This is a genomic window from Streptomyces marianii, from assembly GCF_005795905.1.
Taxonomy (GTDB): Bacteria; Actinomycetota; Actinomycetes; order Streptomycetales; family Streptomycetaceae; genus Streptomyces; species Streptomyces marianii.
In genome coordinates, this window is record NZ_VAWE01000001.1 from 3,457,983 (window position 1) to 3,514,975 (window position 56,993).

52 protein-coding genes and 1 pseudogene (2 of these 53 cut by a window edge) are annotated in these 56,993 nt (G+C 71.2%); 16 read left to right on the plus strand and 37 right to left on the minus strand.

Translation table 11 applies throughout. The features are described from left to right. The 7 genes in view from nuoK (FEF34_RS15480) to FEF34_RS15515 are tightly spaced (each overlapping or abutting the next) and all read right to left on the minus strand, a layout consistent with a single transcriptional unit that may run on beyond the window. On the minus strand, window positions 1-310 hold the 5' portion of the coding sequence (nuoK, locus tag FEF34_RS15480; RefSeq protein WP_138053711.1) for an NADH-quinone oxidoreductase subunit NuoK. Its footprint begins 50 nt before the window's first position; the window shows 310 of its 360 coding nt (coding positions 1-310); it begins with the start codon at window positions 308-310; its stop codon lies beyond the left edge, outside the window. After that, the gene (locus FEF34_RS15485; protein ID WP_138053712.1) at window positions 310-879 is read right to left on the minus strand and encodes an NADH-quinone oxidoreductase subunit J family protein; all 570 of its coding nucleotides are present in this window, start codon (window positions 877-879) and stop codon (window positions 310-312) included. Before FEF34_RS15485 ends, nuoK (FEF34_RS15480) begins: the two co-directional genes overlap by 1 nt. Then, window positions 876-1,517 carry a NuoI/complex I 23 kDa subunit family protein gene (locus FEF34_RS15490; RefSeq protein WP_138057504.1) on the minus strand — a complete coding sequence of 214 codons (642 nt, stop codon included), beginning with the start codon at window positions 1,515-1,517 and terminating at the stop codon, window positions 876-878. Before FEF34_RS15490 ends, FEF34_RS15485 begins: the two co-directional genes overlap by 4 nt. Beyond that, window positions 1,514-2,485 (minus strand): complex I subunit 1/NuoH family protein, encoded by a 972-nt coding sequence (locus tag FEF34_RS15495; protein ID WP_138053713.1) that lies wholly within the window; start codon window positions 2,483-2,485, stop codon window positions 1,514-1,516. Before FEF34_RS15495 ends, FEF34_RS15490 begins: the two co-directional genes overlap by 4 nt. Further along, window positions 2,482-4,104, minus strand: coding sequence for an NADH-quinone oxidoreductase subunit C (locus tag FEF34_RS15505; protein ID WP_171052962.1), 1,623 nt, complete (start codon window positions 4,102-4,104; stop codon window positions 2,482-2,484). The genes FEF34_RS15495 and FEF34_RS15505 overlap by 4 nt, the downstream gene beginning before the upstream one ends. Continuing rightward, window positions 4,101-4,784 carry an NADH-quinone oxidoreductase subunit B gene (locus tag FEF34_RS15510; RefSeq protein ID WP_138053715.1) on the minus strand — a complete coding sequence of 228 codons (684 nt, stop codon included), beginning with the start codon at window positions 4,782-4,784 and terminating at the stop codon, window positions 4,101-4,103. Before FEF34_RS15510 ends, FEF34_RS15505 begins: the two co-directional genes overlap by 4 nt. Next, a complete protein-coding gene (locus FEF34_RS15515; RefSeq protein ID WP_138053716.1) occupies window positions 4,775-5,176 on the minus strand; it encodes an NADH-quinone oxidoreductase subunit A in 402 nt (133 codons plus the stop codon). The genes FEF34_RS15510 and FEF34_RS15515 overlap by 10 nt, the downstream gene beginning before the upstream one ends. A gap of 189 nt (window positions 5,177-5,365) precedes the next feature. Here FEF34_RS15515 and FEF34_RS15520 point away from each other — a divergent pair, with 189 nt between their 5' ends. From FEF34_RS15520 to FEF34_RS15540, 5 genes are all read left to right on the plus strand, one after another. After that, window positions 5,366-6,538: a sensor histidine kinase gene (locus FEF34_RS15520; RefSeq protein ID WP_138053717.1), complete on the plus strand. Its 1,173-nt coding sequence runs from the start codon at window positions 5,366-5,368 to the stop codon at window positions 6,536-6,538. Between the two features lie 244 nt (window positions 6,539-6,782). After that, window positions 6,783-8,090 (plus strand): sensor histidine kinase, encoded by a 1,308-nt coding sequence (locus tag FEF34_RS15525; RefSeq protein ID WP_138057505.1) that lies wholly within the window; start codon window positions 6,783-6,785, stop codon window positions 8,088-8,090. Between the two features lie 334 nt (window positions 8,091-8,424). Beyond that, on the plus strand, window positions 8,425-9,072 hold the full coding sequence (locus tag FEF34_RS15530; protein ID WP_138057506.1) for a response regulator transcription factor: 648 nt from the start codon (window positions 8,425-8,427) through the stop codon (window positions 9,070-9,072). 224 nt (window positions 9,073-9,296) lie between these two features. Beyond that, the gene (locus FEF34_RS15535) at window positions 9,297-11,243 is read left to right on the plus strand and encodes a 2-oxoacid:acceptor oxidoreductase subunit alpha (protein ID WP_138053718.1); all 1,947 of its coding nucleotides are present in this window, start codon (window positions 9,297-9,299) and stop codon (window positions 11,241-11,243) included. After that, the gene (locus FEF34_RS15540) at window positions 11,236-12,297 is read left to right on the plus strand and encodes a 2-oxoacid:ferredoxin oxidoreductase subunit beta (RefSeq protein ID WP_138053719.1); all 1,062 of its coding nucleotides are present in this window, start codon (window positions 11,236-11,238) and stop codon (window positions 12,295-12,297) included. The genes FEF34_RS15535 and FEF34_RS15540 overlap by 8 nt, the downstream gene beginning before the upstream one ends. Before the next feature lie 38 nt (window positions 12,298-12,335). Here FEF34_RS15540 and FEF34_RS15545 read toward each other — a convergent pair whose 3' ends face one another. Then, the gene (locus FEF34_RS15545) at window positions 12,336-12,734 is read right to left on the minus strand and encodes a winged helix-turn-helix transcriptional regulator (protein ID WP_138053720.1); all 399 of its coding nucleotides are present in this window, start codon (window positions 12,732-12,734) and stop codon (window positions 12,336-12,338) included. An 89-nt stretch (window positions 12,735-12,823) separates the two neighbouring features. Here FEF34_RS15545 and FEF34_RS15550 point away from each other — a divergent pair, with 89 nt between their 5' ends. The 4 genes from FEF34_RS15550 (at window position 12,824) to FEF34_RS15565 (ending at window position 17,067) form a co-directional block, all read left to right on the plus strand. Next, on the plus strand, window positions 12,824-13,693 hold the full coding sequence (locus tag FEF34_RS15550; RefSeq protein WP_138053721.1) for an NAD(P)H-binding protein: 870 nt from the start codon (window positions 12,824-12,826) through the stop codon (window positions 13,691-13,693). Between the two features lie 100 nt (window positions 13,694-13,793). Then, window positions 13,794-14,798 (plus strand): EamA family transporter RarD, encoded by a 1,005-nt coding sequence (rarD, locus tag FEF34_RS15555; RefSeq protein WP_138053722.1) that lies wholly within the window; start codon window positions 13,794-13,796, stop codon window positions 14,796-14,798. Window positions 14,799-14,955: 157 nt separating this feature from the next. Next, complete coding sequence (locus FEF34_RS15560) at window positions 14,956-15,405, plus strand: VOC family protein (RefSeq protein WP_138053723.1); 450 nt, start codon at window positions 14,956-14,958, stop codon at window positions 15,403-15,405. A 309-nt stretch (window positions 15,406-15,714) separates the two neighbouring features. Next, window positions 15,715-17,067 (plus strand): M28 family metallopeptidase, encoded by a 1,353-nt coding sequence (locus FEF34_RS15565; protein ID WP_138053724.1) that lies wholly within the window; start codon window positions 15,715-15,717, stop codon window positions 17,065-17,067. A gap of 136 nt (window positions 17,068-17,203) precedes the next feature. On the opposite strand, the gene FEF34_RS15570 is transcribed toward FEF34_RS15565, so the two are convergent. Together FEF34_RS15570 and FEF34_RS15575 are read right to left on the minus strand one after the other, a co-directional pair. Further along, window positions 17,204-18,457 (minus strand): LolA family protein, encoded by a 1,254-nt coding sequence (locus FEF34_RS15570; protein WP_138053725.1) that lies wholly within the window; start codon window positions 18,455-18,457, stop codon window positions 17,204-17,206. Window positions 18,458-18,686: 229 nt separating this feature from the next. Next, complete coding sequence (locus tag FEF34_RS15575) at window positions 18,687-19,697, minus strand: polyprenyl synthetase family protein (RefSeq protein WP_138053726.1); 1,011 nt, start codon at window positions 19,695-19,697, stop codon at window positions 18,687-18,689. Window positions 19,698-19,981: 284 nt separating this feature from the next. Here FEF34_RS15575 and FEF34_RS44480 point away from each other — a divergent pair. Together FEF34_RS44480 and fahA are read left to right on the plus strand one after the other, a co-directional pair. Beyond that, a pseudogene (locus FEF34_RS44480) lies at window positions 19,982-21,046 on the plus strand (CocE/NonD family hydrolase); the annotation flags it as partial. 208 nt (window positions 21,047-21,254) lie between these two features. Beyond that, a complete protein-coding gene (gene fahA, locus FEF34_RS15590) occupies window positions 21,255-22,484 on the plus strand; it encodes a fumarylacetoacetase (RefSeq protein WP_138053728.1) in 1,230 nt (409 codons plus the stop codon). 347 nt (window positions 22,485-22,831) lie between these two features. Here fahA and FEF34_RS15595 read toward each other — a convergent pair whose 3' ends face one another. From FEF34_RS15595 to FEF34_RS15665, 16 genes are all read right to left on the minus strand, one after another. Then, a complete protein-coding gene (locus FEF34_RS15595) occupies window positions 22,832-23,182 on the minus strand; it encodes a hypothetical protein (RefSeq protein ID WP_138053729.1) in 351 nt (116 codons plus the stop codon). Between the two features lie 225 nt (window positions 23,183-23,407). Beyond that, a complete protein-coding gene (locus FEF34_RS41255; protein WP_171052963.1) occupies window positions 23,408-23,557 on the minus strand; it encodes a hypothetical protein in 150 nt (49 codons plus the stop codon). A 159-nt stretch (window positions 23,558-23,716) separates the two neighbouring features. Continuing rightward, window positions 23,717-25,366: an NADH-quinone oxidoreductase subunit NuoN gene (nuoN, locus tag FEF34_RS15600; RefSeq protein ID WP_138053730.1), complete on the minus strand. Its 1,650-nt coding sequence runs from the start codon at window positions 25,364-25,366 to the stop codon at window positions 23,717-23,719. Next, complete coding sequence (locus tag FEF34_RS15605; RefSeq protein ID WP_138053731.1) at window positions 25,363-26,988, minus strand: NADH-quinone oxidoreductase subunit M; 1,626 nt, start codon at window positions 26,986-26,988, stop codon at window positions 25,363-25,365. Before FEF34_RS15605 ends, nuoN begins: the two co-directional genes overlap by 4 nt. Before the next feature lie 5 nt (window positions 26,989-26,993). After that, the gene (gene nuoL / locus FEF34_RS15610; RefSeq protein WP_138053732.1) at window positions 26,994-28,898 is read right to left on the minus strand and encodes an NADH-quinone oxidoreductase subunit L; all 1,905 of its coding nucleotides are present in this window, start codon (window positions 28,896-28,898) and stop codon (window positions 26,994-26,996) included. A gap of 14 nt (window positions 28,899-28,912) precedes the next feature. Then, window positions 28,913-29,212: an NADH-quinone oxidoreductase subunit NuoK gene (nuoK, locus tag FEF34_RS15615; protein WP_093661653.1), complete on the minus strand. Its 300-nt coding sequence runs from the start codon at window positions 29,210-29,212 to the stop codon at window positions 28,913-28,915. Further along, complete coding sequence (locus FEF34_RS15620) at window positions 29,209-30,108, minus strand: NADH-quinone oxidoreductase subunit J (RefSeq protein WP_138053733.1); 900 nt, start codon at window positions 30,106-30,108, stop codon at window positions 29,209-29,211. The genes nuoK (FEF34_RS15615) and FEF34_RS15620 overlap by 4 nt, the downstream gene beginning before the upstream one ends. After that, window positions 30,105-30,746 carry an NADH-quinone oxidoreductase subunit NuoI gene (gene nuoI, locus FEF34_RS15625; RefSeq protein WP_138053734.1) on the minus strand — a complete coding sequence of 214 codons (642 nt, stop codon included), beginning with the start codon at window positions 30,744-30,746 and terminating at the stop codon, window positions 30,105-30,107. Before nuoI ends, FEF34_RS15620 begins: the two co-directional genes overlap by 4 nt. Continuing rightward, a complete protein-coding gene (nuoH, locus tag FEF34_RS15630) occupies window positions 30,739-32,148 on the minus strand; it encodes an NADH-quinone oxidoreductase subunit NuoH (RefSeq protein ID WP_138053735.1) in 1,410 nt (469 codons plus the stop codon). Before nuoH ends, nuoI begins: the two co-directional genes overlap by 8 nt. Beyond that, entirely contained in the window at window positions 32,145-34,673 is a 2,529-nt protein-coding gene (locus tag FEF34_RS15635) for an NADH-quinone oxidoreductase subunit G (RefSeq protein ID WP_138053736.1), read from the minus strand. Before FEF34_RS15635 ends, nuoH begins: the two co-directional genes overlap by 4 nt. Then, complete coding sequence (nuoF, locus tag FEF34_RS15640) at window positions 34,670-36,034, minus strand: NADH-quinone oxidoreductase subunit NuoF (RefSeq protein WP_138053737.1); 1,365 nt, start codon at window positions 36,032-36,034, stop codon at window positions 34,670-34,672. Before nuoF ends, FEF34_RS15635 begins: the two co-directional genes overlap by 4 nt. After that, on the minus strand, window positions 36,034-36,891 hold the full coding sequence (gene nuoE, locus FEF34_RS15645) for an NADH-quinone oxidoreductase subunit NuoE (RefSeq protein ID WP_138057507.1): 858 nt from the start codon (window positions 36,889-36,891) through the stop codon (window positions 36,034-36,036). Before nuoE ends, nuoF begins: the two co-directional genes overlap by 1 nt. Before the next feature lie 17 nt (window positions 36,892-36,908). Further along, the gene (locus tag FEF34_RS15650) at window positions 36,909-38,231 is read right to left on the minus strand and encodes an NADH-quinone oxidoreductase subunit D (protein ID WP_138053738.1); all 1,323 of its coding nucleotides are present in this window, start codon (window positions 38,229-38,231) and stop codon (window positions 36,909-36,911) included. Then, on the minus strand, window positions 38,228-38,956 hold the full coding sequence (locus tag FEF34_RS15655) for an NADH-quinone oxidoreductase subunit C (protein WP_138053739.1): 729 nt from the start codon (window positions 38,954-38,956) through the stop codon (window positions 38,228-38,230). Before FEF34_RS15655 ends, FEF34_RS15650 begins: the two co-directional genes overlap by 4 nt. Window positions 38,957-39,044: 88 nt before the next feature. Continuing rightward, window positions 39,045-39,599: a NuoB/complex I 20 kDa subunit family protein gene (locus FEF34_RS15660; RefSeq protein ID WP_007383964.1), complete on the minus strand. Its 555-nt coding sequence runs from the start codon at window positions 39,597-39,599 to the stop codon at window positions 39,045-39,047. A 14-nt stretch (window positions 39,600-39,613) separates the two neighbouring features. Next, complete coding sequence (locus FEF34_RS15665) at window positions 39,614-39,973, minus strand: NADH-quinone oxidoreductase subunit A (RefSeq protein ID WP_093661633.1); 360 nt, start codon at window positions 39,971-39,973, stop codon at window positions 39,614-39,616. A gap of 691 nt (window positions 39,974-40,664) precedes the next feature. Here FEF34_RS15665 and FEF34_RS15670 point away from each other — a divergent pair. Next, a complete protein-coding gene (locus FEF34_RS15670; protein WP_138053740.1) occupies window positions 40,665-41,462 on the plus strand; it encodes a C40 family peptidase in 798 nt (265 codons plus the stop codon). 213 nt (window positions 41,463-41,675) lie between these two features. Here the strand turns inward: FEF34_RS15670 and FEF34_RS15675 are convergent, their stop codons facing one another. Further along, the gene (locus FEF34_RS15675; protein ID WP_138053741.1) at window positions 41,676-42,965 is read right to left on the minus strand and encodes a geranylgeranyl reductase family protein; all 1,290 of its coding nucleotides are present in this window, start codon (window positions 42,963-42,965) and stop codon (window positions 41,676-41,678) included. Window positions 42,966-43,064: 99 nt separating this feature from the next. Here FEF34_RS15675 and FEF34_RS15680 point away from each other — a divergent pair, with 99 nt between their 5' ends. Continuing rightward, window positions 43,065-43,577, plus strand: a complete 513-nt coding sequence (locus FEF34_RS15680; protein ID WP_138053742.1) for a GNAT family N-acetyltransferase — start codon at window positions 43,065-43,067, stop codon at window positions 43,575-43,577. Between the two features lie 636 nt (window positions 43,578-44,213). Here the strand turns inward: FEF34_RS15680 and FEF34_RS15685 are convergent. The 5 genes from FEF34_RS15685 to FEF34_RS15705 all read right to left on the minus strand — a co-directional run bounded on the left by FEF34_RS15685 (window position 44,214) and on the right by FEF34_RS15705 (window position 50,104). Further along, entirely contained in the window at window positions 44,214-45,125 is a 912-nt protein-coding gene (locus FEF34_RS15685) for a glutaminase (protein WP_138053743.1), read from the minus strand. 18 nt (window positions 45,126-45,143) lie between these two features. Continuing rightward, window positions 45,144-45,839 carry a demethylmenaquinone methyltransferase gene (locus tag FEF34_RS15690; RefSeq protein WP_138053744.1) on the minus strand — a complete coding sequence of 232 codons (696 nt, stop codon included), beginning with the start codon at window positions 45,837-45,839 and terminating at the stop codon, window positions 45,144-45,146. Window positions 45,840-46,453: 614 nt separating this feature from the next. Beyond that, the gene (locus FEF34_RS15695) at window positions 46,454-47,107 is read right to left on the minus strand and encodes an imidazolonepropionase-like domain-containing protein (protein ID WP_138053745.1); all 654 of its coding nucleotides are present in this window, start codon (window positions 47,105-47,107) and stop codon (window positions 46,454-46,456) included. A 7-nt stretch (window positions 47,108-47,114) separates the two neighbouring features. Next, a complete protein-coding gene (gene mqnC, locus FEF34_RS15700) occupies window positions 47,115-48,314 on the minus strand; it encodes a cyclic dehypoxanthinyl futalosine synthase (protein WP_138053746.1) in 1,200 nt (399 codons plus the stop codon). Between the two features lie 149 nt (window positions 48,315-48,463). Then, complete coding sequence (locus FEF34_RS15705; RefSeq protein ID WP_138053747.1) at window positions 48,464-50,104, minus strand: serine/threonine-protein kinase; 1,641 nt, start codon at window positions 50,102-50,104, stop codon at window positions 48,464-48,466. Between the two features lie 208 nt (window positions 50,105-50,312). Here FEF34_RS15705 and FEF34_RS15710 point away from each other — a divergent pair, with 208 nt between their 5' ends. Beyond that, entirely contained in the window at window positions 50,313-51,335 is a 1,023-nt protein-coding gene (locus FEF34_RS15710) for an alpha/beta hydrolase (RefSeq protein WP_138053748.1), read from the plus strand. Between the two features lie 135 nt (window positions 51,336-51,470). On the opposite strand, the gene FEF34_RS15715 is transcribed toward FEF34_RS15710, so the two are convergent. Then, window positions 51,471-52,373, minus strand: a complete 903-nt coding sequence (locus tag FEF34_RS15715) for a menaquinone biosynthetic enzyme MqnA/MqnD family protein (RefSeq protein WP_138053749.1) — start codon at window positions 52,371-52,373, stop codon at window positions 51,471-51,473. A 269-nt stretch (window positions 52,374-52,642) separates the two neighbouring features. On the opposite strand from FEF34_RS15715, the gene FEF34_RS15720 reads away from it, so the two are divergent. Both FEF34_RS15720 and FEF34_RS15725 read left to right on the plus strand, forming a co-directional pair. After that, the gene (locus FEF34_RS15720) at window positions 52,643-52,846 is read left to right on the plus strand and encodes a cold-shock protein (RefSeq protein ID WP_017948713.1); all 204 of its coding nucleotides are present in this window, start codon (window positions 52,643-52,645) and stop codon (window positions 52,844-52,846) included. Between the two features lie 467 nt (window positions 52,847-53,313). Further along, entirely contained in the window at window positions 53,314-53,712 is a 399-nt protein-coding gene (locus FEF34_RS15725) for a DnaJ family domain-containing protein (protein WP_138053750.1), read from the plus strand. A 269-nt stretch (window positions 53,713-53,981) separates the two neighbouring features. Here the strand turns inward: FEF34_RS15725 and FEF34_RS15730 are convergent, their stop codons facing one another. The 4 genes from FEF34_RS15730 to FEF34_RS15745 form a co-directional block, all read right to left on the minus strand. Then, window positions 53,982-54,602, minus strand: a complete 621-nt coding sequence (locus FEF34_RS15730; protein ID WP_171052964.1) for a TetR/AcrR family transcriptional regulator — start codon at window positions 54,600-54,602, stop codon at window positions 53,982-53,984. A gap of 182 nt (window positions 54,603-54,784) precedes the next feature. Then, the gene (locus FEF34_RS44225; protein ID WP_106430099.1) at window positions 54,785-54,859 is read right to left on the minus strand and encodes a 50S ribosomal protein bL37; all 75 of its coding nucleotides are present in this window, start codon (window positions 54,857-54,859) and stop codon (window positions 54,785-54,787) included. Between the two features lie 174 nt (window positions 54,860-55,033). Further along, entirely contained in the window at window positions 55,034-56,365 is a 1,332-nt protein-coding gene (locus tag FEF34_RS15740; protein ID WP_138053751.1) for a dicarboxylate/amino acid:cation symporter, read from the minus strand. A 428-nt stretch (window positions 56,366-56,793) separates the two neighbouring features. Then, window positions 56,794-56,993, minus strand: partial view of a DUF4229 domain-containing protein gene (locus FEF34_RS15745; protein WP_138053752.1) — the 3' portion only. The gene runs 91 nt beyond the window's last position; the window shows 200 of its 291 coding nt (coding positions 92-291); its start codon lies beyond the right edge, outside the window; its stop codon occupies window positions 56,794-56,796.

Sequence of the window (56,993 nt, forward strand, 5' to 3'; positions counted from 1 at the left end):
CGTGGCCTTCGGCGGTGTCGCGGAGCCTGTCGATGTCCGAGGTACCGCGGTTGCGGTACACCATCAGGACGATCGCCAGACCGATGCCGATCTCCGCGGCTGCGATGGCGATGGTGAACAGGGTCAGGGCCTGGCCGCTGTGCAGGGCGTCGCGCAGCCAGACGTCGAAGGCGACGAGGTTGAGGTTGACGGCGTTGAGCATGAGCTCGACCGACATCAGGACCAGGATCGCGTTGCGGCGTGCCAGCACCCCGTACAGCCCCGTGCAGAACAGGAGGACGGAGAGCACCGCTGGATAGGCGAGATGCATCAGCTCTTCCCCTCCCGGTCCTGGGAGTTCTTGCGGGACAGGACGATCGCTCCGACAAGGGCGGCCAGGAGCAGCACGGACAGTGCCTCGAACGGCAGCACCCAGTGCCGGAAGAGGATCTCGCCGGAGACCCGGGTGGAACCCTGGGACGGCCCGTCGAGGTCGATCCACGTCGCGCGGAAGGCGTCGACGACCACCCAGACCAGAGCGGCCGCGGAGGCCACTGCCACGACGAGCGCGGCGGGGCGGTTGCCGGAGTCGGCGTCGGCGGAGCGGCCGATGGGGGCCTTGGTGAGCATCAGTCCGAAGAGGAGGAGGACGACCACGGAGCCGACGTAGATCAGCACCTGCACCCAGGCGATGAACTCGGCGGTCAGCAGGAGGTACTCGACGGCGAGCCCGCCCAGCGCGACGACCAGCCACAGGGCGGCGTGCACCAGTTGCCGGGTCGTGACGGTGAGGACGGCGGCGGCCAGGGTGGCGATACCGACGAGCAGGAAGGCGATCTCGACGCCCGTCGGGGACAGGAAGCCGTTTCCCGTCTGGGCGACGGCGTGCGCAAGGGTCATGCCTGCCCTCCCTCGACCGGCGGAGCGGCCGGGCCGGTGGCGTCCGGCGCACCGGCTGCCTGCTCGGCCTCGGACCTGTCGGCTTCGGCCCGCGCGGCGGCGAGCTTCTCCGCGGCCTTGCGGGCCGCGGCGAGTTCCTTGGGCTCCTCGGCTGCGGGGTCGAGCGCCGGCGGCGCCGGAACCGTCCACATCCACTCGCGGAGCTTGTCCCGTTCATGGGTCAGATCACGGATGTCGGTCTCGGCGTACTCGAACTCCGGCGACCAGAACAGCGCGTCGAAGGGACAGACCTCGATGCAGATACCGCAGTACATGCAGAGGGAGAAGTCGATGGCGAACCGGTCGAGGACGTTGCGGGAGCGCTCACGGCCCCCCGGGGTGACCGCCGGGACCGTCTCCTTGTGGGAGTCGATGTAGATGCACCAGTCGGGGCATTCACGGGCGCAGAGCATGCAGACCGTGCAGTTCTCCTCGAACAGACCGATCACACCGCGCGAGCGGGGCGGGAGTTCGGGCTGCACGTCGGGGTACTGCGCGGTGTGCGCGCGCTTCGTCATCGTCCGCAGGGTGACGGCGAGCCCCTTGGCCAGGCCCGATCCGGGGATACGGGACCGGGAGGGCGGATGGGAGCCGGTCATGACTGCATCACCACCTTGACGACGCCGGTGAGGGCGATCTGGGCGAGGGCGAGCGGAACGAGTGTCGTCCAGGCGAGCCGCTGGAGCTGGTCCTCCCGCAGCCGGGGGTAGGTCACGCGGAGCCAGATCACGATGAAGGCGAGCACCGCGGTCTTCAGCAGGGTCCACAGCCAGCCGAGACCGTCTGCGCCCAACGGGCCGTGCCAGCCGCCGAGGAAGAGGATGGTGGTCAGACCGCAGAGGACGACGATGCCCGCGTACTCGGCGAGCAGGAACAGGGCGAACCGCAGTCCCGTGTACTCCGTGTAAGCGCCGAAGATGATCTCGGAGTCGGCGACCGGCATGTCGAACGGCGGACGCTGAAGCTCGGCGAGACCGGCGACGAAGAAGACCAGGGCGCCGACGATCTGCCAGGGCAGCCACCACCACTCGAAGGCGTTCAGGATGCCGGGAAGGGAGACGGTGCCGGCGGCCATCGCGACGGACGCGGCGGCGAGCAGCATCGGCAGTTCGTAGGCGAGGAGCTGCGCGGCGGTGCGCAGTGCGCCCAGGAGCGAGAACTTGTTGGCCGAGGCCCAGCCCGCCATGAGCGAGCCGAGCACACCGACACCCATGACGGCGAGCACGAAGAAGATGCCCGCGTCGACGATGATCCCGACAGCTCCCTCGCTCGGGCCGATCGGGATCGCGACCAGCACGAGCAGGTACGGGAGGAGCGCGACGGCGGGCGCGAGCTGGAAGACGCGACGGTCCGCCTCGGCCGGGACCACGTCCTCCTTCTGTGCGAACTTCACGCCGTCCGCGACGAGCTGCGCCCAGCCGTGGAAACCACCGGCGTACATGGGGCCGAGCCGGCCCTGCATATGGGCCATCACCTTGTGCTCGGTCTGCCCGATGACGAGGGGCAGCACCAGGAACACGGCGAAGACGGCCAGGAGCCGCAGGGCGACGTCGAGTGCGTCGTTCACGCGCGGTCGCCTCCCGTGGCGTCGTCCGTCCGCGGCCCGGGTCCTTCCTCGGGCCCGCCGTCCGGCCGGGGGGCCGGTGTCGTGGGTGGGGTGGTGGCACCGGCTCCGGGCGTGCCGGCTGCAGGCTCCGGGGCGGGTTCGGAGGTGGTGGCACCGGCTCCGGGCTCCGGGTCGGGCTCGGCCCGGGGCTCGGGCTCCGGTCCGGCACCGGCACCGGCACCGGCCTGATCAGACGTGGGCTCGGGCCGGGTCTCGGACTCGGCCCGCGTCTCGGGCCGCGTCTCGGACTCGGGCCGCGTCTCGGACTCGGGCCGGGTCTCGGACTCGGGCCGGGTCTCGGTGGCACCTGCGCCGTCGGCATCCGGGCCAGGACCGGACTCGGGAGCGGCCCCGGGAGCGGCCTCGGAACCGGACTCGGCCGTCTCCGCCTCGGGACCGGACTCGGTCCCGGTGGCGGCCTCGGCGGCCGACACGGTTCCGGAGCGGGGCCCGGCCGTGGCGTCCTCGGAGGGCCCTGCCTCGACGGCAGGCGCCGTCGGGGCCTGTCCTCCGCCCGGTCCGGGCCGGGACTCCGGGGCCGCCCTCGTCGGCTCCGGCTCGTCGAACGCCGGGCGGGCGTGGTGCCAGGGCGCGTCGGTGCTGCGCCCACGGGGGGCCTCGGCGGACCGGGGTGAGGCATCCCCGGACCGGCTCGCCGAGCCGTCCGCGGCGCTGCGCGAACGGCGGGGCGCGGCTGCCGCACCGTCCGCCTCCGGCCGCTGGCTCGCCGAGCCCTCGGACGCCGACCGCGAGCGGCGCGCGGGGGCCTGACCGGCCGAACCCTCCGCAGCCGTACGCGAACGCCGCTCCGGAGCCCCGGTCGCCCCGGAGCCCTCCCCAGAAACCGGTGTCTGAGGCTCAACCCCGGCGCCGGCCGCCGGCGCACCCTCCGCCGGAGCCGTCGCCTGACTGGCCGAACCCTCCGACACGCTGCGGGTGCGGCGCGGCGGGCGTTCGCCGGCCGCGCGCGGGGCGCGGGCCGGTCGGGCGGGTGCAGGGGGGAGCTGGCCCTTGAGGGGGCCCCACTCGTTCGGGTCGGGGACGCCGGGAGGCAGCATCTGGCGCCGCTTCGGCCCGCCGTGTTCGGACTCGCCCGGCTCCTTCGCACCCGGCCACGCCTTGGCGACCCGCGCCGCGAGCACGAAGTCCTTGCGCAGCGGGTGTCCTTCGAACGTGTCGGGCAGGAGCAGCGGCACCAGGTGCGGATGGCCGGTGAAGTCCACGCCGAACATCTCGTGCGTCTCGCGCTCATGCCAGCCGGCGCCCGCGAAGACCTCCACGGCGGTGGGGAGCACGGGCGCGTCGTGCGGAACGGTCGTACGCAGCATGAGCCTGCGCACGGACGTCCCCTTCTCGCCCTGCTCCAGCGCGACGACGTGCGCGCAGACACGGAAGCCGGTGCCCGGCTCGTCCACGGCGCTGAGCCAGTCGAAGTAGCTACAGCCGAGTTCGTCGCGGGCGACTCGCAGCGCGTCGAGCCAGGAGGCCGCCGGAACGTCCACGGTCAGCAGGTCGTACGCCGCCTCGGCGGTGGCCTCGGCGCCGAAGCGTGCGGCGATGTCCGTCTCGAACGTGCTCACGAGGCGGCTCCCCGGTCGGACCCCCGCCCGGGCGGTGCCTCACCCGACGGTGCTCCGCCGGAGGGGGAGTCCGCGGCGCTCGAGGGCGGTGCGGGCGGGGCCACGAGGCCGCTCCGGAGTTCGCCCACCGAGGCCCGTGCGGGAGCGGCGGCGTACCGCTCGCCCAGAGACTCGCGTGCGATCTTCTCCTGCAGCTTGAGGATGCCCTGGAGCAGCGCTTCGGGCCGGGGCGGGCAGCCGGGGACGTACACGTCGACGGGGATGATCTGGTCGACGCCCTTGGTCACGGAGTACGAGTCCCAGTACGGGCCGCCGCAGTTCGAGCAGGCGCCGAAGGAGATGACGTACTTGGGCTCGGGCATCTGTTCGTACAGCCGCTTCACCGCGGGCGCCATCTTGTCGGTGACCGTGCCCGACACGACCATCAGGTCGGCCTGGCGGGGGCCGGGCGCGAACGGGATCACTCCGAGGCGGATGAAGTCGTGCCGGGCCATCGAAGCGGCGATGAACTCGATCGCACAGCAGGCGAGGCCGAAGTTGAAGACCCACAGGCTGTAGCGGCGGCCCCAGTTCAGGATCACCTTCATCGGCTCGGGTGCGAGCCGGGAGAGGGCTCCCAGCCTCCTGGGCTCCTGCAGCGTCACCGGCTCGGCGCCCGGGGTCTGCGGGGTCACGTCCATGTGAGGACGCCCTTCTTCCATGCATAGAGGATTCCCACGGCCAGGAAGCCGAGGAAGATGAACATCTCCACGAGCGTCGTCGCGCCGTAACCGGGTGCGGCGAAGACCGTGGCCCAGGGGAAGAGGAAGATCGAGTCGACGGCGAAGATCACGTAGAGGAAGGCGTACACGTAGTAGCGGACCTGGGTGTGTGCCCAGCCCTCTCCCACGGGATCGACTCCGCACTCGTACGTGAGCAGCTTCTCCGGCGTCGGTACGACGGGGCGCAGCAGCCGTCCCGCGCCGAACGCCACGGCGACGAAGAGCACGCCGATCAGGGCGAGCAGTCCGACGACGGAGTAGCTCTGGAAGTAGTCGGCCGCGAGCACGGTCGATCCGGGAAGTTTCCGCACGTCCGCCCCTCGCTCCCTGCCCGTTCGACGTTCTGTACGCACGGGAGTCTAGGCCCTGTTAAAGAAACGGTAAGCAGCCGTGCCACTCATCGGACCGGAACGGGCACCGCCCCGGTGGGGATATCCCCCCTCCGCCCCCTCCCACGTACCCCATGGCATGCGCGAACGCGACCGTGCAGGCTGTCCCGCATGACCGCTACCAGCAGTTCTCCCGACGCCCCCGGGTACGGGCTCGACGGGCCGCCGCCGGCCCGCCCCGCCTACGACCGGCACACCTGGAGGGAGATCGCCCATCTCCTCTCCGACCTGCCGGTCGCCCTCGCCGGGTTCGTCTACACGGTGACCGTGGTCGCGGTCGGCGCCGGGCTGTCGGTGACGGTCGTCGGGCTGCCGCTGCTCGCGGGCGGACTGGCCGGCGCACGCCTCCTCGGGCGCGGGGAGCGGGCCCGGGCCCGGGCGCTGCTCGGCGTGCGGGTGGACGAGCCGAGCCGGCTCCCCCGCCGCCCGGGAGCGGGGCTCCTCGGCAGGCTGTGGAACGCGCTGAAGGACCCGGTGGGCTGGCGGACCATGCTGTACGCGTTCATCAGGCTCCCCTGGGCGGTCCTGTCCTTCACCGTCACGCTGGTGGGACTGCTCGTGCTCTGGCCGTTGCTGCCCTTCGTCGTCCGGGCCCTGGCCAACGTCGACCGGGCGATGGTCCGGGGACTGCTCTCGCCGTCCGACGAGCTGGAGCGGCGCATCATGGAGCTGGAGTCCGACCGCGGTGTCATCGTGGACACCGCAGCCGCGGACCTGCGGCGCATCGAACGCGATCTGCACGACGGCGCCCAGGCCCGGCTCGTCGCCCTCGCCATGGGCCTCGGGCTCGCCAAGGAGAAACTGCCGGAGGACCCCGACGCGGCCGCCGCCATGGTCGACGAAGCCCACGGCGAGGTGAAACTGGCCCTCCAGGAGCTCCGCGACCTGGCCCGCGGCATCCACCCGGCCGTCCTCACCGACCGCGGCCTCGACGCCGCACTCTCCTCCCTCGCCTCCCGCTGCACCGTCCCCGTACGCGTCGAGGTGGACCTGCCCACCCGCCCCACGCAGGCCATCGAGGGCATCGCGTACTTCACCGCCTCCGAGCTCCTGCAGAACGTCAGCAAACACAGCGCAGCACGCACCGCCTCCATCGACGTACGGCGACGCGACAACCGCCTGCTGATCCAGGTGACCGACGACGGACACGGCGGAGCAGACCCAGCAGGCGGCGGCCTCGGAGGCCTGACCGAACGACTCGGAGCCGTCGACGGCCAACTCGTCATCGACTCCCCCACCGGCGGACCCACAACCATCACAGCGGAACTCCCCTGGCGCGCGTGACGCCTCCGAGTCGGGGCGGGCACGGGGCATCCGCACGGGAACCCGACCGGTGCGGCCGCGCTCGTCCTCCGGCGGCTGACGGCATGGCCCGGCACGCCCTCCGACCGACGGGGTGGGGAAAACCCCCGGAGAACCCGGAGAAGGGCCACATGGTGCGGGCCCGGCGACACCGCGAGCCTTGAGCGTGAGCACCGCGCACCCGCGGCGCACCACCGCCGACCTGACGAGCAGAACGGACGACACGATGGCCACGGCACACCGATCCGGGACCCGGGTCCACAGCCTCCCCCCGGCGCTGCGGGCCCCGTTCGAGGGCCGCACCTGGCGCGAGTTCGGTTACCTCCTGCTGAGCCTGCCCCTCGGCGTCGTGTTCTTCGCCCTGGCGCTGTCGCTGACCGCGGCCGGTGCCGGGCTGGTGGTCACGTTCCTCGGGATCCCGGTCCTCGCCGGCGCGCTCGCCATGTGCCGGGGCTTCGGTGCGGTGGAGCGCGCCCGTGCGCGGGCGCTGCTCCGGCTCGACGTGGCAGATCCCGCGCCGGTACGGCCACGGAGCGACGGCGCGCTCGGCTGGATGGGCGCCGTGCTGAGGAGCGGGGTGTCCTGGCGGCACCTCCTCTACGCCCTGGTGCACATGCCGTGGGCGGTCTTCGCCTTCTCGGTCTCCCTTTCCTTCTGGAGCTACGGCTGGTGCCTGCTGACGTATCCGCTGTGGCAGTGGGTCTTCCCCGTCTACGCCGGGATCGACGGGCTCCAGCTGTACGGCGACGGCACGCACAGCGTCTACCTCGACTCCCCGTTCGAGCTCGCCGTGACGAGCGCGATCGGACTGCTGCTCACCCTGGTCGCGCCCTGGGTCATCCGCGGTCTGGCCACGGTGGACCGGTTCCTCGTCACCGGGCTGCTCGGCCCCTCCCGGCTCGAGGGCCGGGTCATGGAGCTGGAGTCCGACCGCGGTGTCGTCGTGGACACCGCAGCCGCGGACCTGCGGCGCATCGAACGCGATCTGCACGACGGCGCCCAGGCCCGGCTCGTCGCCCTCGCCATGGGCCTCGGGCTCGCCAAGGAGAAACTGCCGGAGGACCCCGACGCGGCCGCCGCCATGGTCGACGAAGCCCACGGCGAGGTGAAACTGGCCCTCCAGGAGCTCCGCGACCTGGCCCGCGGCATCCACCCGGCCGTCCTCACCGACCGCGGCCTCGACGCCGCACTCTCCTCCCTCGCCTCCCGCTGCACCGTCCCCGTACGCGTCGAGGTGGACCTGCCCACCCGACCCGCGCAGGCCATCGAGGGCATCGCGTACTTCACCGTCTCCGAGCTCCTGCAGAACGTCAGCAAACACAGCGCAGCACGCACGGCCTCCATCGACGTACGGCGACGCGACAACCGCCTGCTGATCCAGGTGACCGACGACGGACACGGCGGAGCAGACCCAGCAGGCGGCGGCCTCGGAGGCCTGACCGAACGACTCGGAGCCGTCGACGGCCTACTCGTCATCGACTCCCCCACCGGCGGACCCACAACCATCACAGCGGAACTCCCCTGGCGCGCGTGACGCCTCCGAGTCGGGGCGGGCACGGGGCATCCGCACGAAAGCCCACCGGATCCGGGCACGGACACGGACCGCTCGCCCGGACCCCACTCCACGCCCGAGGACCGGCACCCGGCCCGCTCGACCTGCGCCGCCGCGGAGGCGAAACGCCTGCCCGGCCGTGTTAACGGTGCGATGCTGGGGGGCGACCGGACTGCGACAGCCGGACGCAGGCCGAGGACCACGCACAACGACCGCAGGGGGACGCACCGCCGTGGAGCACGAGACCGACGCCCTCACGAGGCACGCCGCGCCCCCCGGGAAAGCCGGGGCCGGAGCGCGCGCCGTCCGCGTCGTCATCGCCGAGGACTCCGTACTGCTCCGCGAGGGCCTCACCCGGTTGCTCACCGACCGCGGCCACCACGTCGTCGCGGGCGTCGGGGACGCCGACGCGCTGATCAGGACCATCGGGGACCTGGCCGCGCAGGACGGCCTTCCCGACGTCGTCGTCGCGGACGTGCGGATGCCGCCCACGCACACGGACGAGGGCGTCCGCGCGGCCGTCCGGCTGCGCAGGGACCACCCGGGACTGGGTGTGCTGGTGCTGTCGCAGTACGTGGAGGAGCGGTACGCCACGGAGCTGCTCGCGGGGAACAGCCGCAGTGTGGGCTATCTGCTGAAGGACCGGGTCGCCGAGGTCACGGAGTTCGTGGACGCGGTCGTCCGGGTGGCCGGCGGCGGGACGGCGCTGGACCCGGAGGTCGTGGCGCAGCTGCTGGGGCGGAGCCGGAAGCAGGACGTGCTCGCCGGCCTCACTCCCCGGGAGCGCGAGGTGCTGGGCCTGATGGCGGAGGGCAGGACGAACTCGGCGATCGCACGGCAGCTCGTGGTGAGCGACGGCGCCGTGGAGAAGCACGTGAGCAACATCTTCCTGAAGCTCGGACTGTCCCCCAGTGACGGTGACCATCGGCGTGTACTGGCCGTGCTCACCTATCTGGAATCCTGAACACCTGACACTCTGTCAGGTAGCAACGATCGATCGCGGGGGAGCGTCTTACCGAACGAACCGGGGGGCGAACGGAACATGGCAAACCAGGACACGGCGGTATCTCAGATCGACGTCCGACATGTGAGCGGTCCGGAGAAGGCGATGCTCACGGACGTAGGGTTGACCTTGGAGCGACCGGTGCGCCGGCCGCAGCCCAGCCGCCTCGAGGGAGGTCCAGTTCAGTGACCAGCCAGGTCAGCAGCCCAGCAGAGCACGCGGACGAGGCAGACGAGGCCGGGGAGGCCCTCGTCGGGGGGCAGCGACGGCCTCCCGGCGAGAAGGAAGTACGCCAGCTGGACCGGGTGATCATTCGCTTCGCGGGTGACTCCGGTGACGGTATGCAGCTGACGGGTGACCGTTTCACTTCGGAGACGGCGTCGTACGGGAACGACCTGTCGACCCTGCCCAACTTCCCGGCCGAGATCCGGGCGCCCGCCGGCACCCTTCCGGGCGTGTCCAGCTTCCAGGTGCATTTCGCCGACCACGACATCCTCACCCCCGGCGACGCACCCCATGTGCTGGTGGCGATGAACCCGGCCGCGCTGAAGGCCAACATCGCCGATGTGCCGCGCGGCGGCGAGATCATCGTCAACACCGACGAATTCGCCAAGCGCGCGATGGCCAAGGTCGGCTACGAGACCTCCCCCCTGGAGGACGGCTCGCTGGACGGCTACAGCGTGCACCCCGTCCCCCTGACCACGCTCACGATCGAGGCGCTCAAGGAGTTCGGTCTCTCCCGCAAGGAGGCCGAGCGGTCCAAGAACATGTTCGCGCTCGGCCTGCTGTCGTGGATGTACCACCGGCCGACCGAGGGCACCGAGAAGTTCCTGAGAGCCAAGTTCGCCAAGAAGCCGCAGATCGCCGAGGCGAACGTGGCGGCGTTCCGGGCCGGCTGGAACTTCGGGGAGACGACCGAGGACTTCGCCGTCTCCTACGAGGTCGCGCCCGCCGACACCGCGTTCCCGACCGGCACGTACCGCAACATCTCCGGGAACCTGGCCCTGTCCTACGGGCTGATCGCCGCGTCCCGGCAGGCCGACCTGCCGCTGTATCTGGGCTCGTACCCGATCACCCCGGCCTCGGACATCCTGCACGAGCTGTCCCGGCACAAGAACTTCGGCGTGCGCACCTTCCAGGCGGAGGACGAGATCGCCGGCATCGGCGCGGCGCTCGGTGCCGCGTTCGGCGGCTCGCTCGCCGTGACCACCACGTCCGGCCCCGGTGTGGCGCTGAAGTCGGAGACCGTCGGCCTGGCGGTGTCGCTGGAGCTGCCGCTGCTGGTCGTCGACATCCAGCGCGGCGGGCCCTCGACCGGTCTGCCGACCAAGACCGAGCAGGCCGACCTGCTGCAGGCGATGTACGGCCGCAACGGCGAGGCTCCGGTGCCGGTGGTCGCGCCCCGCACCCCGGCGGACTGCTTCGACGCGGCACTGGACGCGGCCCGGATCGCGCTGACGTACCGCACCCCGGTGCTCCTGCTGTCCGACGGGTACCTCGCCAACGGCTCCGAGCCGTGGCGGATCCCGGACCTCGACGAGCTGCCGGACCTGCGGACCCAGTTCGCCACGGGCCCGAACCACACCCTCGACGACGGCACCGAGGTGTTCTGGCCCTACAAACGGGATCCGCAGACGCTTGCCCGCCCGTGGGCGGTGCCCGGCACACCGGGGCTGGAGCACCGGATCGGCGGCATCGAGAAGCAGGACGGCACCGGAAACATCTCCTACGACCCGGCGAACCACGACCTCATGGTCCGCACCCGGCAGGCCAAGATCGACGGCATCGAGGTCCCGGACGTCGAGGTCGACGACCCGGACGGCGCGAGGACGCTGGTCCTCGGCTGGGGTTCCACGTACGGGCCGATCACCGCGGCGGTCCGCCGCATCCGCCGGGAGGGCGGCGCCGTGGCGCAGGCCCATCTGCGGCACCTCAACCCGTTCCCCGGGAATCTCGGGGAGGTCCTCGGGCGTTACGACAAGGTAGTGGTGCCGGAGATGAACCTCGGCCAGCTCGCCACGCTGATCCGGGCGAGGTTCCTGGTAGACGCGCACTCGTACAACCAGGTCAACGGAATGCCGTTCAAGGCCGAGCAGCTCGCGGCGGCTCTCAAGGAGGCCATCGATGACTGAGACAGCGTCCACACTGCTGTCCCTGGTTCCCAAGGCCGAGGCCAAGCAGTCCATGAAGGACTTCAAGTCGGACCAGGAGGTCCGCTGGTGTCCGGGCTGCGGTGACTACGCGATCCTCGCCGCCGTGCAGGGGTTCATGCCCGAGCTCGGCCTGGCGAAGGAGAACATCGTCTTCGTCTCCGGCATCGGCTGTTCCTCCCGCTTCCCGTACTACATGAACACCTACGGGATGCACTCGATCCACGGCCGCGCCCCCGCGATCGCGACCGGCCTCGCCTCCTCCCGCCGCGACCTCAGCGTGTGGGTCGTCACGGGTGACGGGGACGCGCTGTCCATCGGCGGCAACCACCTCATCCACGCCCTCCGCCGCAACGTCAACCTCAAGATCCTGCTGTTCAACAACCGGATCTACGGTCTGACGAAGGGCCAGTACTCCCCTACCTCCGAGCTCGGCAAGATCACCAAATCGACCCCGATGGGCTCGCTGGACGCACCGTTCAACCCGGTGTCACTGGCCATCGGCGCCGAGGCGTCGTTCGTCGCCCGCACGATCGACTCCGACCGCAAGCACCTCACCGAGGTGCTGCGCGCGGCGGCGGACCACCCGGGCACGGCCCTCGTGGAGATCTACCAGAACTGCAACATCTTCAACGACGGCGCCTTCGAAGCCCTGAAGGACAAGGAGCAGGCCGAGGAGGCGGTGATCCGGCTGGAGCACGGACAGCCGATCCGCTTCGGCGGCGGCGACTCCAAGGGCGTGGTGCGGGACCAGGCCACCGGCGATCTCAAGGTCGTCACGGTCACCGCCGAGAACGAGGCGCAGATCCTGGTCCACGACGCCCACAGCGCCAGCCCGACGACCGCGTTCGCGCTGTCCCGGCTGGCCGACCCGGACACGCTGCACCAGACGCCCATCGGGGTGTTCCGCAGCGTCGAGCGCCCCGTCTACGACACCCTGATGGCCGACCAGCTCGATGCCGCGATCGAGCAGAACGGCAAGGGCGACCTGGGGGCCCTGCTCTCGGGCAACGACACCTGGACCGTCGTCGGCTGACGCGGCTCCCCCCGCGGACACCGGGCCCGGACCTCCGATCAGGAGGTCCGGGCCCCGTCGTACTCCGCGCGTGCCCGCTCCACGTCGCCGAGCCGCCGCTCGGCCCACCGCGCCAGCGCCCACACCTGTTCGCCGGCCTCGCGGCCGAGGTCCGTGAGGGAGTAGTCGACGCGCGGCGGGATGACGGGTTTGGCGTCGCGGTGCACGAACCCGTCGCGTTCCAGCGTCTGCAAGGTCTGCGCCAGCATCTTCTCGCTGACGCCGCCGATGGCGCGGCGCAGTTCGCTGAAGCGGTACGAGCGCTCCAGCAGCGCGGCCAGCGCCAGGACGCCCCACCTGCTGGTGACGTGCTCCAGTACCACGCGGGACGGGCACAGCTTCTCGTTGACGTCGGGCCTCCACGCGGGAATGGCTGCGACCTGCGGGCTCACGCTCATATCAGTACCTTACTTCAAAGTGGGTACTTTCGAATAAACAGCGCTAGCCGTAGCGTCGGTGCCGAAGCCCCAGCGAACGGAGAACCCACATGAGCATCGTCGTCACCGGAGCCACCGGACGCCTCGGCCGCCTCGTCGTCGAGCGCCTCCTGGAGACGGGCGTACCGGCCGCCGGCATCGCCGCGGTGGTGCGCGACAAGGACAAGGCCGCGGACCTCGCGGCACACGGAATCGAGCTGCGCGTCGCCGACTACGACGCCCCCGCGACGCTCGCCGGCGCCTTCCGCACCGGCGACCGGGTCCTGCTGGTCTCCGGGAACGAGGTGGGGCGGCGCGTTCCGCAGCACACGGACACGGCCGTCGTCGCCGCCGCGCGGGCTGCGGGCGTCGCCCAGCTCGCGTACACGGGCATCCTGGGCGGCCCCGAGGCGGACTTCGAGCTCGCGGCCGAGCACAGGGCCACCGAGCAGGCGATCCTCGACTCCGGCCTGCCGTACACCTTCCTGCGCAACGGCTGGTACACCGAGAACCACACGGAGCGGCTCACCCCGATCCTGGAGCACGGCGCGGTCGTCGCCAACGCGGGCGAGGGCAGGATCGCCTCCGCCGAGCGCGCCGACTACGCGGCCGCGGCGGCAGCCGTCCTCACCGGGGAGGGCCATCTCGGCCGGGCCTACGAGCTCAGCGGCGACACCGCCTGGTCGCTGGCCGAGTACGCGGCCGAGGTCGCGAAGCAGTCGGGCAGGGAGATCGCCCACCGGAACGTCCCCGCCGAGACGCACCTGGAGATCCTCACCGGTGCCGGCGTGCCCGCACCCTTCGCCGCGATCCTCGTCGACGTGGACCGCGCCGTCGAACGGGGCCTGCTGGCCCGCGGGGACGGCGACCTCGCCCGCCTCATCGGCCGGCCGACCACCCCGCTCGCGGAGACCGCCGCGACGGCCCTGGCACACCACTGAACACCACGTCATGACCGTATGGCGATACGGACATGACAGCCCGCCCTGCTCGGCGCTACCTTCGACCAGGACAGCGCGGTGCAGGGCGGCGGGAGGGCAAGTGAAGGCGGACAACGAGCAGCGCATGGGCCTGCTGTACGGGATGGGCGCCTACGGGATGTGGGGGCTGGTGCCGCTCTTCTGGCCGCTGCTGAAGCCGGCCGGCGCCGTCGAGATCCTCGCCCATCGCATGGTCTGGTCGCTGGCGGTCGTCGGCGTCGCCCTGCTGGTGCTGCGCCGCTGGGGATGGCTGCGCCCCCTGCTGCGCGACCCGCGCAAGCTGGGGCTGATCACCGTCGCCGCCGCCGTGATCACGGTCAACTGGGGCGTGTACATCTGGGCCGTCAACGCGGGCCAGGTGGTGGAGGCGTCGCTCGGCTACTTCATCAACCCCCTGGTCACCATCGCCATGGGCGTGCTGCTGCTGAAGGAGCGGCTGCGGCCCGCGCAGTGGACGGCCGTCGGCGTCGGCCTGGCCGCGGTGCTCGTACTCACGGTCGGGTACGGACGGCCGCCGTGGATCTCACTGGTCCTGGCCTTCTCGTTCGCCGTCTACGGGCTGCTGAAGAAGAAGACCAACATCGGCGGCCTGGAGTCGCTGGCCGCCGAGACCGCGGTGCAGTTCCTGCCGGCCCTCGCCTATCTGCTGTGGCTGGGCTCCCGGGGCGCGGCCGACTTCGGCGCGCACGGTGCCGGCCACGCCGCGCTGCTCGCCGCCACCGGAGTCGTCACCGCCGTACCGCTGATCTGCTTCGGCGCGGCCGCGATCCGGGTGCCGCTGTCGACGCTGGGGCTCCTGCAGTACCTGGCGCCGGTGTTCCAGTTCCTGCTGGGCGTCCTCTACTTCCACGAGGCCATGCCAGCCGAGCGGTGGGCCGGCTTCTCGCTGGTGTGGCTGGCGCTGACGATCCTCACCTGGGACGCGCTGCGCAACGCCCGTCGTACCCGGGCCGAGGCGGCGCGCCTCGCGGCCGCGGCCCGGGCCGCGGCCGCGGCGGGAGCCGCACCCCAGGCACCGGCTTCCCCGGAATCCGCGACCGTGCGGCGGCCGGAGCCTGCGGCCTGACGACGGACGGAGAGTCCGCGGCGCGTCCGTACCGCGGTGCACGCGACGTCCGGCCGTGCGGCCGGCGGCGCGTCAGCCCCCTCCGGGAAGTGTGATGTTCGTCAACCGCTCCACGACCGCCCGCCAGCGCCCACGCGGCTCCTCTATAACGGGTCGCATGACGTTGCACTGGAAGCTCGTGATCGACGCAACCGATCCGCTCGCCCAGGCCGACTTCTGGTCCGGGGCCCTCGGCTACCGAACGGAGGACAACAGCGCCCTGATCGAGGGCCTGTTGGAGCGGGGCACCGTCCCCGAGGCCCTGACCACCGAGTGGCACGGCCGCCGCGCATGGCGGGATCTGGCCGCCGTCCGGCATCCGGACGACCCGTACGAGGAGGCGACCGGCACGGGACTCGGCAGGCGGCTGCTGTTCCAGCGGGTGCCGGAGGCCAAGACGGCCAAGAACCGCCTCCACCTCGACCTCCACCCCGGCCCGGGCCGGCGTGACGAGGAGGTGTCCCGGCTGGAGGAACTCGGTGCGAGCGTGCTGCGCAGGGTGAAGGAACCGGGCGGGGAGTGGTGCGTGATGCAGGACCCGGAGGGCAACGAGTTCTGCGTCCACTAGGGCGAAACACGCCCGTCCCTGCACCCGCACGCGGCCGCGGCCGCGGGGGCACAGTGCCCGCAGCCGGGAGGCAGCGGGCTGCACTTGCTCAAAAAGCCTTGTGGACTTGACCGTTCCGAGATGTCCGTCTATCGAACCCGACTGACCGGTTTCCGCCCTTGACGGTCAGTCATCATCTCACTGAACATTCAGCACACAGCCGCACCGCACACTGCCGTACCGCGCACAGCTCCAGCACCCTGCGACGCCGTCGTCGCGGGGAGTCCCGCACGTTCCGTCCTGTCCCCGTACGGAATCCGGAGCCCCCACATGAGTCACTCCGCGCACAGACGTACCGCCGCCGCCGCGGCACTGGCCCTCGCCGGGCTGCTCACCGCGGCCGTTCCGGCGACCGCGGCCGGTGGACCACCCGCCTCCGCACCCGACTCCCGGGCGAGCGCCGCCACTTCCCCGGCGGCGCTCGCCGCGCCGGACATACCACTCGCCAACGTCAAGGCCCATCTGTCCGAACTGCAGTCCATCGCCGGTGCCAACGGCGGCAACCGCGCCCACGGCCGGCCCGGCTACAAGGCGTCGATCGACTATGTGAAGGCCAAGCTGGACGCGGCCGGATTCACCACCACCGTCCAGCAGTTCACCTCCTCGGGCGCCACCGGCTACAACCTGATCGCCGACTGGCCGGGCGGCGACCCCAACCAGGTGCTGATGGCCGGGGCCCATCTCGACTCCGTGAGCTCGGGACCGGGAATGAACGACAACGGCTCCGGTTCGGCCGGTGTGCTGGAGACGGCACTCGCCGTCTCCCGGGCCCAGCTGCAACCGGAGAAGCATCTGCGCTTCGCCTGGTGGGGAGCGGAGGAGCTGGGGCTCGTCGGCTCCCGGTACTACGTCAACAACCTCCCCTCCGCCGAGCGTTCGAAGGTCTCCGGCTATCTCAACTTCGACATGATCGGGTCGCCGAACCCCGGCTACTTCGTCTACGACGACGACCCGGCGATCGAGCAGACCTTCAAGGACTTCTACGCCGGACTCGGTGTACCGACCGAGATCGAGACCGAGGGCGACGGCCGTTCGGACCACGCCTCGTTCAAGAACGTCGGCATAGCGGTGGGCGGTCTGTTCACCGGCGCCAGCCGCACCAAGTCGAGCGCGCAGGCCCAGAAGTGGGGCGGTACGGCCGGACAGGCCTTCGACCGCTGCTACCACTCGTCCTGCGACACCACGTCGAACATCAACGACACCGCGCTCGACCGGAACAGCGACGCCATCGCACACGCCGTCTGGACCCTGTCCGCCGGGTCGACCGTTCCGCCCGGCGACGTCTACGAGGCCACCGCGGACGTCGCCATCCCGGACAACGGCGCCGCCGTGACCTCGTCCGTCACCGTCTCCGGCCGCACGGGCAACGCGCCGGCCACCCTGAAGGTGGGCGTGGACATCAAGCACACCTGGCGCGGTGACCTCGTCATCGACCTGCTGGCACCGGACGGCACCGCGTACCGCCTGAAGAACTCCAGCGGCAGCGACTCCGCGGACAACGTCATCGCCACGTACACCGTGAACGCCTCCAGCGAGGTGGCCAACGGCACCTGGAACCTGCGGGTCCAGGACGTCGCCCGCTACGACACCGGCTACATCGACAGCTGGCAGCTCACCTTCTGAGCCGGCGGCACCCTCGGACCCACCCCCCACAGGCCGCATGCGCACAAGAACACCGTGTGCGCATGCGGTCGTCCACGGGGCCGGGGCACGTACAAGAGTGCGGGACGGCCGTGGAGCGCCCCGCACCCCGGCCGTGCTACTTCGCCGCGTTCGCCGCCTTGACGAGGGCGTCCTGGGTGACCGCGCCGACGTACACCTTGCCGCCGTCGGTCATCAGGGCGTTGACCAGACGGGTCTTGAAGACCGTGCCGGTGCCGAAGTCGCCCTCGACCCGGTCGCCGAGGGCGTCCAGGAACTGCTGGGCCTCCGGCGGGGCGTCGCCCGGCTTCGCGGCGGTGGAGCCCTTGCCGCCCGAGGTGGTGATCTCGGCGATGGCGGTCCAGCCCTCACCGATGACGTTCACCCCCCGGCCGTCCTCGCCGGCCAGACCGGCCGGCCCCGGGCCCTCGAGGCCCGTCAGGCCCTCGGCGTGCTTGGGCGCACCTTTCTCGCGGCTGTTGAGCTCGTCCGCCTCGGTGACCTTCGCGCCCTTCGGCGGGGTGAAGTCGAAGGTCGACGCGGCGGGCCGGGAGAAGTCGACCTTGGTGAAGCCCGCGTCGACCACTGCCTTGCCGCCGCCGCTGGGCAGCAGGGTGAACTTCAGCGGCACGCCGTTCTCCGCGTCCACCGCGATCCTGACGGAGTCGACGGTCGAGCCGCTCTGCTTGGGCTCGACGAGCAGCTGGTACGCGTCGCGGCCCGCGATCCGGGCCGTGCCGTCGACGGTCACCGAGGTGGTGTCTCCGGCCGCCTTCAGCACCTCGTCGGCGAGGTCCTTCGGGGTGGCGGGCAGCTCCTTCGGGGCCCGCTGCTCCCGCTCGGCGCCCGCCCCGGCGTCCTTGCCGTGGAAGACCTCGTCGGACCCGCTGTCGTACGCCCAGACGTCGTCGCCGTTGTGGATGACGCTGTACTCCGAGGCCTCGCCCAGGATCGACAGCTTCTGCCGGTCGGGGCCGTCGGCCGCGATCCGCAGTGTGTGGGTGCCGGACGCCAGTTCCATCAGCTTGGCCTCGGGCGAGGCGGACGAACCGCCGTCGCCGCCCCCGGGTGCGAGGCCGCCCGCGGCGCCGCCGGCCAGCCCGCCGAGCGACGGGAGTCCCAGGTCGGTGCTGATCTTGACCGTGCCGGACAGCTGCTCGGTGTCCGACGCCGCGATCTTCGCGATGAGCTCCTGTGCCGTGATGTCCGGCAGATCGGGGTCGCCGGACGCGGCGAGCGCCGGGACGAGCCCGATGGTCGCCGCGGCGACTCCCGCCACCGCGACCGGGACGGCGTAGCGCGCCGCCTTGCGGCGGGCGACGCTGTCCTCCCCTGCCTCGTCGGTGGTCCGTGCGGTGTCGTTCGGTGCCATGGTGTGCCCTACCTCCGTGATCGGCGGCGTCGTCCGTCCAGTGCACGAGTCCACCCCGCGCCGCCATTCTCACCCGTATCGGTCGGTCCGGTGAGGAGTGGTTGTCTCCATCTGACCAAATGGGGCCGCCGCACGCGTCAGCCCCCGGGATCAACTCCGCGTACTGCTGCGGTATGAGCCGATGGCCGGTTCCGTCACCCGTCCAGTAGGGGTCGGGAGGAGGCGGGCGTCAGCCCGCGCGGTGGACCACCGCGTCGCACAGCTCCTCCAGCGCGGCCCTCGCGGTGCACTCGGGGAGCGCCGCCAGCATCGCGCGAGCCTCCTGCGCGTACCGCACGGTGTCGCGCCGGGCCTGCTCGAGAGCCGAGTGGACCCGCAGCCGCGCCAGTGCCTCGGCGTGCCGGGCGTCGTCCGTCAGATCGCCGGCGAGCAGCTCGAGGAGCTCCAGGTCCTCGGGCCGGCCGTGCGCGGCCGCCTGCTCCTGCAACCGGAGCACCGGCAGGGTGGCGATGCCCTCGCGCAGATCGGTGCCGGGAGTCTTCCCGGACTCGTGGGAGTCGGACGCGATGTCGAGGACGTCGTCGGCGAGCTGGAAGGCGACACCGAGGCGCTCGCCGTACTGGGTGAGGACGTCGGTGATCCGCTCGTCGGCGCCCGACATCATCGCGCCGAAACGGCAGGACACGGCAACCAGCGATCCCGTCTTGCCCCGGAGGACGTCCAGGTAGTGCTCGACCGGGTCGCGGCCGTCGCGGGGACCGGCCGTCTCCAGGATCTGGCCGGTCACGAGACGTTCGAACGCCTCGGCCTGGATACGGACCGCCTCGGGGCCGAGGTCGGCCAGGATGTGCGAGGCTCGGGCGAAGAGGAAGTCGCCGGTGAGGACGGCCAGGGAGTTCCCCCAGCGGACGTTGGCGCTGGGCACCCCACGACGCACCTCGGCCTCGTCCATCACGTCGTCGTGGTACAGCGTCGCCAGGTGGGTGAGCTCGACGACGACGGCCGAGGGCACGATCCCCGGTGCGTCCGGGTCGCCGAACTGGGCGGCCAACATCACCAGGAGCGGCCGGAACCGCTTCCCGCCGGCCCGGACGAGGTGCTGCGCGGCCTCCGTGATGAAGGGCACCTCGCTCTTGGTGGCGTCGAGCAGCCCCGACTCGACAGCCGCCAATCCGGTCTGGACATCGGCCTCAAGAGCCTGGTCCCGCACGCTCAGCCCGAACGGCCCGACGACGGTCACGAGAGGTACTCCTGTCTGCTGACGATCACACGGATTGTCGATGTGTCGCTGTCACCACTCAAGTCAGCGTATCCGGTCGCCTTTCGATCACCATGGGCGCCTTCCCGCCTCCCCCGGTATGTTCGCGATCAGCCCATACGACTGGATGTGAGAGTTTTGTCTGGAATCTCGATGGTGCCCGCCGGGACGCGCGCACACCCGCCCGCCGAAGCCCACCGCGCCCCCTTCCTCCCGGCGGGCGCGGACACCCGGAGGGGTGTGCCGGATCCGCCGGGGCCTGCGTCATGAGGATCCGCACCGACTACCCGTACGAGACCCGCCAGGACGACGTCCGCATCCCGGTGCCCGGCGTCTCCGGGGGCACCACCCTGCTCTACGGCCGCGTCTGGCGGCCGGTCACCGACGAGCCCGTCCCCGCCCTGCTCGAATACCTCCCCTGCCGGCTGAGCGACCGGACCGCGGCCTCGGACCGGCAGCGCCACCCCTGGTACGCGGGGCACGGCTACGCCTCCGTACGCGTCGACGTCCGCGGCCACGGCAACAGCGGGGGCGTGCCCGGCGACGAGTACCCGGCGGCCGGGCCGGCGGACGGGGCGGCCGTCGTCGAATGGCTCGCCCGGGAGCCGTGGTGCTCGGGCCGCGTGGGCATGTTCGGGATGTCCTGGGGCGGCACCAGCGCCCTGCAGATCGCGGCGCTCGCGCCGGAGCCACTGAAGGCCGTCGTCGCGGTCTGCTCCACCGACGACCGGTACGACAACGACGTGCACCGCATCGGCGGCGCGGTCGCCGCCGCAGGCACCGCCTCCCGGGCCGCGACCCTGCTCGCCTTCGGCGCCCGGCCGCCCGACCCGCTCTACGCCGGAGAGGACTGGCGCCGGCCACGCCTTCGCCCCCGGCCATCGCATCCGGCTGGCCGTCTCCTCCGCCTACTGGCCCTGGATCTGGCCCCGTGCGGACTCCGCGGGTTTCACCCTCGACCCGGACGGCTCCTTCCTCGAACTCCCCGTCCGCAGTGCCCCCGAAGGCCCGGGGACGTGCGGCACCATCGCCTTCGAGGCACCCGAGCACGCCGAGCCGCTCGGCGTCGTCACCCCCGTCACACTCGATCCGCCGCGCCCGGGCGGCTGATCGTCCGCGATGTGGCCAAGGGTGAATGGCGGCTGGAACTCTCCGGCGACTGCGGCACCCGCGTCCACCCGGACGGCCTCGAACTCACGGAGCGGAGCGCGGAGTCGTACACGATCCGGGAACGGGACCCGCTGTCCGCGAGGACCCGGTGCGAATGGACGATCCGCCTCCATCGCCCGGAGCAGGCGTGGGACACCACGGTCGAGACCCGCTCCGACATCGGCTGCGACGAGGACCACCGACGAGGTGGTGTGCCGGCACGGCCGCGAGGTGGTATTCCACCGCACCTGGCAGAGGCGGATCCCGAGGAGGGCGGGCTGACGGGACCGGCGCGCCGGGCGGGCGCCGGGTGTCCGAGTGGGCCCTGACGCCGACTGCACCGTCCACGTAACGTGTCCTCCACACACGTGGAAAGCGAGGCAAGCACCGATGCCCGAGCAGAGCCCGCTCGATCTGGCCGAGGGCGATCCCTTCGGCCCGCACAACCTCCCGTACGGCGTCTTCACCACGGCGGACGAGCCGGACCGGCGCCGGCTCGGGGTCCGGATCGGCGGCCACGTGCTCGACGCCGGCGCCGCGGCGCACACCCTCGGCTCCCCGTACGCCGCGCTGCTCGCCCAGCCCGGCCTGGGACCGCTGCTCGCGGCCGGCCGCACCGCCTGGCGGGACGTGCGGCGCGCGCTCACCGCGTGGGTGACGGTGCCGGCCCACCGCCGGGACATCGAGCCGCTGCTCCACCCGCTCGGCTCGGTGACGCTCCATCTCCCCTACGACGTGGCCGACTACGTCGACTTCTACGCCAGCGAGCACCACGCCACCAACGTCGGCCGCATCTTCCGCCCGGACGGCGAACCGCTCACGCCCAACTGGAAGCATCTTCCGATCGGTTACCACGGCCGCTCCGGTACCGTCGTCGTCTCCGGCACGGAGGTCGTCCGCCCCTCCGGACAGCGGAAGGCCCCCGCCGACCCGGCTCCCGTCTTCGGCCCGTCGGTCAAGCTGGACATCGAAGCGGAGGTCGGCTTCGTCGTCGGCACCCCCTCCGAACTCGGCCGACCCGTCCCGCTGAACGGTTTCCGCGACCACGTCTTCGGACTCCAGTTGCTCAACGACTGGTCCGCGCGCGACATCCAGGCCTGGGAGTACGTGCCCCTCGGCCCGTTCCTCGGCAAGTCGTTCGCCACGTCCGTGTCCGCCTGGGTCACCCCGCTGGAGGCCCTCGACGCCGCACGGGTCTCCCCGCCCGCCCGGGACTTCGGCCTGCTGCCCTACCTCGACGACTCGGGCGACGAGGAGCCGGGTGGCTTCGACCTGCGTATCTCCGTCGCCGTCAACGGGCAGATCGTGTCCGAGCCGCCGTTCGCCACCATGTACTGGACCGCGGCCCAGCAGCTGGCCCACATGACCGTCAACGGCGCCTCGCTGCGTACCGGGGACCTGTACGGCTCCGGCACGGTCAGCGGCCCCGACGTGCACCAGCGCGGCTCGCTCCTCGAACTCACCTGGAACGGCCGTGATCCGCTCGAGTTGCCGTACGGGAAGCGGACGTTCCTGGAGGACGGCGACGAGGTCACCCTCACCGCGTGGGCACCGGGCCCCGACGGCGTGAAGGTCGGCCTCGGCGAGGTCACCGGCCGGATCGCGCCCGCCGCCGAGTAGGACTCCGCCGGGTCGGGGCGGCCCGGTGGCCTCCCGCACGGCCCAAGGCCTCGGGTCAGGGGCCCTGCTCGGGCCTCTGACCGCCGCGGTGCCGGCGCCGGCCCGCCCGCTCCCGTGCGCCGAGCGGCTCGTGGACGGGGACCGGCCCCGGCGCCGTCGCGGTCCCCCACACGTACCGCCGCGGTGCCGGCGTCGGCCCACCCGCTTCCGTGCGCCGAGCGGCTCGTGGACGGGGACCGGCCCCGGCGCCGTCGCGGTCCCCCACACGTACCGCCATGGCCCGGCGGGCGGCCGGGGCCTCGCGGAGTCCCGCGGAAGCCGGCACGCGGCTTGCGCGGCCCGGAGCGTCACCAGTGCTCGGCCAGCCTGAGCACCAGGACCAGCGACCCCGATCCCAGGGCCAGGAGGGTCCAGACGGCGACCCATGGCCTGCGGCCGTTCAGCAGGTGCCGTACCGCCGCTGTGCCCTCGACGGCGACGCCGGCCATGCCCAGCACCCCGATGACGGCCCCCGTCCAGTAGGCCCACCCCTGCTCTCCGAAGAATCTCAGCAGCAGAAGGGCCGGGAGCAGCACCGCCGCCGGCCAGGTGTCCGCACTGCTCGGCTGCTTCGGCTCCTCCCGTCGGCCGGGATCCCGGGACCGGTCCGGCTGTTCCGGATCCCCGGTCCGCCGCGACTGCTCCGCTGAAGCGCCCACGATGTCCCCCCGTGTCCACGATCAAGGTCCGGCTCCCTGGAGGACGCCGGACCTTGATCGCGGGTTGCCCGGGGACGGGCACGACCCCCCGGGGAAGGGGACGTAAACGTGCGGAGGGCCGGACCCGGAACCGGTCGAAGCCGGACCGGGACCGGAACCGGGCCGTGCGGAGCCCGGCCCGGCCCGCGCGGAGACCTGACCGCCGGTCCCGGTCCGGACCGGCGGTCAGGCTCTGTCGTCCGTGACGCGCTCGCCCTCGGCCTGGGACGGCGTGGTCCGGTCGACGTCGGGGTGCTGCTCCTCGGTCGACTCCCGGTCCTCGCCCTCGGCCTGGGAGGGGGTGGTGTACTCGGGCTCCTGGTACTGGTCGATCATGACGATCCTCCTCGACCCGACGGCCTCGCCCCGTGATCGAGCCTAGTCGCATTCGGACCGCCCGGCCGGGTGGCGTGGGCAGCGCGAGGGCCCGGCACCCCTCCGAGAAGTGCCGGGCCCTCGCGCCGACCGTGCGGGGACGTCCCCGCGGACCACCGCCTACCGCACGAACACGCTCGCCTGGCCGGCCAGGTCCAGGAAGTACTGCGGTGCAACGCCGAGCACCAGGGTGACCACGACGCCGACCGCGATCGCCGTCGTCGTCAGCGGGGAGGGGACGGCGACCGTCGGGCCCTCCGGCTTCGGCTCGCTGAAGAACATCAGCACGATGACCCGGATGTAGAAGAACGCGGCGATCGCGGACGAGATCACACCGATCACGACCAGCACCCCGGCGCCTCCCTCCGCCGCCGCCCGGAACACGGCGAACTTCCCGGAGAAGCCAGAGGTCAGCGGGATGCCGGCGAAGGCCAGCAGGAACACCGCGAAGACGGCCGCGACCAGCGGCGACCGCCTGCCGAGGCCCGCCCACTTGGACAGGTGGGTGGCCTCGCCGCCGGCGTCGCGCACCAGCGTGACCACCGCGAACGCGCCGATGGTGACGAAGGAGTACGCGAGCAGGTAGAAGAGCACCGACGAGACACCGTCCGGCGTCACCGCGATGACACCGGCGAGGATGAAGCCGGCGTGTGCGATCGAGGAGTACGCCAGGAGCCGCTTGATGTCGGTCTGGGTGATGGCGACGATCGCGCCGCCCAGCATGGTGACGATGGCGATCGCCCACATGACCGGCCGCCAGTCCCAGCGCAGCCCGGGCAGCACCACGTACAGCAGCCGGAGCAGTGCGCCGAAGGCCGCGACCTTGGTGGCCGCCGCCATGAAGCCGGTGACCGGGGTCGGTGCGCCCTGGTAGACGTCCGGGGTCCACATGTGGAACGGCACCGCGCCCACCTTGAAGAGCAGCCCCGTAAGGATCAGCGCCCCGCCGATGAGCAGCAGGGCGTCGTTGCCCATCGTGCCGGCGAGCGCCGGGTCGATGGTCTGGACGGTGCCGTCGACGACGTCGGCGATGCGCGCGTACGCGACCGAGCCCGCGTAGCCGTACAGCAGGGCGATGCCGAAGAGCAGGAACGCGGAGGAGAAGGCGCCGAGGAGGAAGTACTTCACCGCGGCCTCCTGCGACATGAGCCGCTTGCGCCGGGCCAGCGCGCACAGCAGGTACAGCGGGAGGGAGAAGACCTCCAGGGCGATGAACAGCGTCAGCAGATCGTTGGCCGCGGGGAAGACCAGCATCCCGGCGACGGCGAAGAGGGCCAGCGGGAACACCTCGGTGGTGGTGAACCCTGCCTTGACCGCGGCCTTCTCGCTGTCGCTGCCCGGTACAGAGCCGGCCTGTGCGGCGAAGGAGTCGACGCGCTCGCCGTGCGCCGCGGGGTCGAGCCGGCGCTCGGCGAACGTGAACACCGCGACCAGTGACGCCAGCAGGATCGTGCCCTGCAGGAACAGGGCGGGGCCGTCGACCGCGATGGCGCCCATCGCCGCGATGTGCGCCTTGGTCGTGCCGTAGCCGCCGACGGCCAGGCCGACCACCGCGGCGAACGCGGCGGTCAGGGCCACGACGGCGAGGAAGACCTGTGTGTAGTGGCGGCTCCTGCGCGGGACGAAGGCCTCGACCAGCACACCGAGGATCGCCGCGCCGACCACGATCAGCATGGGCGCGAGCTGTGCGTACTCGATGTGCGGCGCCGGGATCCTGTCCAGCGGCTCGGCTGCCGTTGTCCACAGGTTGTGGACAGCTGTCGTGCTCACTTGGCCGCCTCCACCTCGGGCTGGGGGTCCTTCTTCTGGACGTCGGACATGGTGTGCTCGACGGCCGGGTTGACGATGTCCGTCAGCGGCTTCGGAAAGACGCCGAGGAAGACGAGCAGCGCGATCAACGGCGTGACCACGACCAGTTCGCGCAGCCGCAGATCCGGAATGCTCCGCACCTCCTCCTTCACCGGTCCGGTCATCGTCCGCTGGTACAGCACCAGCGTGTAGAGCGCGGCGAGCACGATGCCGAAGGTCGCGATGATGCCGACGACGGGATAGCGCGCGAACGTCCCGACGAGGACCAGGAACTCACTGACGAACGGCGCGAGTCCCGGCAGCGACAGGGTCGCCAGGCCGCCGATGAGGAAGGTGCCGGCGAGGACCGGCGCGACCTTCTGCACTCCGCCGTAGTCGGCGATGAGCCGGGAGCCGCGCCGCGAGATCAGGAAGCCGGCCACCAGCATCAGCGCGGCGGTCGAGATCCCGTGGTTCACCATGTAGAGCGTCGCCCCGGACTGCCCCTGGGTGGTCATCGCGAAGATGCCCATGATGATGAAGCCGAAATGGGAGATCGACGCATAGGCGATCAGGCGCTTGATGTCGCGCTGCCCGACGGCGAGCAGCGCGCCGTAGACGATGCTGACCAGGGCCAGGGCCAGGATCACCGGGGTCGCCCACTCGGACGCCTCCGGGAACAGTCCCAGGCAGAAGCGCAGCATCGCGAACGTGCCGACCTTGTCGACCACGGCCGTGATCAGCACGGCGACCGGGGCGGTCGACTCGCCCATCGCGTTGGGCAGCCAGGTGTGCAGCGGCCAGAGCGGCGCCTTCACCGCGAAGGCGAAGAAGAAGCCGAGGAACAGCAGCCGCTCGGTGTTGGTGGCCATCTCCAGCGTGCCGTTGGCACGGGCCTCGGCGATCTCCGTCAGCGAGAAGTTGCCCGCGACCACGTAGAGCCCGATGACCGCGGCCAGCATGATGAGGCCGCCGGCCAGGTTGTAGAGGAGGAACTTCACCGCGGCGTAGGAACGCTGAGCCGCCGCGTTCTCGTCGCCGCTCCCCGCCGCGGCAGCGGCCTGTCGAGCAGGTGCGGCACGGTCCCCGAAGCCGCCGATGAGGAAGTACATCGGGATGAGCATGGCTTCGAAGAGGATGTAGAAGAGGAAGACGTCGGTGGCCTCGAAGGAGAGGATCACCATCGCCTCGACCGACAGGATCAGGGCGAAGAATCCCTGGGTCGGCCGCCACCGGTAGTTCTTCGTCTCGGCGGGGGTGTCCCCGCCGGAGGCAGGGGAGGGGTCGGCATCGTGCCAACCCGCCAGAATGATCGGCGGGATCAGCACGGCGGTCAGCGCGATCAGCGCCACCGCGATCCCGTCCACGCCCAGTTCGTAGCGGACCCCGAAGTCCGCGATCCAGGCGTGGGACTCGGTGAGCTGGTAGCGGTCGCCGCCGGGCTCGAACCGTACGGCGATCACCGCCGCGAGCACGAGCGTGCCCAGGGAGACCAGCAGCGCCAGCCACTTGGCGGCCGTGCGCCGGCCGGCCGGGACGGCGGCGGTGGCGATCGCGCCGAGCGCCGGGAGCGCCGCCGCCGCGGTGAGGAGCGGGAAGGACATGTCGGTTACACCGCCCTCATCAGCAGGGTCGCGGCGATCAGCACCGCCGTACCTCCGAACATCGTGACCGCGTAGGTGCGGGCGTAGCCGTTCTGCAGCTTGCGGAGCCGGCCGGAGAGGCCGCCGAACGAGGCCGCCGTGCCGTTGACGACCCCGTCGACCAGGCTGTGGTCCACGTACACGAGCGACCGGGTCAGGTGCTCGCCGCCCCGGACCAGGACCACGTGGTTGAAGTCGTCCTGGAGGAGGTCGCGGCGGGCGGCCCGGGTGAGCAGCGAGCCGCGCGGCGGGGTGACCGGCACCGGGCGGCGGCCGTACTGGAGATAGGCGAGTGCGACGCCGAGGACCATCACCGCGACCGTCGCGGTCGTGACGGTCGCGGCGCTGAGCGGCGAATGGCCGTGTTCGAAGCTGGTGACCGGCTCCAGCCACTTCACGAACGACTCGTGCCAGGAGAACAGCCCGCCGGCGAAGACCGAGCCGAAGGCGAGCACGATCATCGGGATCGTCATCGTCCTCGGCGACTCGTGCGGATGCGGCAGTTCGCCCTTGTCGTCGGGCTGCCAGCGCTTCTCGCCGAAGAAGGTCATCAGCATCACACGCGTCATGTAGAAGGCGGTGATGGCGGCGCCCAGCAGGGCCGCGCCGCCGAGGATCCAGCCCTCGGTGCCGCCCTTGGCGAAGGCCGCCTCGATGATCTTGTCCTTGGAGAAGAAGCCGGACAGGCCCGGGAAACCGATGATGGCGAGGTAGCCGAGGCCGAAGGTGACGAAGGTGATCGGCATGTACTTCCGCAGGCCGCCGTACTTCCTCATGTCCACCTCGTCGTTCATGCCGTGCATGACCGAACCGGCACCGAGGAAGAGCCCGGCCTTGAAGAAGCCGTGGGTGACCAGATGCATGATCGCGAAGGCGTATCCGATCGGGCCGAGGCCCGCCGCCAGGATCATGTAGCCGATCTGCGACATCGTCGAACCGGCCAGCGCCTTCTTGATGTCGTCCTTCGCGCAACCGACGATCGCACCGAAGAGGAGCGTGACCGCGCCGACCGTGACGACGGCCAGCTGGGCGTCCGGGGCGGCGTTGAAGATCGCCCCGGAGCGGGTGATCAGGTAGACGCCGGCGGTGACCATCGTCGCCGCGTGGATCAGGGCCGAGACCGGGGTCGGGCCCTCCATGGCGTCCCCGAGCCAGGACTGCAGCGGCACCTGGGCGGACTTGCCGCAGGCGGCGAGCAGCAGGAGCAGGCCCAGGGCCGTCAGCGTGCCCTCGGACGCCCTGCCCGTGGACCCCAGCACCGGCCCGAAGGCGAAGGTGCCGAAGGTGGTGAACATCAGCATGATGGCGATGGACAGGCCCATGTCGCCGACCCGGTTGACCAGGAAGGCCTTCTTCGCCGCCGTCGCCGCGCTGGGCTTGTGCTGCCAGAAGCCGATGAGCAGGTACGAGGCGAGGCCGACGCCCTCCCACCCGACGTACAGCAGCAGGTAGTTGTCGGCGAGCACGAGCAGGAGCATCGCCGCGAGGAACAGGTTGAGGTAGCCGAAGAAGCGGCGGCGGCGCTCGTCGTGCTCCATGTACCCCACCGAGTACAGATGGATGAGCGAGCCGACGCCGGTGATCAGCAGGACGAAGGTCATCGACAGCTGGTCGAGCTGGAAGGCGACGTCAGCCTGGAAGCCGCCGACCGGGATCCAGCTGAACAGGTGCTGGTGGAGGGTGCGGTCGTCGCCGGGCCGGCCGAGCATGTCGGCGAACAGCACGACGGCGACGACGAAGGAGGCGGCGGCGAGCGCGGTGCCGATCCAGTGGCCCGAGCGGTCGAGCCGGCGCCCGCCGAGCAGCAGCACGGCCGCGCCGAGCAAGGGCGCCGCGACCAGCAGCGCGATCAGGTTCTCTGCGTTGTCCACGAGTCTGCGACCCCTTACAGCTTCATCAGACTGGCGTCGTCGACCGAGGCCGAGTGGCGGGAACGGAACAGCGACACGATGATCGCGAGCCCGACCACGACCTCGGCGGCGGCGACGACCATCGTGAAGAAGGCGATGATCTGGCCGTCGAGATTGCCGTGCATCCGGGAGAAGGCGACGAGCGCGAGGTTGCAGGCGTTGAGCATGAGCTCGATGCACATGAAGACGACGATCGCGTTCCGCCTGATCAGTACGCCGGCCGCGCCGATGGTGAACAACAGGGCGGCGAGGTAGAGATAGTTGACGGGGTTCACCGCTTGGCCTCCTGTCCGTCGCGCCGGCCGTCCCGGCCGAGTTCGTCCCGGTCCCGGTCGAGGCGCTCCTCGGAACGGCGCTCCAGCGCCTTGAGGTCGTTCAGTGCCTCACGGGACACGTCCCGGACCTGGCCGCGGGAGCGCAGCGTCTTGCTGACGGTGAGCTCCGAGGGGGTGCCGTCGGGGAGCAGACCGGGGATGTCCACCGCGTTGTGGCGGGCGTACACGCCCGGGGCGGGCAGCGGGGTCGGGAGCTTCCAGCCGTAGGCCGCCGATGAGGGGTGGCGGTCGGGCGACGGGAGGTCGCTCGCCTCGCGCACGCGCTGCACGGCCAGTTCCCGCTGGGTCTTCGCGCGCTCGGTGCGCTCCCGGTGGGTGAGCACCATCGCGCCGACCGCCGCCGTGATGAGCAGGGCACCGGTGATCTCGAACGCGAAGACGTACTTGGTGAAGATCAGCGCCGCCAGGCCCTCGACGTTGCCCGCCGCGTTGGCCTCGCCGAGTCCGATGAAGGACCCGGGGCCCAGCGAGGCGTGGCCGATGCCCGCGATCAGCAGGACGCCAAAGCCGATGCCGCAGAGGGCAGCCCACCAGCGCTGGCCCTTCAGGGTCTCCTTGAGGGAGTCCGCGGCCGTGACACCGACCAGCATGACGACGAACAGGAAGAGCATCATGATCGCGCCGGTGTAGACGACGATCTGGACGACACCCAGGAAGTACGCGCCGTTGGCGAGGTAGAAGACCGCCAGCACGATCATGGTCCCGGCGAGGCACAGCGCGCTGTGCACGGCCTTCTTCATCAGGATGGTGCACAGCGCCCCGACGACGGCGACGGTGCCGAGGACCCAGAACTGGACGGCCTCGCCGGTGGAGGTCGCGGCGGCCAGCGCGCTCATACGTCGACCTCCTTCTTCGCCGCCGGCTCCTCCGGCCCGAGGGAGGAGCCGGCGTCCTGCGGCTCCTCCCCCTTGGACACGGCGACCTGGCGCTCGGTCCCGGGGGCGGCTTCGGTGACCAGCCCCCGGTAGTAGTCCTGCTCGTCCGTGCCGGGGTGGATCGCGTGCGGGGTGTCGACCATGCCGGGCTCGAGGCCCGCCAGCAGCTGCTCCTTGGTGTAGATCAGGTTCTCGCGGGAGCTGTCGGCCAGCTCGAACTCGTTGGTCATGGTGAGCGCCCGGGTCGGGCACGCCTCGATGCACAGCCCGCAGAGGATGCAGCGGGCGTAGTTGATCTGGTAGACGCGGCCGTACCGCTCGCCGGGCGAGTAACGCTCCTCCTCGGTGTTGTCCGCGCCCTCCACGTAGATGGCGTCGGCCGGACAGGCCCAGGCGCACAGCTCGCACCCGACGCACTTCTCCAGCCCGTCCGGGTGCCGGTTGAGCTGGTGCCGGCCGTGGAAGCGCGGCGCGGTCGTCTTCTGCTGCTCCGGGTACTGCTCGGTCAGCCGCTTCTTGAACATGGCCTTGAAGGTCACGCCGAAGCCGGCGACCGGGTTCTGGAACGCGCTCCCGGAATCCTCGGGTCGCTCAGGCACCGTCAGCCTCCTTTCCGTCACGAGGACCGTCACTCTCAGTATTCGCGCCGCCGCTGACAATCAGCTCGCGGTCGCGACGTGGCCGCCTTCGCGGAACCTGCGGCAGCACCTGTCCGGGCAGCGGGGGCACCGGGAAACCGCCGGCCATCGGGTCGAACGCCCCGGGCGCACCGCCCTCCTCGGCCTCCGCCTCCTCGGCCGCCTCCGCCTCGGCCCGTTCCCTGCGGCCGCGGAAGAGGTCCGCGACGAAGGACAACAGCAGGACGGCGAGGACCGCACCGCCGACGTACAGCACGATCTGTGAGAAGTCGCGTCCGTCGTTGCGCAGCGCCCGTACGGTCGCGACGAGCATCAGCCAGACGACCGAGACCGGGATGAGCACCTTCCAGCCGAGCTTCATCAGCTGGTCGTAGCGGACGCGCGGGAGCGTGCCGCGCAGCCAGATGAAGAAGAAGAGCAGCAACTGCACCTTGATGACGAACCAGAGCATCGGCCACCAGCCGTGGTTCGCGCCCTCCCAGAAGGTGCTGACGGGCCACGGGGCCCGCCAGCCGCCCAGGAAGAGCGTGACGGAGACCGCCGCGACGGTGACCATGTTCACGTACTCGGCGAGCATGAACATCGCGAACTTGATCGACGAGTACTCGGTGTTGAAGCCGCCGACGAGGTCGCCCTCGGACTCCGGCATGTCGAACGGGGCCCGGTTGGTCTCACCGACCATCGTCACGATGTAGATGAGGAACGAGACCGGCAGCAGCAGGACGTACCAGCGGTCCGCCTGGGCCTCCACGATCGTCGAGGTCGACATCGAGCCGGAGTAGAGGAAGACGGAGGCGAACGCGGCGCCCATGGCGATCTCGTACGAAATCATCTGGGCGCAGGAGCGCAGTCCGCCGAGCAGCGGGTACGTCGAGCCGGACGACCAGCCGGCGAGCACGATGCCGTAGATGCCGACCGAGGCGACCGCGAGGATGTAGAGCATCGCGATCGGCAGGTCGGTGAGCTGCATCGTGGTCCGCTGGCCGAAGATCGAGATCTCGTTGCCGGCCGGGCCGAACGGGATGACGGCGATCGCCATGAAGGCCGGGATGGCCGCGACGATCGGTGCCAGGACGTAGACCACCTTGTCCGCGCGCTTGACGACCACGTCCTCCTTGAGCATCAGCTTGACGCCGTCCGCGAGGGACTGGAGGAGGCCCCACGGACCGTGCCGGTTGGGGCCGATGCGCAGCTGCATCCACGCGACGACCTTGCGCTCCCACACGATGGAGAACAGCACGGTCACCATCAGGAAGGCGAAGCAGAAGACCGCCTTGACGACGACGAGCCACCAGGGGTCCCGCCCGAACAGCGAGAGGTCCTCCGCCGCGAGCAGCGTCTGGTCGAGGAGTGCCGGGTTCACGCGCGCACCTCCGGTACGTCGTCGGGGCCGGTGGTCCCGTGACCGGCCGTTGCCGCCGGGCCGACGCGGACGAGCCGGCCGGGCGTCACGCCCGTGTCGCTCAGCACGCCGCCGCCGGCCGAGTTGAGCGGGAGCCACACCACCTGGTCGGGCATCTCGGTCACCTGGAGCGGGAGTTGCACGGAACCGGAGGGACCGCTGACGGCGAGCAGATCGCCGTCCTCGACCCCGGTCTCGGCCGCGGTGGCGGCGGAGAGCCGGGCGACGGCCGCGTGCCGGGTGCCGGCCAGCGCCTCGTCGCCCTCCTGGAGGAGCCCCTGGTCGAGCAGGAGCCGGTGGCCGGCCAGGACCGCCTCGCCCTCGCCGGGGCGGGGCAGCGGCCGGGCGGACTCGGCGGGCTGGTCCGCCCGGGGGCCGGTCCAGCCGCCGAGCCGGTCCATCTCACGCCGTACGGACCGGAGGTCGGGCAGGGCGAGGTGCACGTCGAGCGCGTCGGCGAGCATGTGCAGCACCCGCGCGTCCGTCGGCGGCAGCGGGCGGGTCATCTGGTCCGGCTTGAGCGCGGCCTCGAAGAGCCGTGCCCTGCCCTCCCAGTTGAGGAAGGTGCCCGGCTTCTCGGCCACGGCCGCGACCGGGAAGACCACGTCGGCCCGCGAGGTGACCTCGGAGGGCCGCAGTTCCAGCGAGACCAGGAAGCCGACCGAGTCGAGCGCCTCCCGGGCACGTGCCGGGTGGGGCAGGTCGGCGACCTCGACGCCGGCGACGACCAGGGCGGCCAGTTCGCCGTTGGCTGCGGCCTCCACGATCTGCCCGGTGTCCCGGCCGTAGCGGTGCGGCAGTTCGCGTACGCCCCAGGCCGCCGCGGTCTCCTCGCGGGCCCGCGGGTCGGTGGCGGGGCGGCCGCCGGGCAGCAGGGACGGCAGGGCGCCGGCCTCGACGGCGCCGCGCTCGCCGGCGCGGCGCGGGATCCAGACCAGCTCGGCGCCGGTCGCCGTGGCGGTGCGCGCGACCGCGCTCAGAGCGCCCGGTACTCCGGCCAGCCGCTCACCGACGACGATCACGGCGCCTTCGGCCCGCAGCGCCTCGGCGGCCGTGGCGCCGTCCCCCTCGAGCCCGGTACCCGACGCCAGCGAGTCCAGCCATTCGGCCTCGGTGCCGGGAGCCGCCGGAAGCAGCACGCCCTGGGCCTTCGCGAGCCCGCGGGTGGCGTGCGTGGCGAGGGCGAACGTCCGCTGGCCGTGCTTGCGCGCGGCCTTGCGCAGCCGGAGGAAGACCCCCGGAGCCTCCTCCTCCGCCTCGAAGCCCACGAGCAGCACCGCCGGGGCCTTCTCCAGCGAGGTGTAGGAGACGCCCGTGCGGTCGAGATCCCGGCCGCGGCCGGCGACCCGGGCGGCGAGGAAGTCGGCCTCCTCCGAGGAGTGGACCCGGGCCCGGAAGTCGATGTCGTTGGTGTCGAGGGCGATCCGGGCGAACTTGGCGTACCCGTAGGCGTCCTCCACGGTCAGCCGGCCGCCGGTGAGCACCGCGGCCCGGCCGCGTGCCGCCGCGAGTCCGGTGGCCGCCGCCTCCAGCGCTTCCGGCCAGCTCGCGGTCTCCAGCTCACCGGTCTCCCTGTTGCGGACGAGCGGCGTGGTGAGCCGGTCGCGCTGCTGGGCGTAGCGGAAGGCGAACCGCCCCTTGTCGCAGATCCACTCCTCGTTGACCTCGGGGTCCTCGGCGGCGAGCCGCCGCATGACCTTTCCGCGCCGGTGGTCGGTGCGGGTCGCGCAGCCGCCCGCGCAGTGCTCGCAGACGGACGGCGACGAGACGAGGTCGAAGGGCCGGGAGCGGAACCGGTAGGCCGCCGAGGTCAGCGCGCCGACCGGGCAGATCTGGATGGTGTTCCCGGAGAAGTAGGACTGGAAGGGGTCGCCCTCGCCCGTGCCGACCTGCTGGAGCGCGCCGCGTTCCAGGAGTTCGATCATCGGGTCGCCGGCGATCTGGTTGGAGAAGCGGGTGCAGCGCGCGCACAGCACGCACCGCTCGCGGTCGAGCAGCACCTGGGTGGAGATGTTGACCGGCTTCTCGTACGTCCGCTTCCTGCCCTCGAAGCGGGACTCCGCCTGGCCGTGCGAGACGGCCTGGTTCTGCAGCGGGCATTCACCGCCCTTGTCGCAGACGGGGCAGTCGAGCGGGTGGTTGATGAGCAGCAGCTCCATCACGCCCTTCTGCGCCTTCTCGGCGACCGGCGAGGTGAGCTGCGACCTGACGACCATGCCGTCGGTGCAGGTGATGGTGCAGGAGGCCATCGGCTTGCGCTGGCCCTCGACCTCGACGATGCACTGACGGCAGGCGCCGGCCGGGTCGAGGAGCGGGTGGTCGCAGAACCGGGGGATCTCGATGCCGAGCTGCTCGGCGGCCCGGATGACCAGGGTGCCCTTCGGCACGGAGATCTCGACCCCGTCGATGGTCAGCGTGACCAGGTCCTCCGGCGGGACCGCGGCGCTCCCGCCGCCGGTGTTCGCGGCGGACGTGGTGACGGTCATGCGTCCACCTCCAGGTTCGACACGGCCCAGGCCGTGGACTTCGCGGGGTCGAAGGGGCAGCCCCGGCCGGTGATGTGCTGCTCGTACTCGTCGCGGAAGTACTTCAGCGAGGAGAAGATCGGCGCCGCGGCGCCGTCACCGAGGGCGCAGAACGACTTGCCGTTGATGTTGTCGGCGATGTCGTTCAGCTTGTCGAGGTCCTCCGTCGAGCCCTTGCCCGCCTCGATGTCGCGCAGCAGCTGGACCAGCCAGTAGGTGCCCTCGCGGCAGGGTGTGCACTTGCCGCAGGACTCATGGGCGTAGAACTCGGTCCAGCGGGTCACGGCCCGGACCACGCAGGTCGTCTCGTCGAAGCACTGGAGCGCCTTGGTACCGAGCATGGAACCGGCGGCGCCCACACCCTCGTAGTCCAGCGGCACGTCGAGGTGCTCGTCGGTGAACATCGGGGTCGAGGAGCCGCCGGGCGTCCAGAACTTCAGCCGGTGGCCGGGGCGCATGCCGCCGCCCATGTCGAGCAGTTGGCGCAGCGTGATGCCGAGCGGGGCCTCGTACTGGCCGGGACGGGCGACGTGGCCGCTCAGCGAGTACAGCGTGAAGCCGGGGGACTTCTCGCTGCCCATGGAGCGGAACCACTCCTTGCCCTTGTTGAGGATCGCGGGAACGGACGCGATGGACTCGACGTTGTTCACCACGGTGGGGCAGGCGTACAGACCGGCGACCGCGGGGAAGGGCGGCCGCAGCCGGGGCTGCCCGCGCCGGCCCTCCAGCGAGTCCAGCAGGGCGGTCTCCTCACCGCAGATGTACGCGCCGGCGCCGGCGTGCACGGTGAGTTCGACGTCGAGTCCGCTGCCGAGGATGTTCTTGCCGAGGTAGCCGGCGTCGTACGCCTCGCGGACGGCCTCGTGCAGCCTGCGCAGTACGGGGACGACCTCACCGCGCAGATAGACGAAGGCGTGCTCGGACCGGATCGCGTAGCAGGCGATCACGATGCCCTCGATGAGGGAGTGGGGGTTGGCGAAAAGGAGCGGGATGTCCTTGCAGGTGCCCGGCTCCGACTCGTCGGCGTTGACGACGAGGTAGTGCGGCTTGCCGTCGCCCTGCGGGATGAACTGCCACTTCATCCCGGTGGGAAAGCCGGCGCCGCCGCGGCCGCGCAGCCCGGAGTCCTTCACGTACGCGATCAGGTCGTCGGGGGCCATGGCGAGGGCCTTGCGCAGTCCCTCGTAGCCCTCGTGCTCGCGGTAGGTGTCCAGGGTCCAGGACTCGGGCTGGTCCCAGAAGGCGGAAAGGACGGGCATGAGCAACTTCTCGGGGCTGGTCCCGCCGCCTGCCTCCGGCCCGTACTCGGTGGACACGGTCATCACTCCCCCTCCTCGGATACCGGGCCGGCCGGGTGGGCCGGGTCGGACGCCGATGTGGCCTGTGAGTCGTTCTGCGTCCCGGAGGGACTCGTCGAGGGGTGGTGGTCGGGCGACGGGCGGGCGTGCGAGCTGAGGTGCTCGCCCGGGGGCTCGTCCTGCGGAGCGGCGCCGCGCGGGTGGACGACCCGCGGCTTGGGGGCCTCGCCCTTGGCCAGCCGGAGGCCGATGAGGGAGGCGGGGCCGGCGCCGCCGGTGGCCTCGACGGCTCCGGGGCGCTCGTCGGGGAAGCCGGCCAGGATGCGGGCGGTCTCCTTGAACGTGCACAGCGGGGCGCCTCGGGTGGGTTCGACGCTCCGCCCGGCCCTCAGGTCGTCGACGAGCCGTCGGGCCGACTCGGGGGTCTGGTTGTCGAAGAACTCCCAGTTGACCATCACGACGGGGGCGAAGTCGCAGGCGGCGTTGCATTCGATGTGCTCGAGGGTGACCTTGCCGTCCTCGGTGGTCCCGCCGTTGCCGACGCCGAGGTGCTCCTTGAGACCGTCGAAGATCGCGTCGCCGCCCATCACGGCGCAGAGGGTGTTGGTGCAGACGCCGACCTGGTAGTCGCCGGACGGCTTGCGGCGGTACATCGAGTAGAAGGTCGCGACCGCGGTGACCTCGGCCGTGGTCAGGTCCAGGATCTCCGCGCAGAACCGCATGCCGGTGCGGGTGACGTGGCCCTCCTCCGACTGCACGAGGTGCAGCAGCGGCAGCAGCGCGGACCGGCTGTCCGGGTAGCGGCCGATGATCTGCCGGGCGTCCGTCTCCAGCCTCGTGCGCACCTCCGCCGGATAGTCGGGGGCGGGGAGCTGGGGCATGCCGAGCGATACGTCTGTCACCGGTCGACGCCTCCCATCACGGGGTCGATGGACGCGACGGCGACGATCACGTCGGCGACCTGGCCGCCCTCGCACATCGCCGCCATGGCCTGCAGATTGGTGAAGGACGGGTCGCGGAAGTGGACCCGGTAGGGCCGGGTGCCGCCGTCCGAGACGACATGGACGCCGAGCTCGCCCTTGGGGGATTCGACGGCCGCGTACGCCTGTCCGGCCGGGACCCGGAAGCCCTCCGTCACCAGCTTGAAGTGGTGGATCAGGGCCTCCATGGAGGTGCCCATGATCTTCTTGATGTGGTCGAGGGAGTTGCCGAGGCCGTCCGGGCCGAGCGCGAGCTGCGCGGGCCAGGCGATCTTCTTGTCCTCGACCATCACCGGTCCGGGGGCGAGCCGGTCCAGGCACTGCTCGACGATCCGCAGCGACTGCCGCATCTCCTCCAGCCGGATGAGGAAGCGGCCGTAGGCGTCGCAGGTGTCCGCGGTCGGGACGTCGAACTCGTAGTTCTCGTACCCGCAGTACGGATCGGTCTTGCGCAGGTCGTGCGGGAGGCCGGTGGAGCGCAGGATCGGGCCCGTCGCGCCGAGTGCCATGCAGCCGGCGAGGTCGAGGTAGCCGATGTCCTGCATCCGGGCCTTGAAGATGGGGTTCCCGGTGGCGAGCTTGTCGTACTCGGGAAGGTTCTTCTTCATCGTCTTCACGAACTCGCGGATCTGGTCGACCGCGCCCGGGGGCAGGTCCTGGGCGAGACCGCCGGGGCGGATGTACGCGTGGTTCATCCGCAGGCCGGTGATCAGTTCGAAGAGGTCGAGAACGAGTTCACGATCACGGAATCCGTAGATCATGATCGTGGTCGCGCCCAGCTCCATGCCGCCGGTGGCGATGCACACCAGGTGCGAGGAGAGCCGGTTGAGCTCCATCAGGAGCACGCGGATGACCGAGGCGCGGTCGGGGACCTGGTCCTCGACGCCGAGGAGCCGCTCCACGGCGAGGCAGTACGCCGTCTCGTTGAAGAACGGCGTCAGGTAGTCCATGCGCGTGACGAAGGTGGTCCCCTGCGTCCACGTCCGGTACTCGAGGTTCTTCTCGATCCCGGTGTGCAGGTACCCGATGCCGCAGCGGGCCTCGGTGACGGTCTCGCCGTCGATCTCGAGGATCAGCCGGAGCACTCCGTGGGTGGAGGGGTGCTGGGGTCCCATGTTGACGACGATGCGCTCGTCGTCGGCCTTGGCCGCGGTCTCCACGACCTCGTCCCAGTCCCCGCCGGTGACCGTGTGGACGGTCCCCTCGGTGGTCTCGCGCGAGCTTGCCGATGAGGTGGTCACGAGTACGACCTCCGCTGGTCCGGAGCCGGGATCTGGGCGCCCTTGTACTCGACGGGGATGCCGCCGAGGGGGTAGTCCTTGCGCTGCGGGAAGCCCTGCCAGTCGTCCGGCATCATGATCCGGGTGAGGGCGGGGTGGCCGTCGAAGACCAGACCGAAGAAGTCGTAGGTCTCGCGCTCGTGCCAGTCGTTGGTCGGATAGACCTCGACGAGCGACGGAACGTGCGGGTCCGTGTCCGGAGCGCTGACCTCCAGCCGGATCAGCCGGCCGTGGGTGAGCGAGCGCAGGTGGTAGACGGCGTGCAGCTCGCGCCCCTGGTCACCGGGATAGTGGACGCCGCTGACCCCCGTGCACAGCTCGAAGCGGAGCGCCGGGTCGTCGCGCAGCGTCCTGGCGACCCGGACCAGATGCTCGCGCGCGATGTGGAAGGTGAGCTCGTCGCGGTCGACGACGGTCTTCTCGATCGCGTTCTCCGGGAGGAGGTCCTGCTCCTCCAGGGCGCCCTCGAGCTCGTCGGCGACCTCGTCGAACCAGCCGCCGTAGGGGCGGGTGGCGGCGCCGGGCAGCCGGACGGAGCGGACGAGTCCGCCGTAGCCGGAGGTGTCGCCGCCGTCGCCGGCGCCGAACATGCCGCGCTGGACACGAATCTCCTCGCCGTGCTCACCGCGCTGGCCAGGCAGGTTCTGCTCGGAGAGCTCCTTCTCCGGGTTCGGCTGGTCGGTCACTTGTGCACCCCCTTGATCGCTTCCCCGTCCGCACGGCACAGGGGTGCGGGGTTCGTCGTCTGCGGCCCGGCGGCCGTGTGCGCGGCGCTCACCGGAGCAGGCCCTTCATCTCGATCGTCGGGAGCGCCTTGAGTGCCGCTTCCTCCGCCTCGCGGGCCGCTTCCTCCGCGTTCACCCCGAGCTTCGAGCTCTGGATCTTCTGGTGGAGCTTGAGGATGGCGTCCATCAGCATCTCCGGCCGAGGGGGGCAGCCGGGCAGATAGATGTCAACGGGAACAATGTGGTCAACACCCTGCACAATCGCGTAATTGTTGAACATTCCGCCCGATGATGCGCAAACACCCATGGAAATCACCCACTTGGGATTGGGCATCTGGTCGTAGACCTGGCGCAGGACAGGCGCCATCTTCTGACTCACCCGGCCGGCCACGATCATCAGGTCGGCCTGCCGCGGCGATCCGCGGAAGACCTCCATACCGAAGCGGGCCAGGTCGTAGCGGCCCGCGCCGGTCGTCATCATCTCGATGGCGCAGCAGGCGAGGCCGAAGGTCGCGGGGAAGACGGACGCCTTGCGCACCCAGCCCGCGGCCTGCTCGACGGTGGTCAGCAGGAAACCGCTCGGCAGTTTCTCTTCGAGTCCCATTGCTCCTCAGCCCCTCAGTCCCATTCCAGGCCGCCGCGCCGCCAGACGTAGGCGTAGGCGACGAAGACGGTGAGCACGAAGAGCAGCATCTCCACGAGCCCGAAGATCCCCAGGGCGTCGAACGTGACGGCCCATGGATAGAGGAAGACGATCTCGATATCGAAGATGATGAAGAGCATCGCCGTCAGGTAGTACTTGATCGGGAAGCGGCCTCCTCCGGCCGGCGTCGGCGTCGGCTCGATACCGCACTCGTAGGCCTCGAGCTTCGCGCGGTTGTACCGCTTCGGGCCGACGAGCGTGGCCATGACCACGGAGAAGATCGCAAAGCCTGCCCCTAGGGCGCCGAGCACGAGGATGGGCGCGTAGGCATTCACGCTCCTCGCTCCTTCCAGTCGTCCTTGACCGTTGGACCGCACCGGGCCTCGCCTCGCCGCCCCGCGAAGATCATGCTCATGTGAGGCAGTTCACAAGCCCGACTGCTCCGCATCCTATGCCCGCCGGTCTGTGATCTGCGACACGGGGTGCGCAACGACTTTGTGATCTCCACCACCTGACGAAGGATCATGAAGCCGGATGAGCGGTGATCTTCATACGGGAAGCACACGAGCGGCTACAAAAGGTGACCATCTCGATCGTTGTCGCTGGTCAGGGGTGGGGTTCACTAGCAGGGGCGACGCCGTCCAGGCAAATTCGCGATGGACCGGACCGGGTGATAGAGGACGGCCTTCACTCACGCGAGGGGCGGGGCGGACGGAGGTGGACACGTGCACTTGTTCACGAGCGCCGCGAGGGCCGGCGGCGGTGACCATTCTGTGACCTGCGCCACTCGGCCTGCCGCCCGAAAAACCGGGGCTTGGCCATCGGTGTGAAGGGGTGGTAAGCGACGGGCAATACGGACCTTTTCACGAAAGTCCGTGACCACGACCCTGATCACCTCTGCCCGTTTTGCCCGTTACGGCGTCAATAAAGGCGGCACACTGGCGGATTCGGGCGCCCCCGGCGGCAACTGTGGTGGAAACCACGTTTCTTGAAGGGAACCATGGAGCCCTGATAGCGGTTGTACCCATGTCCCACACCGCTCACATACGTAGCCACCGGAAGCCCCGCCGCAGCTCCTCGAAGCTCGCGCTGCGCGCCGGAGTTGCCGGTGGCGTCCTCAGCACCATCGCGGTGGCCGGAAGCGCCGGGCCGGCGAACGCCGAGCCGGTGACCGAGACCATCGAGATGCCCGCGCTCACCTTCGACAGCCCGGAGCTCGCCGGCGCGGTCGCCCTCTCCGCCGAGGCGACCCAGCAGGCGGCCCTGGACCTCGATCTGCAGACCCAGGAGAACGCTGCCGCGGCCAAAGCCGCCAAGGCCGCGAAGAAGGCCAAGGCCGAGGCCGAGCGCAAGGCGGAGGCCGAGCGGAAGGCCGAGGAGGCCGCCCGCGCCGCGGTCGAGGAGCGCTCCTCCCGCTCGTCCGAGCGCACCACCCTCTCCAGCGCCTCGCAGAGCGTCTCCAACGCGTCCGGCTCCGCCGCGACCGTCGTCGCCTTCCTCAAGGCGCAGCTCGGCGACGCCTACGTCCTGGGCGCCACCGGCCCCAACTCGTGGGACTGCTCCAGCCTCGTCCAGGCCGCGTTCCGCCAGGTCGGCATCGACCTGCCGCGCGTCTCCCAGGACCAGTCGGTGGCCGGCACCCAGGTCTCCCTGGACAACATCCAGGTCGGCGACATCCTCTACTGGGGCGGCGCCGGTTCCGCGTACCACACGGGTGTCTACATCGGCGACGGCAAGTACCTCGACGCCGCCAACCCGGGCAAGGGCGTCGTCATCCAGGAGCTGTCGGGCTACCCGGCGAGCGGCGCCGTTCGCGTCCTCTGAGCGGTTCTCGAAGCGGTTCTCCCGGAACGCCCGGTTCGTTCCGGTCCGCAGCCGAACGAGGCCACCGTCTCCCCGTCCAGGGGGGCCGGTGGCCTTCTCGTCGTCCCTCCGGGCGGACCTCGTGGCCCCTCGGGAGGCTGCCGGGCGCGGGGCCCGGGGTAGGCCCGGGGTAGGCCCGGAGGAGGACGTCCGCCCTCCCCCGGACTTCGCGTGTCAGGCCTTCGGGGCCACCTTGGAGAGACCGTTGATGATCCGGTCCATCGCGTCGCCGCCTGACGGGTCGGTGAGGTTCGCCAGCATCTTCAGCGTGAACTTCATCAGCAGCGGGTGTGTCAGCCCCCGCTGCGTGGCGATCTTCATGACCCTCGGGTTGCCGATGAGCTTCACGAACGCGCGGCCCAGCGTGTAGTAGCCGCCGTAGGTCTCCTTCAGGACCTTCGGGTAGTTGTGCAGGGCCAGTTCCCGCTGGGCGGGGGTGGCCCGGGCGTGGGCCTGCACGATGACGTCGGCGGCGATCTGACCGGACTCCATGGCGTAGGCGATGCCCTCGCCGTTGAACGGGTTGACCAGACCGCCCGCGTCGCCGACGAGCAGCAGGCCCCTGGTGTAGTGCGGCTGGCGGTTGAACGCCATGGGGAGTGCGGCGCCCCGGATCGGGCCGGTCATGTTGTCCGGCACGTAACCCCAGTCCTCCGGCATCGAGGCGCACCAGGCCTTCAGGACCTCGCGCCAGTCGAGCTCCTTGAACGACGCCGAGGTGTTCAGGACCCCGAGGCCGACGTTGGAGGTGCCGTCGCCCATGCCGAAGATCCAGCCGTAGCCGGGCAGCAGCCGGTCCTCCCCGGGACCGCGGCGGTCCCACAGCTCCAGCCAGGACTCCAGGTAGTCGTCGTCGTGGCGCGGGCTGGTGAAGTACGTGCGGACGGCGACGCCCATGGGGCGGTCCTCACGCCGGTGCAGTCCCATGGCGAGGGAGATCCGGGAGGAGTTGCCGTCGGCGGCGACGACCAGCGGGGCGTGGAAGGTGACCTCCCGCTTCTCCTCACCGAGCTTGGCGTGGACGCCGGTGATCCGGCCGGTCCGGTCGTCGATGACGGGCGCGCCGACGTTGCAGCGCTCGTACAGCCGCGCGCCGGCCTTCTGCGCCTGCCGCGCCAGCTGCTCGTCGAAGTCGTCCCGCTTGCGGACGAGTCCGTAGTCCGGGTAGCTGGCCAGCTCCGGCCAGTCCAGCTGCAGCCGGACACCGCCGCCGATGATCCGCAGGCCCTTGTTGCGCAGCCAGCCGGCCTCCTCGGAGACGTCGATGCCCATGGCGACCAGCTGCTTGGTGGCGCGGGGCGTGAGCCCGTCGCCGCAGACCTTCTCGCGGGGGAACGCCGTCTTCTCCAGCAGCAGTACGTCCAGGCCGGACTTGGCCAGGTAGTAGGCGGTCGTCGAACCGGCCGGGCCTGCCCCGACGACGATCACATCTGCGGTGTGCTCGGAGGGGGTCGTCTCGGTCACGGCGGGTTCTCCCGAAGACTCGAATTCGCGTGCCGTGCGGCACAGGTCGTGTGCAGTCTATGGGGGCGTACCGACCGGCGACCGAAGGGCTCCCCCGCGATGACCGCAGCGTCTCTCCCCGTCGTACAGCTCCGTGTGCCCACCGAGGAGGACACGTTCGCCTGGCACCGCGTCTTCGACGACCCCGAGGTGATGGAGTTCCACGGGGGCAGGTCCGCCGGGGTGTCCGTGTACGAGGAACTCACCGCGCGGCAGCGGCGGCACGACGCGGAACGGGGCTTCTGCCTGTGGACGCTGTTCGACGAGGCGGGCGAGGTCCTCGGCTTCACGGGCGCGCAGCCCTGGCCGCACGAGTCGTTCGGGCCGGTCGGCGAGATCGAGATCGGCTGGCGTCTCGCGCGGCCGTACTGGGGCCGCGGCTACGCGACCGCCGCCGCCCGGACGACCCTGGACCGGGTGCGCGCGGCCGGCGTTCCCTCCGTGGTCGCCATGGTCGACTCCCGCAACCAGCGGTCGATCGCCGTGACCCGGCGTCTGGGCATGGAGCTCTCCGAGACGTACGCCGTCCCGGACTCCGAACGCAAGGGGCTCTGCTTCCGGCTCACCCTGTAGCGAACGCCGGGTCCGCGGTCCAGGTGGACAGGACCGTCTCGAAGACCACCGGGGTCACCACCGCCCGGCGCACCGGTGCGGGCCGTCCCGGGCCGGGCCGGGGTGGCCGCGGGCGGAGTCCGGGCGGGCGCGGAGCCGGCGAGCGGTGCACCCGTGGGGCTCGTGGCGGCCGGTGAAGGCCGGGACGGGACGGCCGCCGCGGGACGGTCCCCCGGTCCGGGCCCGGAACCCTCGTCCTTGAGCAGCAGCACGCCCGCGGTGGTGCCCGCGCCGAGCACGAGTGCCGCCGTCAGGGTCCCGCCCCACACGAGCGCGCGGCTGCGCCCCGGCCCCGCGGCGGGCGGCGTGGCCGGGGGCGGAGCTCCGGGGCCCACACAGGTGGGGCTTGTACGAGGCCGCCGCGGCCGGCTGCGGGCGCTCCCGTCCGCACGTCATGCAGAAGCGTGCCCGGCCGGGGAGGTGTTCCCGCAGTACGGGCAGTTCGGCGCCAAGGGGAGCTCCCGGGGGAAATCGGATGCGGTCGGTGTGAACGGCCCATCCTGCCCTCCCACCGGTTCCCGTCAACGCGCTTTCACCACAGAGCGGTTGACCCTGCGGGCGAGGCCGGCGAACCACCCGCGCCGCGCTCCCGTACGGTCAGAACACCGACAGCCCGGTCAGCGTCGTGAACCGGTCCAGCGCCGCCACGCCCGCCACCGAATTGCCCTGCCCGTCCAGCCCCGGGCTCCACACGCACAGCGTGCACCGCCCCGGCACGACCGCCACGATCCCGCCGCCGACACCGCTCTTGCCGGGCAGCCCGACCCGGTAGGCGAACTCGCCCGCGGCGTCGTAGGTACCGCAGGTGAGCATCACCGCGTTGACCTGCTTCGCCTCGCTGCGGGTCAGCAGCCGGCTGCCGTCGGCCCGCAGACCGTGACGGGCCAGGAAACGGGCCGCACGGGCGAGATCGGCGCAGTTCATCTCGATCGAGCACTGCCAGAAGTAGTGGTCGAGCAGCGCCGGGACGGAATTGGCGATGTTGCCGTACGAGGCCATGAAGTGGGCCAGCGCGGCATTGCGGTCGCCGTGCGCGGACTCGGACCCGGCGACCTCCGGGTCGAAGGCCAGCTCCGGGTTGCCGCTCTCCTGCCTCAGGAACTCCAGCACCTCGCTGCTCGCGTCCCCGGTCAGGGTCAGCAGCCGGTCGGTGACGACGAGTGCTCCGGCGTTGATGAAGGGATTGCGCGGGATGCCGTTCTCGTACTCCAGCTGCACCAGGGAGTTGAACGGATTGCCGGAGGGCTCCCGGCCCACGTGCTCCCAGAGGCCGTCGCCGCCCAGGGAGAGCGCGAGGGCCAGGGCGAAGACCTTGGTGACCGACTGGGTGGAGAAGGGCCGCTCCCAGTCGCCGACGCCGTGGACCTTTCCGTCCAGGTCGGCGATGGCCATGCCGAAGTGCCGCGGGTCGACGGCGGCCAGGGCCGGGATGTACTCGGCCGGGGTGCCGCTGCCGACCAGCGGTGCGACGTCCTGCTCGATCCGCTCGAGGATCGCCTGGTAGTCCATGGTGCGGTCCCCGGGGGCTTACTGGGACTTGGTGCCGCGGTGCAGCGCGACGATGCCGCCGCTCAGATTGCGCCAGGCCACCTTCGACCAGCCGGCCTTCTGGAGCATCCCGGCGAGCTCCGCCTGCTCGGGCCAGGACCGGATCGACTCGGCGAGGTAGACGTACGCGTCGGGGTTGGACGAGACCGCGCGGGCGACGGGCGGCAGAGCCCGCATCAGGTACTCCTCGTACACGGTCCGGAACGGCGCCCGTGTCGGGTGCGAGAACTCGCAGATGACCACACGGCCGCCCGGCTTCGTCACGCGGTGCAACTCCCGCAGGGCACGGTCGGTGTCCTGGACGTTGCGCAGCCCGAAGCTGATCGTCACGGCGTCGAAGGAACCGTCCCGGAAGGGGAGCTTCGTCGCGTCACCGGCGGTCAGCGGCAGCCACGGGTGCCGCTTCTTGCCCTCGCGCAGCATGCCGAGCGAGAAGTCGCAAGGCACGACGTAAGCGCCGGTGCGGGTGAAGGGCAGCGAGGACGTGCCGGTCCCGGCCGCCAGGTCGAGGACGCGCTCGGCGGGCCGTGCCCCGACCGCCTGGGCGACCTCCCGGCGCCAGCGCCGGTCCTGACCGAGCGAGAGCACATCGTTGGTGAGGTCGTAGTTCGCCGCGACATCGTCGAACATCGAGGCGACTTCGTGCGGCTGCTTGTCCAGGGAAGCGCGGGTCACTGGCGTTCGGCCTCGCAGTGTCGGGTGCGGACGGTACGGCGGCCATTGTCTCAGGCACAGCGCGGCGGGCCCGGCGGGGGCGTGCCGGTGGGTTCCGGACCCGGCCCAGGGCGTGTTCCGAGAGTGGCTTCGCCCGCCCGCAGGGCGAGGCGGGGGTGTCCGGTGCGTGCGGCGCAAGGCGGAGGGAGGAGAGCGCGGCGGGCCGCGCCGACGGCCGGCAACGCCGCGAGGGTGCGTGCCAGAGGTCCCCGGCCAGGCCGGACTTTCGAAGCACGCCCTACCTGGTGCCGCATCGGGCGACGTTCGCCCCGTCGCGGCGCCCGGCACGGCGACTCGCGGCGTTGCCGGATCAACCGATCAGGCCCACCACGAGGTCGATCCGGCGCCTTGCGATCTTCCCCTCGGCCCGGAGGGCCTGGGGGAGACCCCACCCCCTCGACCGGAGGGCCGGGGGAGACCCCGTGCACCGGACGCCGCGCCTTGACGGGCAAACCCTGCCTGACGCGGCACTAGTGTCTCGTGTTCCCGTTGATGTCACGCCAGTTGACGCCACGCAAGGCGCTGACCAGCACCTTCGGGTCGAGCGCGAGTGACACGAAGAGAATCACGAGACACTAGCGCCGCCGGTACACCAGCCGGCCGCGGAGGACGGTGGCGACGCAGGTGCGGGCGCCGTGCTCGCGCAGGGCGGCGTAGGGGTCGCCGCCCACCGGTACGTCGAAGACCGCGAAGTCCGCGTCCCCGCCCTCGGGGCCCAGCGGCACCAGGAACGCCTCAGCCACGGGACCGCCCGCGAACGGGTCCAGGGACGGCGGTCCCCCCGGCTCCGTGAGCCGCTGCTCGCAGCTGAGTCCGGCTCGGGTCACCGCGTCGAGGACCGCGCTCCGCCAGAGGTCCCCGGCCAGCGCCACCGTTCCGTGCGCCAGCATCCGCTGCGCGCCGCGCCGCGCACTGGCTCCCCACCGGGCGTCCGTCATCTCCAGCGCGGCCAGCGCGGCGCCGGTGAGCGGCTCGGCGCCCAGCTCGCCGGACTCGCGAGGGTCGGGGTGGTAGGCCCGCTCCAGCAGTTCAGGCCCGTACGGATTGCACAGGCCCGGCGTGAGCACCCCGGGCCAGCGCCGCACACGGGCCCCCGGATGGGCGGCGGCCACCTCCTCGTAGGGGCCCACGGCGGAGATCGCGCTTCCCCGGACGGCGACCGCGCCGCCCGGCACGGGAGCCCCCGGACCGCCGGGCAGCAGCAGGTCCGCCACGTGAATCGTCAGCACGGCGCACTCAGTTGGCGTTCAGCAGCTTCAGCTCCGGGTGCGCCGTGCCGCCCTCGATCGCCGTCGAGGAGATGTGCGAGACGACGCGGTCGTCGGCCGGGTCGTTCGCCGGGTCGTCGTGCACGACGATGTGCTCGTACGTCGTCGTGCGCTGGGCCGGGACGCGGTCCGCGCGGCGGATCAGGTCGATGATCTCCTGCCGGTTGGAGCGGTGCCTGGCGCCCGCCGAGGAGACGACGTTCTCCTCCAGCATGATCGAGCCCAGGTCGTCCGCGCCGTAGTGCAGCGACAGCTGGCCGATCTCCTTGCCCGTGGTCAGCCAGGAGCCCTGGATGTGGGCGACGTTGTCGAAGAAGAGCCGGGCGATCGCGATCATCCGCAGGTACTCGAAGATCGTCGCCTGGGTCCGGCCCTTGAGGTGGTTGTTCTCCGACTGGTACGTGTACGGGATGAACGCCCGGAAGCCGCCCGTCCGGTCCTGTACGTCGCGGATCATCCGCAGGTGCTCGATACGCTCGGCGTTGGTCTCGCCGGTGCCCATCAGCATCGTGGACGTCGACTCCACTCCGAGCCCGTGCGCCGCCTCCATGATCTCCAGCCAGCGCTCGCCGGACTCCTTCAGCGGGGCGATCGCCTTACGCGGCCTCTCCGGCAGCAGTTCGGCGCCGGCACCCGCGAAGGAGTCGAGACCGGCCGCGCTGATGCGCCGGACGGCCTCCTCCACGGACACTCCCGAGATCCTGGCCATGTGCTCCACCTCGGACGCGCCCAGGGAGTGGATGACCAGCTGCGGGAACTCCTTCTTGATCGCGGCGAAGTGCTTCTCGTAGTACTCGACGCCGTAGTCCGGGTGGTGACCGCCCTGGAACATGATCTGCGTGCCCCCGAGCTCCACCGTCTCGGCGCAGCGCCGCAGGACGTCGTCGAGGTCGCGGGTCCAGCCCTTGGCGGTGTCCTTGGGCGGGGCGTAGAAGGCACAGAACTTGCAGGCCGTCACGCAGACGTTGGTGTAGTTGATGTTGCGCTCGATGATGTACGTCGCGATGTGCTCGGTACCGGCGTAACGGCGGCGGCGCACGGCGTCCGCGGCGGCGCCCAGCGCGTGCAGCGGCGCAGAGCGGTAGAGGTCGAGCGCCTCTTCGGGGGTGATCCGCCCGCCCTCGGCGGCACGGTCCAGGACGGACTGGAGGTCGGCCTTCTGGGTCACCGGGGTGTCACCTTTCGGTGGTGGAACAGGGCGTTACCGGACCGTGCCAGCCTACGACAGGCCCTGTGCGCGGCCCCCGGCGGCACCTCGGCGGCACGCCCGGCCCGGCCCCCGCCGGGACTTGGCGCATGCCGGTGGGCGGCCCGCTCTCATCCGCCGCTGCGCGTGAGGTCGCCGACCGGGTTGCCGGCGCGGGCGTCGGCCGAGACGTACCGCAGCGTCCCGCCGCTCAGTTCGAGACGCAGGCCCTTGGTGCTCTCGGTGCACATGCCCTTGCTGCGCGGCCCGCGCCGGGCGTCGACGACGAGGGTGCGGGCGTCGGCGCGGGTGGCGGTCAGCAGGTCCTCGCAGATGAAGTTGCCCAGGATGTCGGTCTGCTCGGCCGTGCCTATCCGTTCCCCGGTGCGCCCGCCGGGCTCGATGGTGACCTTCATCGTGCCCGCGGGAAGTCCGGCCGCCGTGATGCTGCCCTCCCAGGTGCCCGCGAAAGCCTTCGGCACCTCGGCCGGGCCCGTCCCGCCGGCGGAGGGAGCGCCGGTCTCCGAGGCCGCGGGCGGCCGGGCCGCGGTGTCGTCGCGGCCGCCGCCACCGCCGGGGAAGAGGTCCAGCAGCACCCCGGCGCCCACCGTCACCGCGGCGAGCGCGCCGGCCACGGCGAGAGCCACGGTGCAGCTGACCTTGCGGGAGCCTGCCGGACGGTCGCTCTCGCGGCGGGTCGTGACCGAGAGGGACAGACGTCCGCCGGACTTCGCGTCAGAGGGCACCCGCTGCGAGGGAGGCGTCGGCAAGGGAGGCGGCGAGGCGGGAGCGGGCTCGATCGGCGGGCCGAACACGCCCAGGGCCTGGCTGGTGAACGGCACGGGCCCGGACGCCACCGGGTCCTCGGCGGACACCGGCTCCAGGTCGAGCAGCCGGACCGCCGTCCGGCTGACCTGCTCCACCAGCGGCCCGGGCAGCCAGCCCGCCGCCACGAGCGCCCCGGCACCGGCCGGCGCGAGCCGGCGGGCCAGCGCGGTGGGCTCCGGGCGGGCGGCCGGGTCCTTCGCGAGGCAGCCGGCGACGAGCTCGCGCAGTTCACCCGTGAGGGAGCCCAGCTCGGGCCCCTCGTGGACCACTTTGTAGAGCAGTGCGGCCGAGGACTCGCCGGGGAACGGCGCGGCACCCGTCGCCGCGTAGGCGAGCACCGCGCCGAGCGAGAAGACGTCCGCCGCGCCGGTCACCTCTCCCCCGCCGGTGATCTGCTCGGGTGCCATGTAGCCGGGGGAGCCGACGGAGACGCCGGTCGTGGTGAGGGACGCCGTGCCGTCGGTGGCCCGGGCGATGCCGAAGTCGATGAGCCGGGGACCGTCCAGGGCCAGCAGCACGTTGGACGGCTTCACGTCGCGGTGGACGAGTCCGGCCGCGTGGACGGCGGCCAGCGCCTCGGCCAGCCCGGCGCCCAGGGTCCGGACCGTGTGCTCGGGCAGCGGCCCGTGCACGGCCACCGCCGCGCCGAGTGCGGGTCCGGCGACGAAGCCGGTGGCCACCCAGGGCACGGGCGCGTCGGGGTCGGCGTCGAGGACGGGCGCCGTCCAGGCCCCTCCCACCCGTCTCGCCGCCTCCACCTCGCGCCGGAACCGTGCCCGGAACTGCTCGTCGAGCGCGAAGTGGGGATGGACGACCTTCACCGCGACCGTACGGCCGCCCTCGCTGCGGGCGAGATAGACCCGGCCCATTCCGCCCGCGCCGAGCCTGCCCAGCAGCCGGTAGGCGCCGATGGCCCGCGGCTCGCCGGCTTCCAACGGCTGCATGCGCTTCCCTCCCCCTGTTCACGGCGGCCTGCGAGGCGCGTCCGGTCCGTCCAGCAGCGTAGGCCCAACGCGCGGGCCGGATCACCGGAATTGGGCCCGGTACGGGACCAACCGATCGGTCCGGGCTCTCATCTCCCTGGCCGTAAACCACTCACCGCGCCTGTAACCCCCGCGAAGCGCGCTTGTCACCGCACAAACGGAGTACGCCATGAAACGGCTGTCCAAGGCGCTCATCGCCACCGTCGCCCTCGGCGCCGTCGCGCTCGCGTCGGGATGCTCGTCCGAAGGGGAGCCCGTCACCTTCGACGGGCCGTCCGCCGCCCCCGCCGGCCGGGGCGGCGGCGCGGCCGCCGCGGAGACCGCCGCGAAAACCCTGATGCCGACCGGCCCGAAGGCCGAGTTCACCACGCAGAACACCGTCGACGACGGCACCAGGATCGGCGTCACCACGCTGCGAGGCAGGAAGTCCGGATTCACGGGAAAGGTCTGGGTGTGGGCGCCGCAGCAGTATTTCGACCCGAAGTACGCGAACAGCGGCTTCCCCGTCCTGATCGCCCTCCCGGGCGGCAACGGCTACCCGAACAATTACTGGATGGGCACCGACCTGAAGCTGCAGAGCAGCATCAGCCGCTGGTCGAAGGAAGGAAAGAGCCTTCCGTTCATCGTGGTGATGCCGGTGCTCAATCCGGATGACAAGTACTACTACGACGGCAGTGACATACCCGGGCAGCCGAAAATGGGCACCTGGATGACCGAGGACGTTCCCGATTTCGTCCGCGCCAATTTCCGTACGTTCACGTCCCGGGACGGCTGGGCGTTCATGGGGTCGTCCTCGGGGGCCTTCGTCGGGCTGAAGTCCGTGCTGAAGCACCCGGACCGGTTCAAGGCGGTGATCGCCTCCGGCCCCGACATCGTGCCGGACTCCCCGCTGTGGGCCGGGCACGCCACGGAGCGGGCGGCGAACGACCCCGAGCGGCTCGCCCGGGCGCTCGGCGCGAAGCCGGGCGGCAAGGACACGGACGTCTACCTGGCGTTCCAGGCGGGGACCAGGGAGTCGGCGCTGCGGAGGGTGCGGGCCTTCATCCGGGACCACACCAAGGGTCCCGTGAAGACCCGGCTGCAGCTCATCCAGGACGGCGGGCACAACGCCAGGACGTATGTGAGAGGCATGGAGGACGGGTCGATCGAGTGGATCAGCCGCCATATGCAGGGGCCCATCCCCACGCCCTGACCCGCCCCGTCGCGGCCCGAACCGGGCGGTCGCGGTGTCGCGACCGCTCAACCCTCCCGCCCGGCGTTCCGGCGTTCCGGCGTCCGGCTCCCGGGGACGGAGCCGTCCCCGCGCCGGGGTGGGCACCGGCGGAGCTCAGACGCCGAGCAGCTCGACCGCCACGTCCGGCGCGAACCCCGTCGTCGGGCCGGTCCTGCGGGCGAACTCGCGGACCCCGGCCAGTTGCTCGGGGCCGAAGCGGAAGTCGAGGGTCGTGAAGTAGCGCTCGAGCAGTGCCGCGTCGAACGCCTCCCAGCGCGCCGCCTGCTCGGCGACCTTGGTGACCTCCTGGAGGGAGAGGTCCCGGGAGGACAGGAACGCCTCGTGGACCTTGCGCACGACGCGGGGCTCCCGCCGCAGGTAGTCCTTGCGTGCCGCCCACACCGCGAAGACGAACGGCAGACCGGTCCAGTCCTTCCACATCTGCCCCAGGTCGTGGACCCGCAGCCCCAGCCTCGGCGCGTCGTGCAGCGACGCGCGCAGCGCGGCGTCGCCGATCAGCACGGCCGCGTCCGCCTCCTGCATCATCACGCCCAGGTCGGGCGGGCAGGTGTAGTAGTCGGGCATCACCCCGTACTGATCGGCGAGCAGCAGCTGCGCCAGGCGCACCGAGGTGCGGGAGGTGGACCCGAGGGCGACCCGGGCCCCGCCCAGCTGCTCCAGCGGCAGCTGCGAGACGATCACACAGGACATCACCGGCCCGTCGCAGCCGACTGCGATATCGGGGAAAGCGACGAGATCGTCGGCGTTGCGCAGATATTCCACGAGGGTGATCGGGCCGATATCGAGATCACCGGCGACCAGTCGCTCGGAGAGCTTCTCCGGCGTGTCCTTCGTGAGCTCGAGATCCAGGAGCGTCCCGGTGCGGGCGAGGCCCCAGTACAGGGGCAGGCAGTTCAGGAACTGGATGTGACCCACGCGGGGCCGACTGCGGCGGTCGCGGCCGGCGGCGTTCTCGGCGTGTTCCGCGCGTTCCGCGGGTTCTGCGTGACTGTCCACATCGCGAGGCTAGACCCGGGAGCACGCCTTCGAATGGCCGGGGCACCCCGCCTAGAGCGTCAGCATGTCAAGGCGGCATCAAGCGTCCGGGTGACGTGATCTTTCCCTCTACCCATCAGAACACCGTGCGTGCTAGGCTCAACGCAAGTTGCAGTTTGGTTTCCCTTGCAGTGCAGAGCCTGCGGAGCATGTGACCCGCAGGCTTTTGTAGTTTTCAGACTTGTTTGCAGGTTCTGGAGCAGGGCAACCCTTTGGCCCAAGGAGGGCTTATGGCTACCGGAACCGTGAAGTGGTTCAACGCTGAAAAGGGCTTCGGCTTCATCGCCCAGGACGGCGGCGGCCCGGATGTCTTCGTCCACTACTCCGCGATCAACGCGACCGGCTTCCGCTCCCTCGAGGAGAACCAGGTCGTGAACTTCGACGTCACCCAGGGTCCGAAGGGCCCGCAGGCGGAGAACGTCACCCCGGCCTAATGCGCCCGGGTCGGCGATCGCGCACGACTTAGCAGTACCCAAGGGGCCCCGTCCCGTACATCGCGTACGGGACGGGGCTCCTGCCTTTTCCGAAACCCGTCGGCCAGGCGGCTTCGTCACCCGGACGGCCGGAAACCCGGAACCAGGAGACAAGGCGCCGGAAGCCGGCGGGGAATAGGCGGTGAACGGGGAGCAGTGAGCGGGGAGCAGTGAGCGCAGTGACGGGAAAAGAAGGGGAAGCCCCCAGGCGTCTCACAACTCCCGGAACATGATGTTCATCCCCACCGCGCCGTGTTCCGGATGGCGGAACGCGCCCGGGACGGCCCTCAGGTGTAGCCGGCGGACGCGATCCGGTGCCAGAACGGCAACAGCCGATCCCGGTCCTGCGCGGTCGCCTCTCTGATCAGCACGGTTCAAGTGTCCCGGAGCCCCGACCGGCGGCCCGACGCGTCCGTACCCTGGGAGGCATGACGGAGCGCAAACCCCCGGGCGTCAGTTTCGAATCGTGGGTGGACAAGCAGATCCGCGACGCGCGGGAGCGCGGAGAGTTCGAGGACCTGCCGGGCCTCGGCAAGCCCCTGCCCGACGACCTGGCGCCGTACGACGAACTGTGGTGGGTCAAGGGCAAGATGCACGAGGAAGGCATCGCCGTCCTTCCTCCCGCCCTCGCCCTGCGCAAGGAAGCCGAGGACGCGTTGGAGGAGGCGTACCGCGCGCCCTCGGCTGCCGCGGTGCGCCGGATCATCACGGAGATCAACGAGAAGATCACCACGATGCTCCTGATGCCGCCCCCGGGCCCGCCGCTCGGACGCAGGCCGTACGACCTGGACGAGGTCCTCCGGGAGTGGCGGCTCCGGCGGGGCTGACGGCCCCGGCCCGCCGGGCAGGGCCCCGCGACATCGAAACCTCGCACGGCCCACCGGGGCGCACCCCTGCTCCTCCCAGGACGGGAGCGTGGCGAGGGCCGGCACCGGTGCCGGCTCCCGGACCCGACGGCCGCTTCCGGAACCGTCGCGCAGGCCGCCGGCGGAACGGGCGACGCGAACCCCGGGCCGGCGGAGTCCTCGAGCTGCGCGGTACCGGCCGCGAGGGCCGGGGGCACCCCGTCGGGCGGACCAGGCGGGCCGGAGGCGCCTCATCGGGCGGACGGCGACCAGCGTTCGCCCTTCATGAGGTTCCCCAGACCCTCCCAGGCGAAGTTCATCAGCGTCGCCGCCGCGTCCCGCGCGGAGACGCCGGATGTGTCGTTGGCCCACCCGGCCAGCGACTCCGCAGCGCCGACCAGGGCCTGAGCGAGCCCCGCCACATCCTTGCCGGCGAGTTCGCCGCCCCCTTGGGTCCCGCGCGCCGCGTCCCCGATCAGCCCCGTCACGAACGCCACGATCTCGTCCCGCATCACCGCCGCCTCGGCGGCGAACGGCTCACCGTGCGTACGGGCCTGCCGGTGCAGCACGGCCCACGCGTCCGGGTGCTCGGCCGTGTGCAGGAAGAAGGCGGCGAGGCCCTCCCACAGCTGCCGGTCCGGCGGCAGTCCCGGGTCGACCGCCGCCCGCACGGCCGCGACCAGCGCCGCGGACTCCCGGCGGATGCAGGCGGTGAAGAGGTCTTCCTTTGAATTCAGGTAGAGGTAGACGAGCGGTTTGGACACGCCTGCGAGCTCGGCGATCTCGTCCATCGACGCCGCGCGGTAACCCCGTTGCCCGAAGGTCTGCACTGCGGCGTCGAGCATCTGCCGTTCCCGTATGGCACGCGGCATCCGCTTGCTCCTACCGGCACCATCCACGTCAGACGTCCTCCCGGCCCTGTCCACCGATCTACCGTTCGGTAAGCCTAAGGCCCGCCGCCAGGCGGAAACGCCGAGGACCGGTCCGCACGGTGCGCGGACCGGTCCTCGGGCGAACCGCGCCGGATCGGCGCGGGCGGCCAGTGCGTCGGGGGTCAGGCGTTGGGGCGCTTGCCGTGGTTCGCTTTCCTCTTCTTCCTGGCCCGCCGCTTGTTGCCTCGCTTCGACATGGTGCGAATCTCCCGCTTCCGGACGAAAACGATGATCTTGTCAGTCTAGGGCGGGCACTCCGGCTCCGCACCCACGGCCCGCCGACGGGCACGGCACCGCCGACGGGCACGGCACCGCCGACGGGCACGGCACCGCCGACGGGACGGCTCCGCCACCGGACAGAGGTGACGGCGTCACGCGGCGGCGGGGACGGCCGCCTTCCGCCCGGGCTCGCCCACCTCGACGTCGTCCACCGGAGAGGACGAGGCCGAGTCGTACGCGTCACGGTCGAGGATCTTCTCGCGCGCCGCGACGATCACCGGGACCACAGCCTGGCCCGCCACGTTCGTCGCGGTCCGGATCATGTCCAGGATCGGGTCGATCGCCATCAGCAGACCCACGCCCTCGAGCGGGAGGCCCAGCGTGGAGAGGGTCAGCGTCAGCATGACCGTCGCTCCCGTGAGTCCCGCGGTGGCGGCGGACCCGACGACCGAGACGAAGGCGATGAGCAGGTAGTCCTGGACGCCGAGCTGCACGTCGAAGATCTGCGCGATGAAGATCGCGGCGAGCGCCGGGTAGATGGCGGCGCAGCCGTCCATCTTGGTCGTCGCACCGAACGGCACGGCGAAGGAGGTGTACTCCTTCGGGACGCCGAGACGTTCGGTGACCTTCTGGGTGACCGGCATGGTGCCGACCGAGGAGCGGGAGACGAAGGCGAGCTGGATGGCCGGCCAGGCTCCCTTGAAGAACTGCAACGGATTGACCTTGGCGACGGTCGCCAGCAGCAGCGGGTACACACCGAACATGACCAGCGCGCAACCGATGTAGACGTCGGCCGTGAAGGTCGCGTACTTGCCGATGAGCTCCCAGCCGTAGTCGGCGATCGCGTGCCCGATGAGACCCACGGTGCCGATCGGGGCGAGCCGAATGACCCACCACAGGGCCTTCTGGAGCAGCTCCAGCACGGACTCGCTGAAGGTGAGGATCGGCTGGGCACGGTCACCGAGCTGGAGCGCGGCGACACCGGCGACGGCGGCCATGAAGACGATCTGAAGGACGTTCAGCTCGGTGAAGGGCGTGATGACGTCCGTGGGGACGATGCCGGTGAGGAAGTCGATCCAGGAGCCGGCCTTCTCCGGCTTCTCGCCGTCCTGCCGCGTGAGGCCGGTACCCGCACCGGGGTTGGTGAACAGGCCGATCGCGAGGCCGATCGCCACGGCGATCAGCGAGGTGATCATGAACCACAGCAGGGTACGGCCGGCGAGCCGCGCGGCGTTGTTGACCTTCCGCAGATTGGTGATCGACACCAGGATCGCGAAGAAGACGAGCGGTGCGACGGCCAGCTTCAGCAGCTGGACGAAGATGTCGCCGACCTGCTCCAGGGTCGTGCGGAGCCAGGTGACGTCCTGGCTGCGGGCCAGCCAGCCGAGCAGGACGCCGGCGATCAGACCGGCGACTATCTGGGCCCAGAACGGGACCTTCGGTATGCGGCTGGTGTGGGTGGGCGTCGCGGAGTTCGCGGACACGGACACACTCCGGTGAGGCGTATCGGAAAGGCGGGGACGGGGGTGCGGCACCCGTTCGCTCGGGAGGAGCCGCTGCGTGATGCCGGGTCAGACCGAACGGCAACAGACCGCGGACGCACCGGGGGAGCCCCCGGCACGAGTGCGGCGAGATGCGCGAGGGAGGCGCGGGGCGACATGCAGGCGCGTCACGAGCGGGGGGCTCATGACCGTTTCGGAGCACGCTGCTGTCGTCATGGCCCACACGTTAACACTTGGACTTTGAGATCCTCAAAGTCGGACTTTGGGTCAGGATCACGCCATCACATGTCCGGAAACAGCACCGCCCCGGCGCGGGAGCAGGTGCTCCCGCGCCGGGGCGGTGAGGTTCCCCGGAGTTCGGTGTGACGAAGGTTACGTCCGCCGGTGGAGCCACCGGACTCCGTCGCGCGCTACCCGACGTCCTCGCGCGTGCGGTTGGCCTCCAGGCGGGTCTTGGCCCGGTCGACCTTCGCGACGATCTGCGCGGACATCGCCTCGCGCTGCTTGCGCAGCAGGACGAAGCTCAGCGGCGCCGAGATCAGGACGGACAGGACGAGTACCCACAGCAGGTTGGAGTCGCCCAGGCCGCGCGGCAGTACGCGCAGGTACA

What these genes read in the sequence shown, in the direction of transcription:
- FEF34_RS15545 (WP_138053720.1), bottom strand. Translation starts at nt 12,734, where the DNA reads ATGAGCGTGAGCCCGCAGGTCGCAGCCATTCCCGCGTGGAGGCCCGAC.
- nuoE (WP_138057507.1), bottom strand. Translation starts at nt 36,891, where the DNA reads ATGCCCCAGCTCCCCGCCCCCGACTATCCGGCGGAGGTGCGCACGAGG.
- FEF34_RS15540 (WP_138053719.1), top strand. Translation starts at nt 11,236, where the DNA reads ATGACTGAGACAGCGTCCACACTGCTGTCCCTGGTTCCCAAGGCCGAG.
- FEF34_RS15635 (WP_138053736.1), bottom strand. Translation starts at nt 34,673, where the DNA reads ATGACCGTCACCACGTCCGCCGCGAACACCGGCGGCGGGAGCGCCGCG.
- FEF34_RS15510 (WP_138053715.1), bottom strand. Translation starts at nt 4,784, where the DNA reads ATGGACGTGACCCCGCAGACCCCGGGCGCCGAGCCGGTGACGCTGCAG.
- FEF34_RS15730 (WP_171052964.1), bottom strand. Translation starts at nt 54,602, where the DNA reads ATGCCGCGTGCCATACGGGAACGGCAGATGCTCGACGCCGCAGTGCAG.
- FEF34_RS15605 (WP_138053731.1), bottom strand. Translation starts at nt 26,988, where the DNA reads ATGTCCTTCCCGCTCCTCACCGCGGCGGCGGCGCTCCCGGCGCTCGGC.
- FEF34_RS15550 (WP_138053721.1), top strand. Translation starts at nt 12,824, where the DNA reads ATGAGCATCGTCGTCACCGGAGCCACCGGACGCCTCGGCCGCCTCGTC.
- FEF34_RS15570 (WP_138053725.1), bottom strand. Translation starts at nt 18,457, where the DNA reads ATGGCACCGAACGACACCGCACGGACCACCGACGAGGCAGGGGAGGAC.
- FEF34_RS15525 (WP_138057505.1), top strand. Translation starts at nt 6,783, where the DNA reads ATGGCCACGGCACACCGATCCGGGACCCGGGTCCACAGCCTCCCCCCG.
- fahA (WP_138053728.1), top strand. Translation starts at nt 21,255, where the DNA reads ATGCCCGAGCAGAGCCCGCTCGATCTGGCCGAGGGCGATCCCTTCGGC.
- FEF34_RS15560 (WP_138053723.1), top strand. Translation starts at nt 14,956, where the DNA reads ATGACGTTGCACTGGAAGCTCGTGATCGACGCAACCGATCCGCTCGCC.
- FEF34_RS15565 (WP_138053724.1), top strand. Translation starts at nt 15,715, where the DNA reads ATGAGTCACTCCGCGCACAGACGTACCGCCGCCGCCGCGGCACTGGCC.
- FEF34_RS15710 (WP_138053748.1), top strand. Translation starts at nt 50,313, where the DNA reads ATGAAACGGCTGTCCAAGGCGCTCATCGCCACCGTCGCCCTCGGCGCC.
- nuoF (WP_138053737.1), bottom strand. Translation starts at nt 36,034, where the DNA reads ATGACCGTGTCCACCGAGTACGGGCCGGAGGCAGGCGGCGGGACCAGC.
- FEF34_RS15660 (WP_007383964.1), bottom strand. Translation starts at nt 39,599, where the DNA reads ATGGGACTCGAAGAGAAACTGCCGAGCGGTTTCCTGCTGACCACCGTC.
- FEF34_RS15680 (WP_138053742.1), top strand. Translation starts at nt 43,065, where the DNA reads ATGACCGCAGCGTCTCTCCCCGTCGTACAGCTCCGTGTGCCCACCGAG.
- FEF34_RS15490 (WP_138057504.1), bottom strand. Translation starts at nt 1,517, where the DNA reads ATGACCGGCTCCCATCCGCCCTCCCGGTCCCGTATCCCCGGATCGGGC.
- FEF34_RS15685 (WP_138053743.1), bottom strand. Translation starts at nt 45,125, where the DNA reads ATGGACTACCAGGCGATCCTCGAGCGGATCGAGCAGGACGTCGCACCG.
- FEF34_RS15725 (WP_138053750.1), top strand. Translation starts at nt 53,314, where the DNA reads ATGACGGAGCGCAAACCCCCGGGCGTCAGTTTCGAATCGTGGGTGGAC.
- FEF34_RS41255 (WP_171052963.1), bottom strand. Translation starts at nt 23,557, where the DNA reads ATGATCGACCAGTACCAGGAGCCCGAGTACACCACCCCCTCCCAGGCC.
- FEF34_RS15670 (WP_138053740.1), top strand. Translation starts at nt 40,665, where the DNA reads ATGTCCCACACCGCTCACATACGTAGCCACCGGAAGCCCCGCCGCAGC.
- FEF34_RS15520 (WP_138053717.1), top strand. Translation starts at nt 5,366, where the DNA reads ATGACCGCTACCAGCAGTTCTCCCGACGCCCCCGGGTACGGGCTCGAC.
- FEF34_RS15720 (WP_017948713.1), top strand. Translation starts at nt 52,643, where the DNA reads ATGGCTACCGGAACCGTGAAGTGGTTCAACGCTGAAAAGGGCTTCGGC.
- FEF34_RS15620 (WP_138053733.1), bottom strand. Translation starts at nt 30,108, where the DNA reads ATGAGCGCGCTGGCCGCCGCGACCTCCACCGGCGAGGCCGTCCAGTTC.
- FEF34_RS15485 (WP_138053712.1), bottom strand. Translation starts at nt 879, where the DNA reads ATGACCCTTGCGCACGCCGTCGCCCAGACGGGAAACGGCTTCCTGTCC.
- FEF34_RS15705 (WP_138053747.1), bottom strand. Translation starts at nt 50,104, where the DNA reads ATGCAGCCGTTGGAAGCCGGCGAGCCGCGGGCCATCGGCGCCTACCGG.